This is a genomic window from Cryobacterium sp. MDB1-18-1 (genome assembly GCF_004402735.1).
Taxonomy (GTDB): domain Bacteria; phylum Actinomycetota; class Actinomycetes; order Actinomycetales; family Microbacteriaceae; genus Cryobacterium; species Cryobacterium glucosi.
The window spans coordinates 55,354-107,681 of the sequence record NZ_SOFR01000044.1; the positions used below are offsets into that span (position 1 = coordinate 55,354).

Below are 52,328 nucleotides of genomic sequence, written 5' to 3' on the forward strand. Positions count from 1 at the left end.
CGCGGAGGATCTGGTCGGCGAGGGCGATGATCTCAGCGGGTCCGGTCGGCGCGGCGGCTCCGGCGATGACGGGGTCGATCGCCACGGTGACCTCGGTGCCGCGCTGGTAGAGGAACGACGTGCCTTCAGGATCCTGGCGGATGAGCAGGCGGACGAGGTAGATCCGCCAGAGCGCGCCGGGCAGGCTGCGCGGCGTTGCGCGCGACCACAGCTCGGCGACCGCGTCGATACCGTGTTCGTCGGTGTACGCGACGAGGCGCTCGACGACCTCGGGATCGGGGTCGTTCCGCACCCGGGCGAGCAGTGCATGAGCGGTCTCGTGCGCGACGCGGCTGATTGCCGCCGGATCCTGGCCACCCTCGAAGGATTCGAACTTGCTGCCCGAGAACTGGGTGGGCTTGTGGAAGTCCTCTGCCAATCGAATCCTCCGTGTCTCGTGCGTGACTCGTGCGTGTTGGGTGCGTGTCTGGTGGGGCCTCGCGGGGCGAATCCGTCCGTGAGGGGACCCTCCCCACGGTACCCAGAAAAACCTTGCCCGAATCCACGGTAGATTATTTACCGCGGGCCTCTAGCTCAGTTGGTAGAGCAAAGGACTTTTAATCCTTGGGTCGTCGGTTCGAGCCCGACGGGGCCCACCCATCCGGTATCGGTTCAAAGCCGAAAAGCACAGCAGGACTCACTCCAAAGTGCCGCGCCATTACGTCGACCTCTAACGCCGACCAGGGGCGTCGCCCGCGAATCTTGAGGCTAAGGGCACTCTGGCCCAGGCTGAGAAGCGGAGCGAGACTCGTCTGAGTCTCCCGCGCACGCCACATGAGCTGGTGCACGGTGTCACCGATGACCTCGTCGATGCGAGGGTTCGGGGAAACGTCAATGAGTTCGTTGCTAGGCATGTACGACACACTAGGACAAACAATGACAGTCAGTCAAGTCCTTTTCCTAAGGTAATTTTCTTCGCTGGTCAGGAAGATCCCGTCAGGAATTGACAGATTGTGACACAGTGCAATACTCTCCGTAACTATGACAGCTAGCAATAATCCTGACCTGCTGCAAACCAAAGAGGCAGCTCAGGAACTTAAAGTGAGCACTCGAACCGTCGCCCGCTACATCAAGCAGGGCCATCTCACCGCACGGAAGCTTCCATCTGGACGTGTGCTTGTCGAAGTCGCAAGCATTGCCCGATTCAAGACAGGTACGCCGGCACTCGCCGAGGGCGGTACGGAGTGACGATCCACTCATCTCTCGCTGAACGGCATGCCATCGCCGTGGACAAGCCACGCAGCGGACACGTTCGTCAGCTCCTGGATGCGCAACGCGAGGCCCATAACATCGCGCGGCTGGACCCGGCCGGTCTCCCACTGCGCATAGGCGGACGGCGTACAACCGATCAGCTCAGCGAACCCGCGCTGGTCCTGCCCGATCGAACGCCGGGCCTTCCGCAGCCGATCAGCCAGCGTCCACTCCGGCACGCCGTTGCTCTCGCTATGTCCCTTTGCCATGAGTCCCAGTATGAGCGCTCCACGGGGCGCGTCGGAGGCGATATCCGGTGACCGCGCACACGGTAATGCTGCGGGCGCGGCGCGGGGAGATTGGCGACCTCGATATGACGTTCACGGGGTCATCGATCCGTATTGTCGCCACACTCAATGACACTCACATCGAGGTCGATGTGAAGCCGGCGAATCTTGTCCGATCCCTCAAGAAGCTGGTGGGGATTCTCAACATTTCGGATAGAGCGACCGGAATTCACGGAGACACTGCGGCCGCGGTCGCCGATCCTCTACTTGTTGAGGACTTCAACCGCGTCAGCAAGAGCGCCGACCGCATAGAAGACCTGCCGCAGCACCTCATTGACGTCTTCGCTGTGGGTGGCAGAGCTAACGCCCCGCAGGTTGTCGCGCGCTTGATCGATGAGATTCGCAACGTCCTTGTCCATGAAAAGACTTCTCCTTCAGTTGTGGCTCCGGTGATTGGTACACCGGGTGCCTCTATCGCAACTGTAGGGGGAACCGTCGACACATCAGCCCGTTCCCTTCCAGGCGAGGTCGACGGCGGGGCATCGGTGACAACGCCACGCGCTCCCGGTGCCCCGCACACTTCCGGAGCCATCCATGGTGCCCGGTGAGTCTCCGGTAAGCGGCCTGCACACCGTTACCCCGGCCGGAGAAACTGGCCTGGTTGCGTCCCCCCAAGCGGTCAGGCCAGCCATCATCCCGATGCACCCGCGTTTCTTCACGGGCATCCACCACGTTGACGTCTGCGCGACGATCGCCGATGGCCGCCTGGAGTTTGTCGCCCGCGACGTGCTCGCCGCCGTCGACCAGGACCTCGGCGACTACGCCGGCGACTGCTCCCACGAACCACCCATCGTCTACGCCGAGCACGCTACGGCGCGCACATGGTCACGCGCCACGATCGGCAGCATCCTCGCGACCATCGCCGACCGGCCGAACGTGGCCGCGTTCCTCTACTGGCTCGACGAGCGGATCGACATCCTCGACGGCCTCGGCCTGGACTCCATGGAACGCCAGACCCGCTTCGGCGGAGGCCACCAGGTCGCGAAGCCCGCGATCGGGGAACCAGCGGCTGTGGTGCTGCCCGAGCACTACTCCGTGGGCGCCGTCGGCCGGATCCTGTCCCGGGATCCCGGCATCGGTTCCATCGGCCGCGTGAAGCTCTTCGAGCAGATGAACAAGCTCGCCTGGGTCACCCGCGTCGGCAACACGTGGAAGCCCACCCCTGACCTCGTCCGCTTCGGTTACCTGCTCGAGCAGAAGGTCGCCGTTCCTGGACAGCACGACGCGTACCCGCAGGTACTCGTCACCCCGGCCGGCATCGAAGCGCTGCACAAGCGCCTCGGTGGCACCGCGGACCTCAACATCGAGCCCTCTGATCACCTCACCCTGATTGGCACACCATGACCGCACCAACTGTCCCCGCGACTACTTCCCTGCCGACCTGGCTCATCAACACGGTCCTGGGCACAGGCTGCGTCGCTGTCTTCATCCTGGCCGGCGCAGCAGCGCAGGGCATCGGCACATTCCTCGCCATCCTGGCCCGCTGATGCGACGCCTGTTCCACCTGCTGCGCGGCTTCCGTCGTGCGCGCTTGCAGGCCCGGCCGACCCCGCGCTACCGCCGCGTCGATCAGGGCACGGTGCGCTGATGGCCATCACCGAGTGCAAACTCCTCGTGACCGCGACGGTGTGGACGTGTAACTTCTGCGGCCATCTCAGCACTCACCTCGCCGGCACCGGTGCACCGCTCGCCGTGCAGCACTTCATCGAGACCCTGCGCTGGGTACAGCTCGACGCAGACACGGTCGCGTGTGAGCGCTGCAGCCGCCGCGCTGACATCGGACAGCGCGCCTTCGCCGAGACGACGGTGGCCGGACTTTGAACCGCCTCCGCGACATCGCCGTGATCCTCACGCTGGCTGTTAGCACGGTTCTGCTCGTCATCTATCTCCTTCGACACTGACTTCCGCTCTCTCACCCTCACCAGGAGCACACCATGGGCCGACCTAAGAATTTCACCTGCGACGGAGACCACTCCGAGCTCAGCGACAAGCAGCTGCGCACGCACTACTCGTACGGGTGCAAGGACGAGCTCACCCGAGGAGCCGCTACCGCGAGCTCAGCCGATCGGTACGCTACGCGAAAGGCGCTCGAGAAGGCAGCCGAGGCGGAAAAGGTCCCCACCGATGTTGGCGTGATCGCCATCACCGGTGCCGGGTTCGAGCCGGTTCCCGAGGGCTACGTCGATCATTTCGCGGTTGCTGTTGCTCCCACAGACGCCGCACCAGCCCCTGCCACCAAGGCAATGACTCCGGTCGTGATACCGGGGTCGAAGAACTCAATGAAGCCGAAGCCGATCGCGCCGCGTCCGACTCCTGAAGTGTACAAAGTCCCCTCGATCGGCGCCGCCCGCCGACTCCGCGCACTCACCAACCTCGGGCATACCCCGAAAGATCTTGCCGACTCCGCAGGCCTCACCGTCGACTCCGTCTGGTGGCTGCTAATCGCCCCGCCAGCACGCATCATGGAGACCACCGACCAGTGCGTGACGGCCGCCTTCCTCCGCATGCGCATCGTGATGCGGAGCCTCGACGGCGAGACGGTGGAAGGCCGCAACGCGACCCGTGCACGTGCGCTCGCCGAGATCCACGACTGGGCCGGCCCATACGACTGGGAGAACATCGACGTCTCAACCGAACGACCCCGGCTCCGAACCGCGCGCCGCGACCCGGTTGCCCTGGCGGCGTCAATCGAGCAGGCCAACCTAGACGCGCCCCTCGTTACGGCGCCCTCTGATCTGTCGAGCCAGCTACGCCACGCACTTATCGAGCTCGACGAGGCCAAGGCCGCCCGCGACTTCGCCCAGGCCGACAATCGCGCCCTGACGAAGGAGCGAAACGACGCCAACGTGAGCCTCCGCGCCGCCCTGCTGCAGGTCAACGAAGCACCCGCCGAGCCGCCCGCCGCGTATGACGTCGCCCTCGCTGCCGTGCTCGCTGATGGCGACGTCGCGATCGCCGAACACGAGCTGGCTCTCGCGAAACTGGCAGAAACTGCGGCCAACCGTGATGCCCTGGGCCTCGAGCTCACGAAGGCGCGGCAGCGTTCCGAGCAGCTCGACTTCCAACTCCGCACAGCACAGGAGGCCCGCGATAGGGCTCTCGACGTCGCGCAGCAGCAGGTCACCCTGATCGACGAGCAAGCCGCGACGATCGATGCGTTCGAGCTGCTCAACGCGATCACTGAGCCTGCCGGCCTCGCCCAGGCGAAGAGCAGCGCGATCGCGAACGGCTTCAACCTCGACGGAAACGACGAAATGACCATCAGTATCGACCCCGCACCCGGCGGCGGCATCCGCATCACGCTTCCGACCCGGATTCTCGCACGGTAAGGGCCCCGCGATGCCACAGGCCAAGGAACGCCGCGTCGAGTACGACGCAGAGCGGAAAGCAGCCGGCGAAGAGCGCAGGAAAGAAGACATTCGCTGGTGCTGGCGCTGCGATGTCCGCTGGAACGCCGGCTTCCAATACACCTCAGCCGCCCCATGCCGAGACTGTCGGGAGTTCCTGCGCAACGTCGACGGAGACACCACCATCTACCGCCTCGACGTCCTCCGCCGCCTCGCGGCTGAGAGGGCAAACGCATGAGGAAGCAGCCAATTCCCGAGGACTTCACCACCCGTCCCATGCGATCAGCGCGCCGCGGCGACCGCTGGAACGTTGCCAAGAGCGCCGGCGGTCGGTGGTACGCGCAGCCCCGCGAGATCGGCGTCTGGGCGACGAAAACCGCCAAGCAGATGTTCTTCTCCACCCACGAGCTCGCGATGTCCTACGCGACACAGCGAGCAACCCAGAGAGCCAGTCGACGATGAGCAACAAAGCGATCACCTGGGCGTACGCCCAGACCGGGCTGAAGGCGGGCCCGAAGTTCGTCCTCGTCACGCTCGCGGACCTCGCCGACCAAGAGCACTCGTGCTTCCCCGGCGTGCCCGTGCTCGCGGACCTCACCGGACTTAGCGAAAGCGGTGTGCGCAGCCAGCTGGACCTCCTCCTCAGCGTCGAGCTAATCACCCGGGAACGACGCTTCCGGAAGGACGGATCCCGGACCAGCAACCGGTACTACCTCCAGATGAACCCGCCCGTCGTCATCGAAACACCAGCGTCAGATTCTGGCGCTAGTAACGAGGATGACCAGCGCCAGAATCTGGGGGGCCTAGCGCCAGATTCTGGGGACCCAAGCGTCAGAATCTGGGGGGGCATTCTTGAACCCCCAGTTAACCCCCAGATAGAACCCCCAGTTAAAGATCTGATCGCGCACGAGCCGACGATCGATGAGTACTTCGAGGCGTTCTACTCGGCATACCCGCGCCACACCGGCAAGGCTCCCGCCCGGATCAAGTTCGCGGTAGCAGCGAAGAAGCTCCCACCGGCCACCCTCGTCGCGGCGGCGATCGCCTACCGCGACGACCCAAACCGTACCCCGGATCTCAACTTCGTCCGGCACCCAGCGACGTGGCTGCACCAGGAGGGCTGGGACGACGTCCTCCCGGACCGGGCACCGCCGCCGTCAACGGGCCCATCGACGTTGGACCACAACCGTGCAATCGCTGATCAATTCCGCCAGAAAGGACAAGCCGATGGACCAGGCACAGACCGCCGATCTCTTGACAATGGCCGGTGAGATCACTGGTCACCGCCTTCGTCCCGAGCAGGTCGTCGTGTGGCAGCGGGCCCTCGCCCAGGTACCCCTCGATGACGCAGTATCGGCGCTCATCGAGCACTTCGCAGATCCCGTCGCCGGCACCGAGTACCTGAAGCCGGCGCACATCACCCGAGTCCTCGCCGCCCGCCGCCTCGCCGCGTCACTGCTGCCGCCGGCTGACGTCATGTGCGGCATCCACGACGGATACCCGCTGGAACGCGGCCGCTGCGACCAGTGCACCCGCTACCCGGGCGATCGCACACTGGGCGTCCGCCCGCCGACCAGGAACCTCAGCGAGCTCGCGCTCACCGTGGGCCGCACGATTCCCGAGGAGGCCTGACCATGGCAAAGACATTTACGATCAGCGCCGAGTACGCGCACACCCTGGTCGGGCGCGCCGCCGTCCTCGAGGTCCCCGCCGGCCGAATCCCAGTCACGATCGGTGCCGTGCGCTACGAGCCGGAATCGGGTCTCGTCCTCATCGACTGGCTGACAATGATCGGCCCAATCCTCGGATGGATGCTCGCCCCCGCGGCTCTCGTCGAGGTCGTGCACGCATGAGCAACGTCCCGGATGACGTCACGGCGATGGTCGACGGCCGCGACGAGCAGAAATGCACCCGCTGCGGCGTGTGGATCTCGGACAACGGGTCCCGCCACCACCGGATGCGCCGCGCAGTCGGCGGACATCTGGTCGAGAACATCATTTTGCTGTGCGGCAGCGGGTCGAGCCTCTGCCACGGATGGGCGCACTCTCACCCGGCCGCCGCGATCCTCGCCGGCTACATCATCCCGACCTGGATCGAGGACATCGCCGAGGTTCCCCTGCAGGTACACACGCCCGGCGTCAACGGGCGCGGCAACAAGTCCTGGATGGTCCTCACGACGGCCGGCCAACGCGAGCACCTTCCGACCGTCGAGGCGATGCACCGCCTCGAGCGGATCCCGATGCTGACCGAGCACGCACTCGCCGAGGAGGTCGCGGCCCTCCGTCGGGTCGGCGGTTCGTACGCGTACGTCGCGGACTCGATCGAGAACCAGAACGAGGTGGCCTGATGGACACCGTCACCGACGTCATCGACTTCGAGGCTCGCTTCCCGGCGATGTCCTCTCGGAAGGAAGTCGCCATCCGACGCACCTTCCGCATCAGTGCCGCCCGCTACTTCCAACGACTGAACGCAATCCTCACCACGCAGGTCCTGCTCACCCATGCCCTCGAGCACGATCCTCTCACCACGGCACGTCTCCTTCGAGCGATCGAGGAACGCGCCACCCGCCGCAACGCACGAAAGGTCACCCTTCCATGAACACGACACCGCACCTCGAGCAGCTTCCGCCGACTCTGCTCACCACCGACAAGAACGTTCGCGCTGAGCTGCAGCTGACGAAACCGTTCCTCGACTCGATCCGCACGAACGGTGTCCTCGAGCCGATCGTCGCATACCCGGACCCGATCAACGACGGCCAGTACCGCATCCACCTCGGCCACCGCCGCGCGGCCGCGGCGATCGAGGGCAACGTGCCGCTGGTGCCCGTGTACGTGATCAGCGAGGTCGACGCGGAGAGGCGTATCACCGAGCAGCTCACGGAGAACATCCACCGTCAGGGCCTGTCCGACCGTGAGGTCGCGAACGGCTACCTCGAGCTGTCGTTGTTCGGGAAGTCCGCGATGTCGATCGCGAAGACGACGTCGTCGAAGCTTGCGCACGTGGGCGACGCCATCAAGGTCGCGAAGGCGCCGGTCGCGACGGAGGCGATGGACCGGTACCAGCTGACGATCGACGACGCGCTCGCGTTCGTGGAGTTCGAGGGTGACGTCAAAGCCCTCGAGACGTTGAACTCCGCCGCCGAGAACGACCCAACCCAGCTCGGCCACCGCGTGCAGCAGCTGCGCAACGACCGCACCGAGGCGGCCGCACGCCTCGTCGTGGAGGCCGAGATCGAAGCCGCAGGCATCGCATTCCTATCCGTGCGACCGAACTACAACGACCCGAAGAACCGGCCCGCCGAGTACGTGTACACCGCCAAGGGCCACGCCAGGTGCGTCCCCATTGAGACGCTCCTCGCGAACGCCGGCGATGACCTCCGCGCGTACGTGAAGACGAACAACACCGGCTACCGTCTTCCCAGCACCTTCGAGATCGGCTACGCCGTAGCCAACTGGGCAGACCACGGCTGGTTCGGCGAGGACTACGGCAACAGCGCCGGCGGACCTCTCACCGACGAGCAGAAAGCAGAGCGCCGCATCGCCCGCGAGAACGGACGCCTCTGGGTTGCGGCCACCCAGGTCCGGATCGCCTGGGTCAAGGAACTCCTCCAGCGCCGCAACCTCCCAGAGAAGGCGGCCGCGCTCGCCGCGCTGCACTTCTCGACGCTGCCGAACGACTACGGGTCGAGGGTAAAGGGGCTCGCGCACGAGCTGCTCGGTGTCGAGGAGACGAAGTCCACGACGAGCTGGGGCTCGACTTCGTACGCGAATGCGCTGCCGGCCCTCGTCGATTCGTCGCCTGGGCAGGCCGTGCACGTCCTCGTGGCGATCGCGGTTGCCGGCATCGAGGTCAGCCTCGACGAGAAGAAGGGTTGGGCGTCCACGGACGGCAAGGTGCCCGTGTATCTGCACCAGCTGTCGTCGTGGGGTTACGTGCTGTCCCCGCTCGAAGAGAACCTCACGGTGGCAGACGTATGAGCGCGTCGGTGAAGCGCACGCAGGACGAGCTGCTAGCGAAGCTGAAGCTCCGGTTTGGCGATGCACCTGCTGGCTGGTCGTTCATCTGCCCGTCGTGCAAGGACATCGCGAGTGTCGTCCGCGCTGCACTCGATAGCGCCGGTCGCCAGGAGGAGCACTCGACTGCGCACCTCGGCCAGGTGTGCATCGGTCGGATCATCGGCGCCCTCGATAAGACACGTGCCGGCAAGTGGGAAGGCCGCGGCTGCGACTGGGCTGCGTTCGGTCTCTTCCACGGGCCCGACTTCATCATCATGCCCGACGGTCACGAGGCCCCGTGCTTCGCGATCGCCCCCGCGACGATCGAAACGGTGCCCGCATGATCAGCGTCATCGGTAACTGCCCCATGGGGTGCGGCCGCACCCTGGCCGTCGACCCCCACGGCGCAATATTGTGCCGTGCTTTCGGATGCCCGAACAGCCGCGCTGCTACTACGATCCTCCAGGACGCTGAGACCGAGCACGTGGTCACGTTCGCCCGGGATGACTTCACTATCAAGCACCCGTTACGTGAGCGAATCGGTGACGAGCTCCTCGATTGCCCGATGCACGCGCAGCTTGCGGCGCTCACCGAGCCGCCTGTGAAGCCTGGCCGCTATCGGGTGCAGACCGACTCTTGGGGCGAGACCGTGTACACCGTTTACACAGCGCTTGAGGGGCCTGCCTCGATAGCCACCGGTGTGGAGTGCCGCCGCTGCGGGTACCTCAACGTTGCGCACACCGCTCCAGCTGCTCCACTAGCGCAGCCATCGGACGGGGACTTGTCCATCTGTTTCGTGTGTGGAGAGCTGGGCATCTTCGTGATCAGTGTGCTTGGCATGCGTCTTCGTGTCCTGACGGCGGAGGAGCTGGACGGGGCGCTGCGTGACCCTGTCGTCATCTGGGTGATGTCTGCTCGGATGGAATCGGCTGAGATGGATCCGGGATGGCCAAAAGCCCCGCGGGCGATGTCGCCCGATTCGATCGCCGCGCTGCTGAGTGACAGCCACGTGACCTACGCGAACGAGGACGACCTGCAGGCCGGCCTTCACGCGGCGCTCACCGCGGCCGGCATCGCGTCGACCAGGGAGGTGCGCCTCTCGGATGGCATCTCGCGCATCGATCTCGTCTGCGGGACCGTGGGCATCGAGGTCAAGATAAAGGGATCCGCGGCGTCCGTATACCGGCAGCTGAAACGGTACTCACTCTGCGACGAGCTCTCCGCCCTCATCCTCGTGACGACAAAGGCCAGCCACCACCCCATCGCACAGGAACTCAACGGCAAGCCCGTTCTCCTGGTCTCTCTCATCGAAGGCGGACTATGACCCGCACCTACGGCACCTACGAGTACCGGCCGGCCCAATGGACAGACCGAAATAGCCGCGGCACATGGGCGCTCACCCTCGAACCCGCCGTGCGACAGCGCGCACGGCGGATCCTCGGTCGCACACAGGCGACCCGGGCATCTGTAGTCACGATCAGCGACAGCCTCGAGACCGCGCGCGACATCACCTGGCTGATGGATCGTTGGCCGCTGCTGCCCGTCGATGCTCGCTCGGAGCGGTGGCTGAAGCAGGGCGCCGAGGAGCACCGTGACCAGGAGGCTGTGGTCGGGCAGATTATCGCCGGTGAGTACACGCGCCTGGACCTGCCGACGGCGCCGGCGAAGGAGCCGCGGGACTACCAGCTGACAGCCGTCGATATGCTGCGCGCTCGTGGCCGGCTGCTGCTGACCGATGAGGTCGGCCTTGGGAAGACGTTCACGGGTCTCCTGAACCTCGTGCACCAGGATGCGCTACCCGCTCTCGTGGTCCCGCCGACGCATCTCCCGCGCCGCTGGGTCACCGAGCTGAAGGAGGCATTCCCCTGGCTGACGTTTGAGGTCGCGAAGAAGACCACGCCGTCGGTGCGGGCGTCGACGGGAATCCTGGCTGACGTCACGATCGTGCCGTATTCGAAGATTTCGGGGTGGGCGGCACAGTTGCAGAACCAGGTGCGCACGGTCATCTTCGATGAGGTGCAGGAGCTCCGCAACGGCGAAGGGACGGAGAAGGGCAAGGCCGCGGCGATGGTCGCCGACAACGCCACCTACGTGATCGGCCTGACCGCGACGCCGGTCTACAACTACGGGATCGAGATCTACAACATCCTCGACGTGATGGCACCCGGGGAGCTGGGCACCCGTGAGGAGTTCAGCCGCGAGTGGGGCGGCGCTGCAATGTCGAACGGCCGAATGATGGTGAAAGATCCCGCAGCGCTCGGCTCGCACCTGCGTGAATCAGGCCTGATGCTGGGTCGCACGCGCAAGGAGGTCGGGCGGGAGCTGCCGAAGACGATCAAGAACCCGATGCTCGTCGACATCGACACTGCGGCCCTCGACAAGGTGGCCGGCGACACTCAGGCGCTGGCACGGCTACTGCTGTCGACGTCGGCGACGACGCAGGAGAAGTTTCACGCGGCCGGGCAGATCGATTGGAAGATGCGCCAGGCGACCGGGGTCGGTAAGGCGCCGTATGTGGCTGAGTTCGTGCGATTACTGCTCGAGGCGGAGGAGAAGATCGTGATGTGGGGTTGGCACCGCGACGTCTATGACATTTGGATGGACAAGCTGGCCGAGTTCCACCCGGCTTTGTACACGGGAACGGAGTCTCCGAAGCAGAAAGCGGACGCGGAGGATGCGTTCTGCACGCCGATCGATCCGGGCCGGGAGGACAACTGCCGGATCCTGATCATGTCGCTGCGTTCCGGTGCCGGCGTCGACGGGTTGCAGAAGTTCGCCCGGGTGGGTGTGTTCGGTGAGCTGGACTGGTCGCCGCAGGTGCACGAGCAGGCCATCGGCCGGCTGCGGCGTGACGGGATGGGCGATGACCCGCCCGTGGCGTATTTCCTGAACTCGGCGGAGGGCTCGGACCCGGCGATCATGGAGGTTCTCCAGGTGAAGCGGCAGCAGTCGGAGCCGATGCTGTCCCTCGACGGGAAGCTCTTCGATAACGCTGTGCAGGACGCGTCTCGTGCGAAGCGCCTCGCGCAGCAGGTTCTCGGCCTGACGACTCCGATCGAGGCTGTCGAGTGAGCGCGTATCCGGAGTGGGTTGCCGCGCCGACGCGGAAGCTGTGCGCGCGAAGCCGGGACCACGGTCTCCGTCCAGTGATGGTGGGCACGGAATTGTGCGGCCCATGTCATGCACAGTTCCGCCGAGTGCTGTCAGACCTGATCAACGTGTGGCCGGAGCTGCTCGAGTCGGTCATGCGCCGTCCGGCACGCGTGTATACGGATATGCCTGGCGGGGGTGGCGGTGACAAGGATGCATCCTCGTTTTGGAATCCGGCGGCGACGATGGTCATCGCGGACGTCACGGATTGGTACGGGCTCGTTGGTCGCACGATCGCGAAGGAGCGGCCGACCCCGGCTGATCTGGTGGCACCGGTTGCGCCGTTCATTGGCCCGTTGACACTGGCGAAGTCCACAGCACGGGAGCAAATGCAGTCGCGGACTGTGTTCACGTGGGCGATCGATGGCAGTGAGGATGTGCGCCTGGGTTTAGCTGCGGTCGTGCGCTGGCATCACCGGTGGTTGTCGCACTACCCGGGTATGGGCGTCTCGCTGTTGGAGGATGCTCTCCGCTTCGAGTGGGCGATCAGCAGGGCGATGCAGACGATGCCGGTGCAGCGGTACATGATGCCGGGCGCGCTGTGTCAGGTCGTCATGGAGGAGACGGAGCTGGGGGTGCGGCTCTGTGAGGGGCAGATGGTCGGCATCAAGCGCCGGCCCGATGACGACGACCCGTCGGAGCTTCTGTGCTCGAACCATCCGGAGCATGCCATTCCGCGAAGGGACTGGATTCTTTATGACCCAACCGAATGAGTCCGCGACGGGTCGCCTCAACTATTGGGTGGCGATCGATGTAGCCGCGGCCGCCCTGGGCGTCTCAGTTCGCCGGGCGTACGAACTGGCGCGGAGCGAGGGCTGGCGTTTCTCGCCGTCGCGGCCGCGGGGCTACCTCATGCAGGACATTAGAACAACTCGAATTCGAATGAAAGCGATGAACAATGACTGACTCACAGCCCATCCGCTACCACGACGAGCAGATCGCGCGCGCCGTGCTCGCGCACTTCCTGAACCACGGCATCGAGAAGGGATATTGGAGCGCGAAGTCCGAGCACGATCAGCTCGTGATGGCCACCGCGTTCCTTGGTGGTGAGAGGCGTCCTGCGCTGGACCTGACGCCGGCGGAGCTCGCGACCGTCGCGCGGTTCGCCCTCGACCGGCCGGCCGTAGTCCCGCGCCCGTTCCCGGGCGGTGTGCGCCGTGTGGCGGACGCAATGCTGAACCGTCGAACGGATGACCAGATCGAGGCCGCGTACCTCGTAGACCACCCGGAGCACGTGCCCTCGGACCTCAGGAGAGGCGAACGCATTGCAGGGATCGCAGGATTCCCGGGCGGCGGCACGAGCATGACCGTGCAGAGCAACTTTCCCGAGATGGGCGTCATCGTCGACGTGCGGGAAGCCGGCGCATCCCTCACCATCGCCTGGGACACTCACCCGGGCCTCCTGCAGCACGTCTCGTCCGGGTCGGTGAAGCGCGCATGAGCGACGACACCGACCGCACCGCGTACATCTACGACCGGCCGTCCACACCCATCAGCCAAGCCCTCAGAGCGGCCCGCGCCCGCCGCGCCGCTGGCAACCGACACCCGGGCGCCGTCGAAGCCAACACAGAACTCCGACGACTCGCAGCGCTCGCCGAGGACCAGCTCGCGATCGCTCGTGCTGAGGTCGAGCTCGCGATCGCCCGACGTGATGCGTCCGTTGCGGTGAACGCTGACCTGCTGGCCTCCGAGGGCACCGGTGCCCTCGCTGACCGATTCAGGTCGGTTTCCGAGAGGGTCTACGACAAGGCTGTCGGCGATGCTTTCGCTGGCATGGTCCTTCGGCAGAACGTTGACGACGTCAAGCGTCGCAACCCTTACCGAAAGGGAGGCTGGTGAAGGTCACTCAGGTGGGCAGGCTGAGCCGTCCGGCTTCTCGCACCAGGTGGGCGGCGAGTACGGACAGCGCGACAGTGAAGTTCGCGGTAGACATCTCATCATCCACCCAGCGCTTGGCGTCTTTGGCGATATCAGCGGTTAGCAGGAGCAGTTTGCTCTCGTCTTCGTCGTCGAACTCCCACCACTGCGTATACGAACTCACACGGTATGCAGCGAGGAGTCGTTTCGAGAGTGATTCGAGCACCGATCGTACCATTCTCGCTACTGCGAGGTCCTCTGGTTCACCTGTGGCGGTGAATAGCGCGGCGACTCCGTCAATGCTTTCAGGGAACGTCGCCCGCATCACGTCGAATTGGAAATTGCTTATGGCCCATTCCATGTTCCGGATGAGGGCTGTCGTTGCGGGCTTCCTCCCGGCGGCAATCTCTATCTGCCGGGCATCCTTCAGCGCTCTCTTCCGAGTGGCAGCGTCTTTCCACGTTGAAAGTCCAAAACCGGCAACGACGCCAACGACGCCGGACAGGGTGGGGATCAGGACCTCTGTCACCGGGTTCGGACCGAGCGATCTGACTGCATCAATTAGGTCGTTGATGTCTCCGAGTTGCAGCATGTTTCGAATCTTAGTGAGGGGTATCGGTGGCGATTGGCGGAGCGACCTGTCGACCCGCCATCTGTACGGTCCCACCCGAGTTGATGGCAAAGTCGAATATCGAGACCAGAACTTCCTGATCGTGCTTGATCGCATCCGTCTTGACTCGCTGATACCAGGTATTTGCGTCCCCGGGGCCAACGGGGGCAACGAATGTCTTTCGCCAGAATGCCCACGGCTTCGGCAAACTGTGGGCAGACATCTGCTCATCCAAAGCATCGCTAAGGCGCCCACCCCCGATGAGCGGGTACCAGCGAACGTACACGAATCGCTTGTCAGTGAGTCGCTGCCAGGCCAAGGCTACCCACGCGTTCTCGATGCCATCGCTGACGAGCGCCAGTTTCATCGCTTTTCCAGACTTGACGCTCCAGCGGATTCTGTAATCCTTACTCGGCACGTATTCGCATCCGACAAAGGCGATGAAGCTCAAATGGACATCTTCCACACCCGATGGCGTGAACTCGAACAGCTCGACCGTTTTCGAGTCGAGCAAGCCAGTCGATGTTCCAAAAGAATCAACGAACCAGTGCGTCGATTGATACTGACGCCTCCTGTTCAGGATCTCGAGGATCGTGATCGCGATTGCCGCGAGGGAGAGGACACCTGTGAGGGCCGCGATGACATTCCACCAGCCCGAGTCGACCAGACTTTCTGTTCTGAAGTGGGCAATCAACGTCGGGATTCGCATGATCGAATCCTATCGAGTGGGTCGAATCCCCCGGTTAGGAAGCTATCGCGACCGGCGCACGCGCGTGGACTCGATGAAGGATGCCTCGAACCCGGTGATCGTCACGTGTGGCGTATGAACCGGCGCCGCCTGGTTGAGGAGTGTTCTCGGTGTGGGACGACGCGTCTGTTCGTTGCGGGGGTGCGCCGATGAGCAGTGACATCAGGATCGTGTCGCCGTGCTGCCCTCACTGCGGACACGTGGGTAACGTCGAGGTCGGCAACATGACCGGCAACGTGAATCGGATGCTCAGCCAGACGTGCGTCGGTCTGATCTTGCGTGATTTCGACGGCATGCCGTGCGCGCCCGCTGCGAAGCTGCTGGCCCGCATTCACGTCGAAATGACTTCGAACCGGGAGAAGTTCCTCGAGTTCGAGAATCCGGAGTGGGGCTCGCTGGCCGACTTCCTGCCCTGGCTCGAGCACTGGATCGAACTGTGTGAGGCCAACCTCCTCGGCGTCGTCAAGGTGTCGTGGTGATGCGGGTGCTGCTTTGCTGGCTCCGTGGTCACGTCTGGGTTGCGTACACGTACCGGTCGGTCTTCGGACTGTCGGGCTATCACCGGTGTGCGAGGTGTGCTCGGCGTGACCTGGTCGCCACCTATCCTCAGCGGCGGTGAGGGCTGTGCGCGAGAGTCGCGTCCTTTAGTTCGATCCCGCGAGGCTGATGGGAATCAGCAGACATCGTTTCGATGATGCCGGAATCAAGCTTGGGCGGAGTGTTGCCATTGAACTTGTAGTGCAAGTCACAATTCGGGTATATCCACACCGAGCTGCGGCCATTTCCGATCTCTGCTGAATCGGTCCACGAGAGGAGGAATCCCTCACCGCGACGCAACTTGGCCGTGGTCACAGCCTTCAAGTGAGCTAGCACCACATCATCGATATCAATTGGGGTCCTCCGCGCCCCGTAAAACAAAGTTCCCATGATTCTCCCGACCGAGCGTGACCACTGACACGCGCCTTACCAATGAATCCAGAGCCTAGTGCACCTGTTCGGGTCGAATGAGCCTGTCTGGATCCACGTCATGTCGGCTCCGGTCGGCACCCGTACTCGAGGAGGGGAAAGTCGGGAGTCTTGGTGCCCGACTGTGCAGGTTCCGGCCCGCATCTCAACCTCTGCCCAGAAACTCGCCCAGCACCTCCCGGCCAACTGGCCTTGGGAAGCCCGTGGAAAGAAGTGTTTACGGCGGCCTGCGGGCCGCCGTAAACCGCGACCATCTACCTCGCCCAGCGACAGCACACAAACACCTGCCACAAGCCACCAACGACCCCCAGCGCTCGCCGCAACACCAAAACCCCAAACAAGACCACCGCGCTCGCCGCATCGCGACACGCCGACACGCCTTCGTGAAGTTCCAGAAATGTGCCCGCACAATCTAGTCATAGAGTTGCGCATCGCGTGACCCAGACTGAAGGCCTCGTCCACACGGATGGGGCCTTTCGTCATTCCCCTGCTCCTGGTCAGTCGTGGTGAGCGCGCTGGCCAGTTGACGACGGCAGATCCGGCGGGTTCGCCGTCAACCGGTGCTGTCCTGGTCGACATCCTGCGTCGACCAGGACAGTGCGCCGGCCCGGACCTAGAGCCAAACCGTTGGAGCCTGAGGTCGCGGCAACGTGAGCAGATCGGTCTCAGCTACGACTTCGCCGGCCGCGATCCGTTTCTGCTGTTCGATGTAGGCATTCGTTTGTTCGATGACCATCTCGGCGTATCGGCGCTCCGGTCCGCCCGACATGGCATCCCACCGCCTCGCTAGATCCCCTTTGTTCGCGGCTTTGCGGTTCGCCTCGGCTTCTGCCCTTGCCTCTTTGGCCGCCGCGTACTTCGCCTTCCGATCGGCCTCTCGCCGTGCGAAGTCGGCTTTGCGTTCCTCCGCTGATCTCATGCAGACACCCTATCGACGTGGAGGCACGGTGAGCCAGCACCACAAGTCCACCAGGCGCATGAACATGCTCCGGACCGACTTCTTCGACGAGGGCAAGCAGCACGACGCTACGCCCGACGATGACGAGGGCAACTGTTGGCTGTGCAAGCAGGAGATCGACTACGACGTGCCGGCGGGCACAACCGACGACAGCCACAACCTCGACCACTACTTCGCTGTAGCGGACTACCCCGAGCTGCAGGAAGATCCCGAGAACTTTCGCCACGCCCACCAGCTGTGCAATAACAAGCGCAGCAACAACGCACCGAGCGTTGGCCTGGGCGAGGCAGTACCCGACTGGTGGTAGCCCCACAGACAGGAACATCATGACCGACACCGAGCCACGAGCCCACACCCGATTGCGTCGCTCGAGCAACCTTCACCAAGTGACTCCGGCTGAGCCGCGTGGCTTCGCAGTCGTCATCCAGCATGCCGATGGCACGAGCTCTCTCATCAAGAGCGACGACATCAGGCTTCGCGGTGCGACCATCCCGTGCTCGTGCCGCAGGAAATCCAGCCTCGCCCCGAGTACGGAGCACTCCCCCACCTGAGTCCTCCTCCCTCCCCGGATCGGACGCGTTTTTTTACCCCACACCGGACGGAGTTGAAATGGGACTTCCCGCTGGCCACCATCGCCGCGCAATCACACGCATGCTGCGGGCAACCGGGCTGGTTCACGTCCCCGAAGAAGCCCCTCTCGTGGAGCTCCTCAAGGAGCTCGCCGCCGAGCTCGACAACGGCGGCGGCGCGCGGACGCGGCTGGCCTACCTGTCGGCGCTGAAGGACCTCCGCCGGGTCCTGAGTATGTCGGTCGGCAGGCCGCGCGGATCCGCAGACGTACCGGCGGTTAGCGCCGTCGACCCGGACGGCACCGACGACGTGCCAGCGCTCAACGACCTGGCCAAGTTCAAGCTCGAGCGGGGCATCAGTTAGTCAGGGGTCCTCGATGGCGAAACAGCTGGGCAGCACCGAACCCAGGCTTTGGACTCGCCCTCTCCGCGAGCTGACGCCGAAGACGTCCCTCGGGTTCGAGGTCATCGACTTCGCTCTGCTGATCCTCGGCATCACGCTTTACCCCTGGCAACAGTGGTTGCTGATTCACGCGCTCGAGCTGCTCCCCGACGGCCAGTACCGTTTCCGTCGTGTGATCGTCCTCGTCGCGAGGCAGCAGGGCAAGACGACCCTCGCATCCGTGCTCGCCGCCTGGTGGCTGTACATCGACTCGGCCCGGCACCCCGACCGGGTGCCGCCGCTGAAATTCAAAGTCGTCGGCGTGGCGCAGAATCTCGACATCGCCCGCGAGCCGTGGGCAGTCGTGAAGCTATGGTGCGACCCGAAGCCCGAGACCCGCGAGGAAGCCGACCTCGCGATCGGTGCGCTGCAGGACGCCACAGCGAAGATCTCCGACACTAACGGCAAAGAGGCCATCGTCGCGAGGTCGCGCGCGCACTACGAGATCCGCGCCGCGAAGAATGCCCGCGGCAAGCCCGCCGCTCGCGTGCTCATGGACGAGATGCGCGAGCAGAAAGACTGGACCGCCTGGAACGCCGTCTCCCAGACGACGAAGTCATTCTGGGGCGGCATGCTCATCGGCCTCTCCAACGCCGGCGACATGACCGCCGTTGTGCTCCGCAAGCAGCGCGACGCCGCGATCGCCGACATGCTCGAATGGGCCACCTACGTCGAGGCCGGCATCTCGTCGATCGAGGACTACGCGAACGGACACGACTCGTCCCTCGCGCTGTTCGAGTGGTCGGCGCCGGAAGGCTGCAACAAGGACGACGTCGACGGCATCCTCCAGGCCAACCCGTCCATCGGCTACGGCTCAATGACCGTGCAGTCAGCCCTGGCCGACATCCGCGGCATGACGGATGCCGGCTACCGCACCGAGGTCCTGTGCCAGTGGGTCACGGCGAAGGTCGAAGCATTCATCGACGTGAAGGACTGGAAGACCCTGCACGTGCCGATCTCGAAGGTGCGGATCCCGAAGGGCGCACGCACAGTCTGGGCCGTCGACACCTCGATCGACCGCAAGATGTCCTGGATAGCGGCCGCAGTGATCACGGAATCGGGAAAGCCATTCGTCACCGTGCGGCTGAAGCGCGCGGGCATGGTGTGGGTCCCCGAATACATGGAGAAGCTCGCGAAGGACTCGGGCCACAAGGAAGTCGTCGTGAACGCGCGCGGAACGCCCTCGATGGAATTCGTGGCGCCGCTGAAGAAGGCCGGCCTCATCGTGCACGAACTCGACGGTCCGCTGTTCGCGATCGCCACGGGTCGCATGAAGGACAAGGTCCGCGACAGCGGGCTCGTCGTCATCGAGCAGCCCGACGTCGACCTCGCCGTCGAAGGCGGCGTCGTCGTGTCCTATGGCGAGAACCTCGCCTGGTCGCGAGGCAAGTCGATGCCGATCGACATCGGAGGCCTCGTTGCCGAATCGGAAGCGCTCTACGGCCTCGAGATCCTCGAACCGCCGGAGCCCGAAAAGACACCGCCGCCGCCACCCAAAGCCGCCATCGTCACGCGTGTCGATGTGTCGCCAGCAGACGTGAATCTGGCGCGCGCGCAATTCTGAAAGAAGGTGCCACGTGGCAGCAGAGAGCGGATATCAGTCCAGTTCCCTCGCGTCCTGGTCGAGCATGGCAGCCGACACGTTCGAGACGAACCCGGAGCTGCTCTGGCCGAAGTCGATCGACGTCTTCGACAAGATGCGCCGCGAGGACGCCCAGGTCGGCAGCGTGCTCCGCGCGGTGACCCTGCCGATCCGAGGCGCGGTCTGGATGATCGACCCGGCCGGGGCCCGCCCCGAAGTCGTGGATGTCATCGCGGCTGACCTCGGCCTGCAGGTGAAGGGCATGGAGCCGGTCGCAGCGGCGAGGACGCGCGGACGGTTCTCCTGGGGCGAGCACCTGCGCATGGTGCTCCTCGAGCTCGTGTACGGGCACTCGTTCTTTGAGCAGGTCTACATCCCCGACGGTAACCTCGCCCGCCTGAAAAAGCTCGCCTGGCGGCCACCCCGGACGATCCAGAACATCAACGTCGCCCGCGACGGCGGCCTGATCTCGATCGAGCAGTACGACCTGGCCAAGCCGATCCCCGTCGACCGTCTCGTCGCCTATGTCAACGATCGAGAGGGCAGCAACTGGCTTGGCTCCAGCCTCCTGAGGACGGCGTACAAGAACTGGCTCCTGAAAGACCGGATGCTGCGGGCCCAGGCTCTGACCGTCGAACGCAACGGTCTCGGCGTGCCCGTTTACACCGGCGCCGAGGTTCCCGAGAAGGCCACCCCCGAAGAACGAGAAGCCTGGCTGAATTCGGAGAAGGAAGCCGGCCTGGCACTCGCCACGAGTTTCCGGGCGGGCGACGCCGCCGGCGCATCCATCCCGAACACGTCGGATCTCAAACTGATGGGCGTCACGGGGAAGCTCCCCGACACCGACCAGCCCATCCGGTACCACGACGAGCAGATCGCGCGCGCCGTGCTCGCCCACTTCCTCAACCTCGGCACCGAGACCGGATCGTGGGCACTCGGCTCCACCTTCGCGAACTTCTTCACCGACTCGCTGAACGCGGTCGCGGCGCACATCGCGGACGTCACCCAGCAGCACGTCATCGAGGACCTTGTCGACCTGAACTGGGGGGAAGCCGAACCGGCGCCGCGGCTCATCTTCGAACCGATCGGATCCCAGCATCCGCTTACGGCCGAGGCAATCAAGTTGCTCATCGAGTCCGGTGCCATCACGGCCGACCCCTCGCTCGAGGTCTTCACCCGGGAGGCGTTCGGCCTGCCGAAAAAGGACCCCGCAGGACCCGCAAACGACAAGCCTTTGGAGGCCGCATGACGAACTCGAAGCACGAGAACCGGTATTGGGGCGAGAGGGCCGTCCCGGAGTCCAAGGCCGAGTTCTTCAACGCGGTCACGACACCGTCCCCGACAGGTGACGGCACGGTGGCAACGATCCGCTTCTATGGGCCCATCGACTCCTGGGGCGGCTACTGGGGGATCTCGACGAAGGACGTCGGAATGGTCCTCGATGCGCTGCCCGACACTGTCACGCAGATCGTGTTGCGGATCAACAGTCCTGGCGGCGAGGTCTTTGAAGGCGTGTCGATCCTGAACATGCTGCGCGCACACAAGGCGAGCGTGACCGCCGTCGTCGATGGCCTCGCAGCATCCGCAGCGTCGTTCGTCGCTACGGGATGTGACGAGACGGTGATGTCCCCAGGGACCCAGATGATGATCCACGCGCCGCTGACCTTCACGTACGGGAACGCGGCCGAGCTTCGTAAGACGGCCGACGTGCTCGATGGCATCGAGGCTTCCATCGTCGAGATTTACACGGCCAAGGCCGGCAAGAAGGATTGGGCGACGCTCCTCGCCGACGACACATGGCTGACCGCCGCCGAGGCCGTGACCCTCGGACTCGCCGACCGCGTCGCAGTCATCCCCGACGCCGGCGAGACGGAAACGGTCGGCGAGAACGACGAACTGATCATCCTCGTGCCGGCCGAGCCGGACGCCGAGGACATGGTTGCGCGAGCTCGCATGACGCGCCGCCCGAATCGGCTCGCTGCCGAATCCCACACACTCCCGGCAACCGAGCCGGGTGAACCCAACCGAAAGGAAGACGTCGACATGACGTACGACAACCTGGTGGCTGGACTGCGCGAACGGCTCGGTCTGACCGATGCCACTGCCACCGACGAGCTGCTCCTCGCAGCCGTCGACACGGCGCTCGCCGCACAGTCCACCAACACCGCCATCACGCCCCCCGCGGGCACGGCACTGATCGACTCCGAAGTCCTGCTCGACCTCCAGGCCGCGGCCGCGGACGGTCGCCAGGCTCGTGCCGAGCAGGACCGTACCCGCCGCGAGAGCATCGTGGCCACCGCCGTGAAAGAGGGCCGCATCGCACCCTCGTCCCGCGACACGTGGCTCGCCCAGCTCACCACCAATGAGGACGGAACCGCTTCCCTCCTCGCCTCGCTCGCCCCGAACACGATTGCCGTTGCCGAGATCGGTCACTCCGACGAGCTCAGCACCGACGACAGCCTCTACGCTTCGGCGTGGCCGACCCCGAAGGAGTCCTGAACATGACTGACTACCTGCCCAAGTTCAAGCCCGGCGAGGCCGTGACGTTCACCGCGTCGGCCGCCGTCACTGGCGGCCGCCTGGTCGTCGTCACCGGTAGCCGCACCGTCGGCCCCGCCGGCGTCGACTCCCCGGCGATCGTCGGCGTGGCCGGCTTCGATGCCGCGATCGGCGAGCCGGTCACCGTCTACATCGGCGGTATCCAGCGACTCACCGCTGCCGGTGCGATCGTGGTCGGCGCCCGGGTCGCATCCGCTGCTGCCGGCACCGTCGACGACACCGGCGCCAACCTCATCGGGCTTGCGCTGCAGCCCGCTACCAACGTGAACGACGTCATTGACGTCTTGATGAGCTGAGGAGCCTCATGTCTTCGTATACCTACCCTGTGGCGCGTCCCGAGGGGACGCTTACCGCAGCACAGATCCACCTTCTGCTCCAGAACCCGCGCGTTATCGCCAAGCGGGTCGCCGACCTCGCGAAGCAGCGGTTCATCGCCGACTACCTGCTCAGCGGACGCTTCACGGCGATCGGAGGTGGGATCTTCTACGAGACCGGCGAACAGATCTTCGCCGCGGACTCGCCCGAAGCGATCGCACCCGGCGGCGAGTACCCTCTGACCGTCCTGACACGCGGCGACCTCGCCGCAGCGAAGACGGGCAAGTGGGGCCTCGACACCGAGATCACCGACGAAGCGATCTCCCGCCTCGGCCAGCGCCCCGTCGACACCGCCCTCGTCAAGCTCGCCAACTCGGTCATTCGCACCGTCGACACCATCGCCATGGGTGTCATCGCCTCCAAGGTCACCGGCACGTTCGCGTCCGCTGCCGCATGGACCACGGTCTCGGCAGTGGTCGGTACCCTGCTCGCCGCCAAGTCGAACCGCGAGGACCTTGCGCTCGGCCTCGACCTCAGCACGGTCGCTCTCTCGGGCTCGCAGTACGCGAAGGTGATGGCGCTGTTCGTCGCCGCAGGCGTGCTGCCGCGCGAGAACGGCAACCCGATCGTCGCAGGTTCGCTGCCGCAGCAGCTCATGGGCTTCACGTGGGTGACGTCGCCGTACATCGTCGGCAGCGACCCGATGCTCATCGACCGCGACCAGTTGGGCGGCATGGCCGACGAGGACCTCGGTTCCCCCGGCTACGCCAAGTCCGGTGGATCCGGCGTCGAGACCTACGTCCAGCGCATCGGTGAGAACGACAAGTACCGCGGCCGCGCTCGTCGCGTCACGGTCCCTGTCGTCCTCGAGCCCCTCGCTGGCCTCAAGGTCACGGGCACGGGCCTCTGATGACGACGCACGTTGTTGTCGGCGCCGTCGCGGTGCTGCCCCTCGTCGGCGGGTCCGAACGGTACGTCTACCGCGGCGGCCACGTCGGTAGCGAGTTCACCCCGGAGGGCATCGCGCACGCGGTGTCCGCCGGCCTCGTCGAGGACGTCGAGGACGTCGAGGACGTCGAGGACGTCGCCGAGCGCCTCGAGCTCGAGCGCCAGGTCCGTGAGGCCGAGGCTGCAGCTGACTTCGACGCCCGGGTCTACGCCGCGGCCGAGAAGCTCGTCGCCGAGCGCGAGGCCGAGTTCGATGCGCGCGTACTCGCCGCGGCCGAGAAGCTCGTCGCCGTCGGAACATCCGCCGAGACGCCGACAGCAGCCACGGCGAAGGCCAGCCCGCCGAAGACGGCCGGCAAGTAGCCCGAAGGGGGTGATGGAGTGCTCGATCCAAGCGACCTCATCGGTATCGACGAGGTTCTCGCGTGGCGGATCATCGCCGTCGCGCGCTCCATCGCCTCCGGCCTGGACGCGCTCGAGGACGGACCTGCTCGCACCAGTGCGATCGCGATCCTGGTCGGCGTGGCGCGTGAGGCGCAAGCCCGCGGGTCACGCCAGGTCGCGGGGCAACGGATGGGCCCGGCCTCGGTCAACTACCAGCCGGATGTCTCCTGGTTCTCGACCGAGGACCGGGATGCTCTCAGGGCCGCCTGCGGCCCGGCACCAGCCGCAGGCGGTCCGATTGGCCGGTTCCCCAAATCGACCGTGGTGACACGACTCTGGCCCGAGGAACAGGAGGGACCCTGATGGGATTCCAGTTCGGTGAAACAGTGCTCCGCGATCGACGGCGGAAGAACGTCAACCCGTACTCCAAAGAGATCGCACCCGGTGACTGGGCAGATGTCGACACGATCCCGATTGAAGGGGCGTTCGTCGCGGCTTCCTCGAGCATCGCGGTCTCAAGTGCCACACGAACCGAGATCCTGACCGCGAAAAGCCTCTACTGCGATCCCGCCGACGACGTCCTGGTCGGTGACCGCATCCGTGTCGGGGACGACTCGTACCAGGTGAACGCGAAGCCGGCAGCGGACGTCAATCCATTCACCGGGTGGCAGCCCATCCAGGAAATCCCGCTCGGGGAGGCATCCGGGTGAAATTCAACGAGTCCTATTTCGACGAGCTCGGCAACTCCGCCCCTGTTGTTGCCCTCGTCGTCCAGGCCGCCACCGACGTTGCGGACGCTGCGATCGCGTCGGCCCCGGTCGACACGGGTGCGTACCGCGACGGAATCCACGTCGAAGTGCGCCGCGCAGCACACCGGGTTGTGGCCGTCATCGTGGCCAGCGCTGCCGACTCCATGATTGTCGAGGCGACGACGGGCAACCTGGCGCGGGCGCTGCGTTCGGCAGGCCGCAGTGGCTGACCCCCTCGTCATCCACGACGACCTCGAGCTCTTCCTGACTGGCTGGTTCAGGGCGGCCCTGGCCGCACGCCCCGAACCAGTCTGCCGGAACGTCTCGGTGACGAACGTGGAACCCGAACCGGGCGAGGTCTTCCCCGAGAAGCTCCTCGTCATCCGCGACAATGGCGGCCCGGACACATCCCTGATCTCGGCCGAGCGCGACATCGGCCTGTCCATCCTGGCCGGCACCAAGGACAACCCCAAAGACGCGAATGACCTGGCACGTATCGTCCACGCCCTCCGCAGCCAGATCCCCGCGATCGCGGCCGGCAACCCAGTCGCCGCGATCATCGCCTCCAACGGCCCTTATCCAGTACCCGAAAACCGGCCGACAGCCAGGCGGTACCTCACGATGACGCTCGTGGTCGTCGGCGCCCTCCTGTAGTTCCCCCTCGTTTCATCCAATTCACCCCCGACATCGGGGGCTTTCGCTTTTAAGGAGCACCCATGAGTGTCGATGTTTTCGGCAATGACGTCACCGCGGTCGGTATTCCGGTCACGGGCTTTTTCGGCTACGCCCCCTCGGGCACAGTCTTTCCCACCTCGGCTGAGGGTGCATCCCCCACCTTCACACTCCCCGGCGCCTTCAAAAAGGGCGGTCTCTTCACCGACGACGGCGGCTTCGAGTGGACCCTCGAACCCGACGGCGACCCCATCGTGTTCTGGCAGGACGGCTACTCCATCCCGTCCGGTCTCGCCAAGGCCGAGCTGGTCGCCAAGCTCGCCCAGTACGACGCGGTCGTGCGCGAGCTCTCCTTCGGAAAAACGGCCGACGCAAACGGCTACATGACCATCGACGCCGGCGGCCACAACCTCCAGTTCGTGGCCTTCACCGAGGAGATCTTCAAGAACGGCGTCATCCGCCGGCGAATCGCGGAGGTCAGCGTCAGCGGTGCCAAACAGGACAAGTCCGAACGCGGCAAGGTCAACGGTACCCAGGTGACGTTCAAGGCGAAACGCTCCGTCTACCTCAACAACGAGCACATCGGCGAGTGGTTGATCGGCCCGCCCTCGGCTCCAGTCATCACAGCCATCGCACCGACGTCAGCTGCAGCAGCAGCGACGATCACCATCACCGGTACCGGTTTCGTCGGCGTGACCCTCATCACGGTCGGCGGCGTGACTGCGCCCGGCTTCACCGTGGTCAGCCCCACCTCGATCACCGTGGCCGTGCCGGCCGGCGCAACCGGCTCCGCTCCCGTCCGGGTGACCACGCCATACGGGCTCTCCAACGCGCAGGCCTTTTCCCGCGCGTAACCGACTGCTGGCCGGGGTTCTGATGGGCTCCCCGGCCAGCTCCACCCCGGCCCATCATCCATCCCACACGAAAGGCCCATCATGGCTACCAGCACAACACCCGGACCCAAGCCCGCGTTTCTCCTCGTCGAAAAGCAGCTCAAGTGCCAGACCGACGACGGCGAAATCTCGATCGACACTCGGATCCCGCTCGAGAAGCTCGAACTGTTCATGACGCTCGAGCAGATCCCGGAGAAGGAAATCCCCCGCTACATCCTCGACACCATCCTGTCCCCCGTCGAAAAGGACAAGATCGAGGGCCTGACCGACGGCGTGGAAGCTTTCACAATCCTCTTGGAATTCGCCAAGGCCGTCGGAACGCGGTTGGGAATGAGCCTGGGGGAATCAGTGCCCTCTACTGCTTCGTCGGAAAGCACGAACGGGCCCTCCGCTACGACTTCCGACACCGCTTCAGAGTAAGCCTCAACGAGATCGGCCGCAGCGTCTCCTTCCCCGAGGCGGCCGATCTCATCGAAGAGCTCAAACGCGAATTCGGGTCCCACCTTCACGCCGAACTCAACGGATGGTCGTTCGCGGCCAGCTACGGCGACGTCATCGCCGCGATCCACGCATCCGCATACGTGAACGCGAATCGAGACATCGAGAAGAACCCGGATCCGCTCGTTCTCCCCGCGCCCTGGCCCGACGACGATCCCGCAGAGATCGTCACCCCTGAAGAACGCGCCGCACTCCGCGCGGACCTCATCAGCCGGTCGGCCTTCGCGCACTGACCTGAACGGAGCACTCATGTCCGAAGTCGGCCAAGGTGAAGTCCCGATCTTCCCCACCTTTCGAGGCTTCCGCTCCGCGGTCGTCACCGAGGTCGACACCACCGGCACCGAAAGCGGCGGGAAATTCTCCGCCGCTTTCGGCTCGGCCATCAAGGGCATCGGGGTCGGTGTCGCGGTCGCCGTCGGCGCAGTCATTGCCGGCGTTGCGACCGTCGCCGGAAAGGGCCTCGAGCGGTCCCTGAACCTTCAGGATGCGAAGGCGCAGCTCACCGGCCTGGGCCACGACGCGGAAAGCGTCGGCGTCATCATGACGTCGGCCCTGGAGTCCGTGAAGGGCACGGCGTTCGGGCTGGATGCGGCGGCTACCGTCGCCGCGTCAGCGGTCGCAGCCGGCATCGCACCAGGTGAGGCACTGACCCGCACGCTCAAGCTGACTGCGGACGCCGCGACGATCGCGAAGACCCCGCTCTCCGAAATGGGGGCGATGGTCAACAAGGTCGCCGCCGGCGGCAAGCTGACTACCGAGGTCCTGAACCAGTTCCAGGACCGCGGCGTACCGCTGCTGCAGATGGTCGCCACCCAGTACGGCGTCACCGCGGCGGCCGCGTCGAAGATGGTCACCGACGGCAAGGTCGATTTCGCATCCTTCCAGAACGCACTCGAAAAGGGTGTCGGTGGGGCCGCGCTCTCCTCCGGCGCAACCGCCCGAGGCGCGTGGGCGAACGTCGGCGCCGCGTGGGGTCGTCTCGGCGCCATGTTCACCGGTTCCGCTGTGGACGGTGCACCCGGCCTCTTTACCTCCATCGCGGCGGCCGTCGACCGTGCCGCGGCGGCCGTCAAGCCACTGTCCGTGTCATTCGGCGGTGTGCTCACGCCCACGATCGCGGCCTTCTCCGGCTGGATCGACAAGATCGACTTCGGGAAGATCGTCGGCGGCATCCAGGGCATCTACGACCTGGTCATCAATGGCAATTTCTCGTCCGGCCTCCGCGATGCTTTCAACGTCGAAGAAGACTCCGGCATCATCTCCTTCGTCCTCACCGTCCGAGACGGCATTACCGGCCTCTTCGACCTCGTCGTCCACGGAGATTTCACTGCCGCCTTCGGACGCGCCTTCAACGTTCAGGAAGACTCCGACGTTGTCGGCACTCTCCTCGATATTCGCTCCGCGATCGTCGACTTCTTCTCCGCGGTCGGCCAGGCCTTCCAGACCGGCGACTTCAGCGGCGTCTTCGCGTTATTCGGGGCGATCGGTACCACGCTGCAGCCGCTCGCACCGATCTTCGTCGGAGTAGCCACGGGCATCGCCCGCATTTCCGGAACCGTTGGCGATCTCATTGCTGCCGGCATCCCAGTCCTAGTACCGATCCTGAATACCTTCACTGACGCGCTCGGGTTCCTAGGCGATCATAGTGAAATTATCGCCCCGATCATCGCCACTCTCGCGGTCGGATTCGGGGTTTACAAGCTCGCCCAATCCGCGGCCAACGTCGCCTCCCTAGCCGCTATCCCTATCGAGGCAGCGCGCACGGTCGCCATGTTTGCCTCGGCAGCAGCGACCAACCGCAACACGGACGCGATTCTTCTGGCTGCGGGTGCCGACAAAGCCAGCCTCGCGTCAAAGCTCCCAGCGACTGGCGCGGTCCTCGTAAATACAGCCGCGTCTATCGGTAACGGTATTGCTCAGGCAGCGATGAAGGTCGCCGCGCTTGCTGGCGCCGCTGCGACGGGTGTCGCGACAGCGGCCCAGTGGGCCTTCAACGTGGCTCTGGATGCCAATCCCATCGGGATCATCATCCTCGCGATCGTCGCCCTCGTAGCCGGCCTCGTGTGGTTCTTCACGCAGACCGAGCTCGGTAAGGCCGTCTGGACGGAATTCACTCGTTTCCTTGGAGAAGCCTGGGCAAATATCTCCGCATTGTTCACGACCGGAATCGCCTTCATCAGTGGTCTCTGGTCAGCTCAATGGAACCTCATGAGCACCATCGTTACTGCGGTCTGGCAAGCAATAAGCCTGGTCGTGACGACCTATATCAACCTGATCATGCTCGTCATCACCGTGATTTTGACGACGATCAGTGGCATCTGGAGTGCCCTCTGGGATGGCTTCTTCACGGTGGTCTCGATCGTCTGGACTGCCATCCAGCTCGCTATCTCAACGGCGTTCCAGATCGTTCAAACGATCATCAGTACCGTCATGGCCGTCATTGTGGCCATCTTCACCGGCCAGTGGGACAAGATCGGCGGCATCATCGCCGGTGCCTGGAGCAAGATCCAGGGCCTCATCGGTGACCTGGTCAACGGGATCGCATCGGCGATCGGCCAGGTCGGATCCACGATCGGCGGCATCCGCGACACCATCATGAGCATCCTCAACGGCGCTGGGTCCTGGCTCGTCGATTCCGGCAAGGCCATCATCCAAGGCTTCATCGACGGCATCAGCGGCATGATCGGTGCCGTTGGCGATGCCGTCGGCGGCGTGATGGATTTCGTCGCCGGATTCTTCCCCCATTCGCCGGCCAGGCGAGGCCCTTTCTCCGGATCAGGGTGGACTGCGGTGAAGAACGCGGGTATCGCCGTCGGCGACCAGTTCGGATCCGGACTCGACTCCTCCACGCCCAGCTTCAATGCCCGGCTCGGGGCCCTGGTGTCGGCGTCGCAGCTGACCGCGGTGGTGAGTACATCGCAGAGCACGATCGCGGCCAACGGTTCCTCTGGCGCACCGCAGACGCTCAACCTATACGACGTCGACGGCGTCCTCATGGGCGCATTTGCCGTGGCGGCGGATGCCCGTATTTCTGCCGCCGATGACACGGCACAAATGGTCACTTCTGGCCGGAGGAGGGTCTAATGACGATCACAGTCTCGCCGAGCAGGTCGGAGAACCCCTCACCGTACGTCGATGTGCTCGTAGTGCCCCCCGCGGGCGTCGACCATTTCACGGTCACGCGCACGGCGGCCCACCGCAAGTTCAAGGTCCGCGGACTGGTCAACGTGATCGCCGCCGGCGGAGGCAGCATCCGCGACCACGAGGCCGGGTTCAACGTGCCAAGCACCTACCAGGCGGAGTACTTCACGGGCGGGCTCCCAACAGGGTTCTCCGCGCCGGCTGCGACGACCCTGTACGGACTTAGCCCAGGCTGGGCATGGTTCTCAGACCCCCTCGACCCGACCAGCGCCGTGAAGGTCGAGTTTCTGAAGGGCGCAGCGGGCGAACTCGTCAGATCCACGCCAGGCGAGTCGCTCGACGTGCCCCGTCGCTCCGTAGGCCTGACGATCCCCGGCACCCGAGGTGGCCTGAAACAGGTCGTTCTCGACTGTTACACGTCGACCAGGGCAGACGGGGAGAAGTTCGACGCGCTCTTCGGTGACTACGACTCTGACTCCCTTTCCATCATCTGCATCCGGGCGCTCCCCGAGACGTGGCTGCCGCCGACGCTGTTCGCGTTCGTGGGATCTCCGGCCAAACGGCCGCTCGGGGTCGATGGGCAGCGCGTGTACTGGGCGATGCAAGGTGACGAGACGACACCGCCGGCGCCCGCATTCGTGACCCCGTTGCTCACGTACCAGGACTTCACTGACTTCTATGCGACTTATGCGCAGTTCACAACCGCATATCCGGACTACCTGACGGCTTCTCGGGACTACACGATTGCGGGGCGCGGATGATTCACGCATCGGACGAGCTCGCATCTGCTGTCGAAGACGGCTCATTCACCTCGGGCTACGTCGCTGACCTGATCGTCGACGGGCAGGTGATGCTGAAAGACTTCGAGCTAGCCGGTGAGCTGGTCGCTGACGGTGGATCCCTCGTGCTCACGCAGGGCAAGCTGACCCTCACCTACAGCGACGATCTCGGCCAGTCTGTCGTGCCGACCCAGCTGACGTCCTGGCTGACCCCGTTCGTGTCGTTCCTCGATGTCTCCTATCGGGTCTCCAACAAGCTCTTCTCAGAGAAGGTGCTTCGCGGCCGCCTTAAGATCGTCGGGGTCACCGATCCCCAGGAGCGCAAGATCCGGTTCCAGGATCGGTTGATCACGGTCGGCTCGAGTGTGAAGTTGAAAGTTGCCGACCTCTTCCATGTGACCGACATGGAACGGTTTGAGGCGCCGTCCGCACCTGGTGACCTGTCGTCGGCGTGGGCGGAGCTCGGGAGGTTGACGCTGCTGCCGCTGAGCCGGTCGGTGGCCGACGTCGCGATCCCCCGATCCGTCACATACGTCGACAATCGGCTGGATGCTGTGGTGCTCCTCGCTGATCTGCTCGGGGGGATCCCATACGTCACGCCCGCGGGCGAAGTATCGATCGCGCCGACTGCATGGGGCTCAGTTGTTGCCACGCTGGGCATGGGGCCCAACGGACGCGTGAGTAAGGCCGGCGCCGACGACCTCACGGACACGGGCATCGCGAACAAGGTGATCGTGCGGTCCTGGGACGACCAGCAGGCCACTATCCTCGCCACAGCCCAGGTCGTATCGGGCCCACTGCGCTGGGGAGGGAAGTTCGGCCGGGTACCGTACTTCCTCTCGTCGGAGTTCGTCACGACGGCGTCGCAAGCGCAGGCGTGGGCGGACCGGATGCTGCCCGTCGTGTCGTCGATGAATGCGGTGCTGTACACCGTGCAGTGCCTGCCGGACCCGCGGCTGGAGGTGTGGGACGTGATCAAGTTCGAGAAGGACGGCGTCTTCAACACCGGCCAGATCCTAAAGATGACACTCCCCGCCCGCGGGATGATGACCCTCGTCGTGAGCGTGCCCCTTGTCTAACGACGAAGACGTCGCCCGGAAGCTCGAGGCCATCCCAACGGTGGCCATGCTCACCGCCCAGTACGTGTCCACGAACACGGATGGAACTGTGGTCGTGGACTTCGGCCAGGGCCCGCTGACGATCTACGCGGCTGGCTTCACAACGCCGCTGCCGGGCGCTTACGTACGCACGCTGCGGGTAAACGGACTCACGATGATGCTCGGCTCGGTGAAACCGCAATCCGCGTACGGCCGGGTCGTTGCGACTGGAGTCCCGAAGCTCACCGTGCAGCTGCCCGACGCCTCCGAGGTACAGCTCGGCTACCTCAGCACGTATGCGACGCCCGCCGTAGACGACGACGTGTTGATCATGTGGGACGGCGGCGGCATTGTCATTGGTCCGCTCGCTGAGATCCCGGAATCGGCCTACGTACCGCCCTCTGCTGTGCCGGTTCCGGTCCAGTACACGACAGAATTCCTCGCGACTGACTCCGGAACGTTCTATGTTCCGGGTGGTCAATGGAACTCCAACGATGTGTGGTCGTCACTCAGCAACGCGGGTGCCTGGTGGTTCAACGACATCGCCGGCACCATTCCAGATGGCGCATCCATCGTGTTGGTCGAAACGTATGTCACAGAGATCTATAACCAGCATCCCGCAGTGCTCGCCAAAGTCGGGCTGCATTCCCACGGCGGCAAAGCCGGCAACCCCGGAATCCGTGACGCTGCAGATATCTCCGCGGGCACGGGTTGGAAGACGCTCCCCAACGCTTTCGGAGACGCGCTGAAAACCGGCGCGGCCATCGGCATCGGCGTCCCCACCGTCCCTGGAGGGACCAGCTACCACCGTTACCAGGGCCGTAGCGCCGATGTGAGCTCCGGCAAACTCCGTATCACCTACGTCGCTTGACAAGTCTCCGACCGAGACTCCATTCACAGGAGGAACTATGGCACGCACGGGAAATACCACCCGGAACCCGGCAATGGGGACCTACTCTGGGAGCGCAACTTTCGCCGCTGACCTCACGGACTTGTCCCAATCCGTCGCCGGAATTGTTGGTGAAGAGGTCGGCGTTTTCAGTGACCTTCCTCTCGATGGGGCAATGATCGGGCGATCCATTTATGTCCGTGCCGCCAAGAGGAGTTTCAACTGGACCGGTACAACATGGGCTCCAGAGGTGTTGCTCTACAGCGGAACGGCAATCGTGACGACGGCGCCGATGATGCAAGTCTTTGAGGTTGTTGTGAACCTTGCAGCTGACGGAAAGATCGGCATCGACTTCCCTGTGGTCTTCCCAGGCGCGTGCCTATTCGCGAGCGGTATCAACGTGGACATTGCCTCGCGCCCAGTCCTTAACTTTTCAACGGTTTCCACAGCCCCAAACTCAGCCTTCTTTCAAGGCACCATCGGTGCTGCATTCGCTGGTGGCGGGATGGCACGCATCCGGGTGTTCGCGTTGGGGTACTGATGATGGCCGACACTTACGCAATTCGATAGGAGAATCATGGCCTGGCAAAATTTCTACTCCCACTGGGGCAATGCATTCGGGCTGAAAGCTACCGGATACGGGCAGAACGGTCACCGCGGCTCCGACGTCACCGGCGTCACCGCTGGCGACGTCATCCCCGCATACCGCTCGGGTGTGGTCCGTAAGGTGCAGTTCTCGTCCTTCCTCGGCACGGTGATCGTTATCGAGGCGGACGCTGATGGCAAGTTCGACGGCTACTGCCACGCCCGGGACGGTGCGCTTGTCACTGTCGGCCAGCGAGTCGCCGCCGGATCAGGACTCGGGCGCGTCGCCGGGTACGGAGATCGGCACGGTACCAGCTGGGATGGCGTGCACTGCCACCTGACCCGTGCCGACACCCTCGAAGGCGTTTTCTCAGGAACCGTCTACGATCCCCGGCCCACAGTGCTTGCCGCCATCGCGGCATCACTGAACTCCGCATCATCCTCCGTCGCTTTCATGGCGACCGCCGTACTCACCGCCCCCGCAGCAACCCAGAGCACCAAGGAAGAAGAACCCATGTTTAAGTTCGTCAACGCAGCAGATGGAACCCCTGAAGAGCGCGGCGTGTACGCGGTCGGCAAGGGCGGCAAAAAGCACCTTAGCGGCCAGGAGAAGGGCCTGCTCGAACGGTGGCGCAACGAGGACTCGCGGGACTCCCTGCTCCTCGCCGAGATGGACATCATTACCGCCGTGCTCAGCATCGTCGCGTAGCCACACCCAACCCGGGGAGGGGTCGTATGTGCCGTTATGACTGGGATTCAACCTGTCTGTGTGGCGGCTCGTGCGACTTCTGCCGATGCGAGAGCGAGACAACTACCGATGACTGAGATGACCTGGGTGATCGGTGCAATCGGCGTCGCGGTAACGGGAGCCCTGGGGTTCCTGGGCTGGATCGGTACTCGCAAGACGAGCGACAGGGAACGCATCGTGGCACTCGAGGAACGAAACGATGACCTTCAGGGCCAGCTCGACACCGAACGGCGCCGGGGCGTCCGAAAGGACGAGTTCATTGCCAAACAGAGTCGACATATCGCATTGAACCTCGGCCCGCCGGCACCGGATGCCCCCGACAACATCTTCACCTAGGAGTGTTATGAAGCTACAGAAAATGGCTGTGCTCGGATCTGTGCTTGTCATCGCTATTGGGCTCGGGGGGCTCTCGCTGGCCGTGATCACCCAGGCGGATCTCCTCCGGGATCAGGGATCGACGATCCGCAACCAGGGCGATACGATCCAAGACCTCGCGTCCAATTACGATGCGCTCTACACCCAGGTCAGCGACTCGGGCGCCGTCCCCGTCGCCCCGCCGGCCGATGTCGTGGTCGACGCTGCCCCGCTCTCCTACACTCAAGGCCAACGGGGCTTCACCGGCGATACCGGCGCGTCCGGGCGTCAGCCGACGAGCGAGGAAGTGGCGGCATCTGTCGCCAGTTACTGCCTGATCCACCTCGACTGCAGCGGCGCGAAGGGCGACCAGGGCGCCATCGGACCAGTCGCACCACCTCTCATCCCCGTCGACGGGCGAGACGGTCAGGCCGGCGCAACAGGCGCGACTGGCGCTGTGGGCGCGACTGGTGCTGATTCGACGGTCCCTGGCCCCATAGGTCCCCCTGGCGTCGGTATCGCCTCTGTCACCTGCCACACCGACGGCTACTGGTTCTTCACCCTCACTGACGACTCGACTCAGACCGTCGCCGGCCCCTGCCGCGTCGACGAAATCACCACCACCCCGACACCCACACAAGGAGCTACCCCGTGATCTCGTTCGCATTCAACCTCTCCCTTCTCCTCTGGCTGCTCATCGCCGTGATCCTGCCGATCCTCGTCGGCCTCGTCACCACAAAGGAAACCAGCCCCGGCCGGAAGGCCATCTACCTCGCCGCGCTCGCGCTCGTCGCTGGCCTCCTCGCGCAGCTGCTTGCCGCCATCCAGGCCGGCGTCACCTATGACCTCTTCACGGGTCTGATCCAAGGCCTCGGAGCCTTCCTCATCGCGGTCGCCCTGCACTTCGGCCTGTGGAAGCCCACCGGGGTCGCGGGTGCTGCCCAGACCTTCGGCGCCACCAGCACTGACGCAGCCCACGCCGCGTAACTACCCGAGCTAGGAGCCGTCATGCCCGATTTTCTGCCCACCCCACCGCTCCTCGACGGCTCCGAAGAGCTGACCAATGGGAGTGTCTTCGCTCGAGCATCGACCACATTCGGAACGGCTGCAGGAATCGTGACCACGGCGACGTCCAAGGGCGTCGTGAAGGACGGAATCCTCTACAACGAGGACGAGTCCGGCCCGTTCGCGATCGCGCCGGCTACTACTACTGCTGCTCCGATGGAGATCGTCCTGATCCTCGACTCATGGCGAGGCGAGCGGATGCAAACAGCCATCTGGACGCGGACTGTCATCGTCCCCAACACCGCGACAGTGTCGTGGAACGACCTGGTCGACGTCGTGCCACCGGCCAGCCCCGGCAGCTACGTAATCCCAGTCTGGGTCACGGAGCTCCTCGAGGCTCGCGCGGCCGCTGCCGCATCGGCAGCCGCGGCCGCTACGAGCGCCGCCGCGGCCGAAACAGCGCGCGCAGCAGCAGTCGTGGCCAAAACAGCCGCGCAGGCCGTCCCAACGACCACGGATGGCCTGATGAAGGGTGTCCTAGGGAATGCAGCGAGCGTTACTCGGGTGCAGGAGGACGCCCGGCTATCTGCCACGTATGCACCCAAGGCCGGTCCCGGATCGCCAATCGCAGTATCGGTCGCGATGACCATCGCTCTCGGAAGGAACTAGCCCATGCCCACCGACCTCATCCTCGTTTCGAGTCTCACGCCAACGAACCTCACGGCCGTCACTCTTCCGTGCGTACTTGCGGCATCACCGTCAGTGCAGGGTTTCCCGGTCACGGCAACCTCAGGTGGAACACTCGCGGCCGGCACCTACGGCTATCGGGTATCTGCGCTCATCGGCACGGCAGAGACTCTTGCAGCACCCACCATCGTCGGGACGACAACCGGCACAACAGGCATGGTCACCCTGTACTGGCTCGCAGTCCCGGGCGCGACAAGTTACAAGGTCTACGGACGCACCAGCGGCAGCGAACTCCTCATGGCAACAGTCGCCGCCCCGGCCACCTCATGGGCCGACACCGGCTCCGTTACCCCTGCCGGCGCGCTGCCCACCCTCTCGGCGTTCGCTGAGGTAACCGCTACGCCGGGGCTCTGGACGCCACCCACTGGCAAGACTGCGCAGCTGAGCGGGATCGTCGTATCGAACCCCACGGCGTACGCCGGGAATGTCTTCCTGTCTGTGGTGCACGCGGGCGGCACGGGCGGTGCTACAAACCGCGTCCTCGGCGGCAACCTGTCCCGCCCGGATGCCTTCGCCGGTGTCCCCGACATTGATATCGTGCGCTCCCACGTCCTCGCACCGGGCGACTTCATCACCGGATACGCCACGGTCCCCGGCCTCATCCTGACATTGGATGGGGTGCTGTCCTCGTGAGCGGCATCCCCAACGCAGCAGTACTCCGCCAGATCCACCGCTCGCGAACGGTCCCGAATGGGCTTGCCCTGTTTGGGGACTCGATCACGTTCAACGGCGGCCGCCACGCCGTCAACCCAACGACGTACAAGGACATCGGATTCTGGACGTGGGCGCAGTTCCTTCTCGGGCACGCCTTCACATTCCTCGGCAACTTCGGGGTGAGTGGCGAAAAGACGACGCCCATGCTGAACCGCCTCAACGATGTGGTGAACGTCCGGCCCGGCTGGGTGCATATCCTGATGGGCACAAATGACGTAAACAATGGCATCGACATTTCGGTCACGATCGCCAATCTCGACTACGTGCTGAATTACTTCGAGACTGCCGGCATCCGGGTGATCCTGGGCACAATCCCGCCGCAGAACACCCTCACTGCGACGGGGGCCATGCAGCACCGCCGTCTGAACGCATGGATCCGGATGCAGGGCCACACCCGTCGCAGTGTCGTGATCGTAGACTACTTTGCTGCGCTCGTCAACCCGATCAACGGCAACTACGCCGGCTCCGGGTTCCTCGTGCAGACCAACGACGGCACCCACCCGGCCGCGATCGGTGCCTACGTCATGGGGAAGACACTCGCAGCCGCCTTGCGCGCTGTCGGGATCAACGCCCCGGCCGAGCTCTTCTCCGACGAGGCTGACACGACCAACACGCTCCTCTATGGGCAGTTCTCAGGCGCTGGAGTGGGGGCGGCCCCCACCGGATGGACGGGTTCCACCCCGACCGGTAGTGGCACGGTGGCCTACTCCAAGCCAGCCCGCACTGATATCGCCACCCAATCTCCGGCCGCACGCACGTGGCAGCAACTTCTCCTGGCCCCGTCAGCGCCAGGCGTTGCCACATCGATGACGCTCACCAACTCGAACACTCGGGGCGGGTCGTGGTCGGTGGGCGATACCATCGCAGCCTCCATCGTGGCGAAGGCGACCGCGCTCGATCAGGCCCCGGCAACCCTGACACAGGCGGGTATGTCGTTCTCCGTCCAGTGCCTGAGTAGCGGGTTCGCCGTGCTCGCCCGAGCTGACGACCTCTACTGGGTACCCGGAGTCGCCGGGTACGGGAACCACACCCTCGACGACCGACAGGGCGTCTTCATGACCCCGCCAGTCGTTATCCCAGCCAACACGGTCTATGTGCAGGTGCAGATCACGATCGGTGGTGGCGGAACATACTGCTTCGACCAGGCAGGCATCCAGAACCTGAGCCGCTACGGGCTCACGGCCTAGTTGACTCCGCATACCCGCTCAAAGCTGGAACGGTCGTCTTTGAGCGGGCATACTGGCCAGACGGAATCGCAAGTACCACCGCGAGGGGCACCCATGCCGCCCAAGAGGTGTAGCCGAACGTAAAGAAGGTCGTCGGGACTTCCAGCCACCCAAGGCAGATAAAGACGATTGGCCACATAGCGAGCGTGAGGGAAGTGGTGGTTGGTTTCATATTTCCGAAACGCCAAGACTTCACCAAGATAGCGATGTAGACGAGGGCAAGGGCGGCGGCACCAACAATTCCGGCCACTGTCACGGTGTTCACCCACATGTTATGGCCATGGAACGCGAGGCCGGCGATCGCGGATCTGGTCTCCGAAATGCTGATGTAGATGTCTGATCCCCACCCCAGAAAAGGTCTGGATTTCCAGAGCGCCAGGCTCTCTTCCCAGATAATCCCTCGGGCTGAGAAGGACTTGGCATTCGAGGTCGCAACGAGGATAACGCCGACGGGGATAACGGCTAAGTAGACGAGTAGTTGCGGTAGACCAAGGAGCAGCCTGCTTCCGTCGCCGAGACGTCGGATAGCTACCCAGAGTCCCGCAGCGGCAAGACCGACCGCGACAGCCAGGATGGATGTTCTGGATGCCGTCCAGACAAGAGCGAAGGCGATGACGACCAAGCTGAGTCGCCGCCAGCCGGTGCGTTTGATCAAAAATGCAAACGGAAACCCAAGGGCGAGAACCGTTCCAAGGGTATTCGGATGGTAAAACGGCCCGTTGAGCAGAGTGCTCCCAATGATCGCTTTCGAGTCCGGCACCAGCGCCTGACTCGTGAAGGCCTGCGACGTCGTTAGGGTCATCAAGATACTCAGTACTGACACCCAGGCGGTCAGTATGCCCACGACCCTGAGGATACGAATCTTGTCGGTGTGGTCGAGTACGGCTAGACCAATGGCGAGATAGATGAGGCTCGTAATCGTGAAGGATCGTGTTGCTGCGAAGGACGCGATTGCCAGCGCCAGCCATGGGGCAAGATAAACGACCAGCCATGCGCCGGACCTTGTTCGCCTAATGACGCTTCCCAGGACCGCGATCGCCGACAGCCCATAGACTACATACAGGAGAAGGTCCTTCGACAGCGTCGATAGAGGAGTGGTCACGCTAGCCGAGCCCAGCGTGTCCCCAGGGCGTATCCCAAGCTGCAATTGGAGAAATCCGGGTATGACCGCCCATGCGAATGCAGCAATAGTCAGCGCGATTACTGGATCAAACCTGCCGAAACGGGCGCGTGACTTGGCCCTCAAGCTAGGGGCATCGAGAGTGACCGACATGCGCCCATGCTATAGGAACGCGTCCAATACTCACTTAACTGTTGCATCAGCCGTCGTGGCTACGACTCAGTGCGCTTGGCCCGACCCTGAGCATTCTGGTGCCACGTTATGTAGAAGCCTAGACCGAGCGCTACTAGGGCTCCGAACATCATCATTAGACCGCCGAGGTCAGCCCACATCTGTGAACTCATTCCTGCAATGAGTGAACCGCCATCCTGGGGCACGGGAGTAGCCGCGCTCTGGGCCAACGCCTGTCCCCCGAGAAACGAAATGACCATCCCGCTCAGGAGAGTGACGCCGCTAAGCAACATGAAGAACAGCTCGATGGGTCTGCGCTTCAGGCTTCGGATACCAGATCCAAGGGACTCAAAGGACTTCATGGCTTGAGGTTACTGGACTTGCGTCTACTAGCGCAGAGAACGGGATGCCCCATAGCGACCCATTTAGTTCGGGTCGACCCCGCACGACACTGGCCCCGGCCGTCCTCACTTCGAGGGCGGCCGGGGCCATTCGTCATTGGCTGATTGCACTACGATCACACTCATGGCCACGGGAACTGCACTTATCCTTCCAAGCAAGGGACAGATCAATCGATGCGGTGAGTATTTGGCCGACGCGCAGCGGCAGGGATACCCAGCCGCGTGGTTCGACAGCGATCAGTTTCTTGAGGCGCACTCGGTCATCAGCAACTTTAGAGCTGCGCATCAGCGACCGTTGAGTAGCGTGACCGTCGGACTGCGCCAAATTGTGCGGAGCGAGACGCAGGAAACCCCGCTCGTGTCCCAGCGGCTCAAGCGAGTCCCGCGAATCATTCGCAAGCTGGCGCGCATGGAAAAGACTAATCTTGCGCGCCTTGAAGATATTGGTGGCTGTCGTGCGGTCCTCGATGATGCCGAGACACTCGCGCGAGTCTGGGCGCACGTCGAGAAAACGTGGGGTCAAACAATCGTGCGCAGGCGCGACTACGTCCAGACTCCGAATGCGATGGGTTATCGGGCAATACATCTGACTGTGCAGCGTGGCGGCAGGCGGATTGAAGTGCAACTGCGCACCAAAGGCCAACAGTCGTGGGCGAACGCTATTGAGTCAGCTGACTCCAGTCACAACCTGACGTTGAAGGATGGCAGTGGCCCAGAGAGTATGCTTAAGTATTTCAGTACGGCTGGTGAGGTCATCTATCATCAGGAGTACGGGATTGCTCTCCCGGACGTTCTACGCTCGCAGCTAAACGAGACTACAAACCAAGTCATAACAGAGGGTTACTACAGCAGAAGGAGAGCTTAGAAATGGCAGCCGTAACGGTGCATTTTCTTCTCGTCTACAGCCACAAAGATCAGAAATTGGTTCAACAGGACGAGTTCAAGGACTCGACCAAGGCGACCAAGGCCTATGCGGAAGCCGAGAAGCAGCACATGAACAGTGAGGACTATGAGATCGTTCTCATTGGTTCTGACAGTATCCAGACGATCATGAAGACGCACGGACACTACTTCAGATCGGAAAGTAACCCGTTGTTTGCGGAGCTCCTGCTTACCGCCTAAGCAATGACCACCTCGACCCGGGCGGCTCTCATCAAGAGCTGGCCGGGTCGTTTTTCGTTAACGACCATTCACTGGCCCGACGGGCCCGTGCGCGACGACGTCGTACAGCACGGCGTCGTTGGCGGATCGTAGGTCGTCGAAGTGGCCGACTAGCTCACGCTCGGCGCTCTCGATTGCCCATGTCACGGCACGGAACTTCTCGACCCTCGCACTGCTCGCGTGGTCGGTGACGAGAACGCGGCGGATGACCGCCTTCGGCAGGACAGGGGCGTTGCGCATGCAAAGCCATTCGTCGCGGCTGTAGCGGATGGGTTTCGGCATCGACATCGCGGCTCTCATAGGAAGGCAGAGTGCACCGGCCCGCGCTAAGCCGATTCTACGAGGTCATCCGCGCGAGAGCACAGCGGTGCGGCAAGACGGGCACTCCCAGAACGGGTGCGACATCGTGCCGGCCACCATGCACCGGGCTAGGCAGGCCGGACAGTTCGGTGGGTCCAGCTCCGTGAGGTCGTCCATGCCGCGAGACTACGCCCCCACTGCCACCTATCTAGTTGGCAGTCGGGGCTTTTCAATCGTTTATGCCGCCTTCTGCCCAGTCCCGGGTTCCTGGAAGCGAACGACGAGGCGGGTGACGCGGCCGGAGCGCTCTCGCAGGGTGATACCTGGCAGCAGGGCAACGCTCTGGTGCATCTGGGCCGTAGTGACCTCAGTGTAAAGCTGCGTAGTGGCCAGCGAAGCGTGACCGAGCATCTCCTGGACGACGCGGATATTCACACCCTGGTTGAGCAGTTCGGTGGCGTAGAAGTGTCGGAAGCTGTGTCCGGTGAGTCGGCCAGCGGGGAGGCCAGCCTGGCGGATGGCGTAGGAGACTCGGTCGCTGGCGCTCTTCATGAGGATGTGCCCGCCGCCGGTGGGGAACTGACGGTTTTTCGTGGGCGAGGGGAACCACCATCCGCGGCGCGGGTATCGGGTCGCTAGCTCCTGGAGTACGGGGTGTAGGGCGATGACGTGCTCAACGCCGCCCTTGCGGATGGTGAACAGCTCGCCGACTTCCCAGTCGATGTCTTCGCCGCGGATCTTGACGATTTCCCCGATGCGGAGGCCGGAGAGTGCCGCGATGATCATGATGTCGCGGGTGCGGCGGTAGGAGCCCCCGTCGAGGATGTGGTCGACCTGTGCCTGGCGGAAGGGGCGGGGCTTGCGGCGGGGACGTTTGATGCGGTGGAGCGCGGCCGCTGGGTCGTCATCGCGGCGGCCGGTCGTGTGGAGCCAGGCGAAGAACGTCTGGAAGTAGGAGCGCTCGGTCATCTTCGTGCCGGCGGCGAGGGGTCGGCCGGTGCGGTAGTTGTCGCGGCCGAGGTATGCCTCGAGGTGGTCGAGGGTTACGGTGTGGGGTTCCTGGTCGCTGCGGCGGGCGAATTGTCGGAGGCATTCTTCGCGGTTCGCGATCGTTTTCGACGTGAGGTTCGCTGCGCGTTGGTGCGTGGCGAAGGCCTCCAGAGATTGGTCCCAGGTTGTCTGACGCATTGTGTTCCCCCCATCGAGCGCGGCATTGGTACCGCTAGAGAAGATTTAGCGGTTGAGTGAATGTCGGGTCAAATCATCAGTGGAATTTTGTCGGTCGTCGCGGACGGCTTCGGGGAGCCGCGTGAATATTCTGAGGATTTCTTACGGTAGCTGGTTGTCGATGGGTGGCCCGGCGATCAGGATAAATGTGCCGTTGGAATAAGAGCTGGTCACGGGTCTGACGTCTCCGTTGGTGCGGACTAGGACCTCTTCTTGCATGGCGCGGCCGTCTTCGGCATGGCCAGCGATCGCACCGAGCAGTTCCCAGACCTTCATGACTAGGCCTTGCTGGCCTGCAGGGCGCGGGATTCCTCGAGCAGGTTGGAGCATCCACCGGCGTACCATGACGTCGGTGTGAGCGTCGGCCGGCCTTCGGCGTCGAGGAAGATGGCGCCGTGGTTCTCGGAGTGGAGTCGGGCCGCAGCGGCCGCGATTTCCCAGGCATGCCATGCGTCCGTTGAGTAGGCGACAGAGCCGCTGCACTCTTCGCACCAGGCCTCGACACCGTGGGTGTCGGCCACAACCTCGCAGCTCATCAGTTCACCGCAGTCAGGATCGGGACGGCCGTGACGGTGCGGGTGAAGTCGCCGACGGTTACGATACCGCGGGCCGGCGCCGTCAGCAGCCGCAGCGGCTCCGGCTCGTCCTCGACCAGGCTCAGGATCCGCGGCGAACCGTCGCCCCTATAATCCTTGGGTCGTCGGTTCGAGCCCGACGGGGCCCACTCTTGTGTTAGCAGCAGTATGCGCGCAGCGGTTGCGGTGATAACACTCTCGTGTTAGCGTCAGTCACATGAGCACACGATCAGTGATAATCGACGCGACGGCCGAGTTGCTGGCGCAGTCCCCTGGCGGGGACATCTCGACGCGCGCCGTGTGCGAAGCGGCGGGAGTGCAGCAACCGGTCATCTACCGGCTGTTCGGCGACAAGGAGGGCCTGCTCGCGGCCACGGTCGATCAGGTCTGGGACCAGTACCTGGGCATGAAGCGCGCAGCCGAGGAATCCGCCGATCCGTTGAGCGACCTGCGGGCCGGCTGGGACAGCCACAATGCGTTCGCCCTCGCCCAGCCGAACGCCTACCGGCTCCTGTTCGGGTCAGGATCCGTCGCCAAGGCGGAATCAGCGAACGAAGCCATGCGACTCCTCCAGAGCGTGCTCGAACGCCTGGCCGCGCAGGGACGGCTGCGCGTTGCTCCTGAGATCGCGGCACGGGTGGTGATGGCGGCGAATACCGGAGTCGCTCTCGCCCTGATCCTCCGCCCTGCGCTCTATCCCGACCCGGCCATTTCGTCGATAATGCGTGACATCGTCCTCGGCGGGCTGGTATCCGACACCGCGCCCGCTCCGGACGCCGGCGAATCCGCCCGCATTGCGGCGATCACCCTCCGCACGAGCCGTCCCACCCTGCCCCCTGCTCTCTTCACGGGCCGCGAGGCCGGGCTGCTCGACGAATGGCTGGAGCGCATCCAGTCCTCGTCGCCCTCCGACTGACAGCCAGCCCCACCGCAGGTCTTCAGGCGTCCCGCCGGGGCGTCATCCGTCGCGCCCGAAACAGGGCGCGCACCACCGCAGTGCAACAGAAAGCGAATCCCCCATGAGTACCATCGGCACCAATCCCACCATCCAGGGCTCCCGGGTCGCCCTCGTCACCGGCGGGTCCGGCGGCATCGGACGCGCCGTCGTCGAGCGACTTGCAGACGACGGCTTCGCCCTCGGCGTGCACTACGCCGGCAACCAGGCGAAAGCCGATGAGACCGCCGCCGCGGTCAAGGCCGCGGGCGGCCGCGCCATCGCGATCGGCGGCGACGTCGCCGACGAGGGAGCCATGTCGGCCGCGTTCGACGCGGTGGAGGCGGAGTTCGGCGGGATCGACGTCGTCGTGAACACGGCAGGCATCATGCTCCTCTCGCCGATCGCGACCCTCGACCTCGCCGACCTCGACCGGATCTACCGCACCAACATCCGTGGCACCGTCGTGATCTCCCAGCAGGCGGCCCGCCGGGTCCGCCCGGGCGGAGCGATCATCAACTTCTCCACCTCCGTCACCCGCACCCAGTTCCCCGGCTACGGCGCCTACGTGGCGAGCAAGGCCGCGGTCGAGAGCATCACGCTCATCCTCGCCCGTGAACTGCGCGGCAAGGACGTGACCGTCAACGCGGTCGCCCCCGGCCCGACCGCGACCGCCCTGTTCCTGAACGGCAAGGACGAGGCCACGATCACGAACCTCGCCGCGGCCGTCCCCCTGGAAAGGCTCGGCCAGCCCACCGACATCGCCGAGACCGTCGCGTTCCTCGCCGGCCCCGCCCGCTGGGTCAACGGCCAGGTCATCTTCACCAACGGCGGGCTCGCCTAGCCCCCGCTGACTCCCATGCGGCCGCTCCGTTTGCGCCGCTTCTCGGCATAGAGCTCCTGGTCCGCGCGCTCGCGGATGCTGTGGGCGTCATCTCCGGGGCGGGCTTCTGCCAGTCCCGACGACCAGTCCAGACCGCCCGGTGCGGAGATCCGCGCGAGCATCTCCCTGGCCTGCTCCACCGTCGTGGACGTCATCAGCAGCAGGAACTCATCACCGCCCAGGCGCACGACCGAGTCATAGGGTCGCGTGTTGCGTCTCAGGCAGCCCGCGAAGGCCACCAGCACGCGATCCCCTTCCGCATGCCCGTGCTCGTCGTTGAGGCGTTTGAAGTCATCGAGATCGAGAATCGCGACGGTCATCGGTTGCCCGGTACGCGTTCCCCTGGCGAGCTCGAGGTCGAGACGGGCATCCAGCCCCGACCGGTTCAGGACGCCGGTGAGCGGGTCGGTGGTGATCTCCCGGTCGAGCTTGGCCCGCAGATACCCAGCGGCCTCCCGGCAGAAGAGCGACGCGAGAGCCAGGTTGACCCAGGTGATCTGGACGGCGTCGAAGGGATTCACGGCGAGCGCGATGCCGGAGGCCCCGAACGCGAATCCGACCGCCAGTCGCGACACGAACGGACGGTAGAACCAGCCGAGATAACAGGCGAACATCGGGTAGAGCACCAGGTTGTTCACCGACAGGATCGGGGCAGTCGAGACCGCCATCTGCAGCGCGGTCACCGCGAAGAACACGAGGGTTCCCGCGAGCCCGACCCAGCGCGGGAAGCGGGCTCCGAACGCGACGGGCAGCGCGGAGACGACGGCGGCCACGAGGGTCCAGAGCCAGGTCCACAGCGAGCCGAGCCCGCCCCCTGCCGAGGTCGCAGCATCCACCAGGCCGCTGATGACGATGACGAAGCCGGCGGCCGACGTGACGTAGGCGAACGGCGGGATCAGCGAGGCCGCCGTTGGACCGCTCTCTCGCCGCACGTGTCTTCTCCCGATCCTCAGGCCATCGGCCCGAGCCGCTCGAATGGGCACACCCATTCGTACTACGCTCAGGCTATCGCCCCACCAACGGATGCCCGGCACGAGGAGTCGCAATGCCCAGGAAGGTCAAGTGGCTCGAGGAGCCCATCCCGGAGAACTACCCGAAGGCGGCCGACTACCTGCGGTTGCTCGTGAACGAGCACGCGGTCGAGGCGACCTCGCTCGCCCTCGAGGCAGCGCCCATCACCTTCCACAAGGCCAAGGACATCCTGCGCGCCGCCGGTCTCCCCCTGCTCACGCCGGAGAACCCGCACGTCGCCAATTACCTCAGGCTGATCCGCGAGGGTCGCCGGCTGGGCCCGATCCTGCTCGTGCGCGGCAATCTGCCTGCCGCGGTTCCGCTGCACATCGCGGATGGCTACCACCGCGTCTGCGCGACGTACCTCACGAACGAGAACACCGACATCCCGGTTCAGCTGGCGGACCTGACGCTCTAACCGCGCCCATGGTGCACTGCCGGTTGCCTGTCCGGACACCCCGATGACGTTCCAGACCCTTGCGATCATCTCCCTGGTCGGCCTGCTCGGCCCGCTGCTGGCGACCCCGCAGCGCTGGCGGGTTCCGGTCATGCTCGGCGAGCTCCTCGCTGGAATCCTCGTCGGCCGCACCGGGCTCGGACTCGTCGACTCGAGCGATCCGACCCTGACCCTGCTCGCTGACGTCGGGTTCGCACTGATCATGTTCGTGGCAGGCACCCACGTTCCGGTGCGTGATGCCGGTATCCGTTCGGCGCTCGGCAAGGGCACGGCCAGGGCCGGTCTGGCCGCCGGCATCGCGATCGTGCTCGGCGTGGCGACGGCGGTGCTCTTCGGTACCGGCCATGCGCCACTGTATGCGGTGCTGCTCGCGTCGTCGTCTGCGGCGCTCGTGCTGCCGGTGATCGACTCGCTGAAACTGACCGGCCCGTCGGTGCTGCAGGTGACCGCGCAGGTCGCGATCGCCGACGTCGCTGCGATCGTCGCCCTGCCGATCGTGATCGACCCGGCCAATGCAGGCTCGGCCGCGCTCGGCGCCACAGCGGTCGCGGCATCCGCGGCGCTGCTGTATCTCGTGCTGTCGCGACTCGAGAAGAATGGCGCCCGGCTCCGACTGCACCGGGTGTCCGAGGACCGCAAGTTCGCCCTCGAACTGCGGGTGCAGCTGACGATCCTGTTCGCGTTCGCCGCCCTCGCGGTGGTGAGCCACGTCTCGATCATGCTCGCCGGGTTCTCCTTCGGGCTGGCCGTCGCGATGGTCGGAGAGCCGAGGCGCCTCGCCCGGCAACTGTTCGCGATCGCCGACGGCTTCCTCGGGCCGCTCTTCTACGTGTGGCTCGGCGCCTCGCTCAACGTGCTCGACCTCCTGACCCGGCCCGGAATGGTCCTGCTCGGTCTCGTCCTCGGTCTCGGCGCCGTCGTCGCGCATGCCTCGGCCCGGCTGCTCGGCCTGCCACTGCCGTACGGTCTGCTTGCGGCCGCCCAGCTCGGCGTGCCGGTTGCGGCGGCGACGATCGGGACCCAGCTGAAGCTGCTTGCGCCTGGCGAGGCGGCCGCTCTGATCCTCGGCGCCCTGATCACGATCGGTGTCGCGACCGTGGCTGCGGGCGTCGCCTCCAGGAGGCAGGCCGGGCGACCGCCCGGGGAATTCTCGGGGAGCACACAGCGTTGACACGGTCAGCACTCGGGCTCAGCCGCCAGACTTGTCGCTCCGCAGTCGCGCCACGCGCGCTGCGGGCACACAGCGGAGCGGGAGCTGCGGGGTGACGCGACAATTCAAGGAGGTCGCACGTGGAAAGAATTAACGAAGAAGTCGAGACCGAAACCGGCACCATCGAAAAGTACCGCCGGCACGCGAACGGACGCGGACTGGTCTCCGGCGGGGCGCGGGTCGATCCGTCCGCCTTCATCTCCGGAACGGCATACGTCGAGAGCGGAGCCAAGGTGGGTGCGGAGGCCTGGATCGGACCGGGCAGCTGGATCGACCACAACGCCCTTGTCGGAGCGCGGGCCTTCATCGGCCAGAACGTGCACGTCGGCGTCGACGCCGTGATCGGCGCGGCCGCCCGTCTCGGAAGCCACTCCCGGATCGGAGACGGCGCCCGGGTACAGAGCGGAGCCGTCGTCGACCGTGACATCCGGATCCCGCAGGGCGGCATCGTGACCGCCGCGGCACGCGCGCAGGCACGACCGACCGGGACGCGGCATCCGCTCGATACGGAAGCGCCGACCCGCTTGCGCCGCGCCGCCTGAGCAGCCACCGTGACCGGGCGAGGCCCCGACCGGGTGATACCGGTCGGGGCCTCGCCGCGTCGGGCCACGGAGGCTCCGCTCTGCTCTGGTCTACTTTGCGTAGACGCCCGGCTTAGAGGAGGGTGACGGCGGCCTGGGCGACGGCGAAGATCGCGAGCCCCGCAAGGGAGCCGACGACGGTGCCGTTGATCCGGATGTACTGGAGGTCGCGTCCGACCTGCAGCTCGATCTTCTCGCTCGTCTCCGCGGCATCCCAGCGTTCGACCGTCTCGGTGATGACACCGGCGATCTCGTCCCGGTAGGTCCGCACGAGGTACGTGACCGAGTCGGCGATCCAGCGATCGATGCGCCCTCCGAGCGCGCCGTCGCCGGCGAGCCGCTCGCCCACCTCGATCACGGTCGCACGGATGCCGTCCCTCAGGTCGCTCGACGGGTCGCCGAGCGACGCCACGAGGGACACCTTCACGGCCTCCCAGGTCTCGCTCGCGAACTCGCGCAGGCGGGCGCTGTCCAGGAGCTCGAGCTTCAGGGTCTCGACCCGGTTGATCATCGCCGGGTCGTGCTCGAGGTCGTCGGCCAGCTCGACGAGGTAACGGTCGATGGCCTCGCGAAGCGGATGCGCGGCATCCGCCCGCACGGCGGCGACGAACCCGAGTACCTCGCGGTGCGCCCTGTCGTCGACGAGGCGGTCGACGAAGCCGGGGAGCCAGCCGGGCAGCCGAGCGGACACGGCCTTTCCGAAGGCCTCCGGGTGGGCTTCGAGCCAGGCCTCCGCGCGATCCAGGAGCAGGTCGACGACCGCGTGCTGCTGCCCGGAGGCGAGCAGGCGCGCGCCGACCCTGCCGATCGGCGGCGCCCACTCCGGACGCACGAGGTGCTCGCGCGCCACGGTCTCGATGAGGTCCTTGATCGCGTCGTCACTCAGGAGAGTGAGCAGCCCGGTGCCGGCGACGGAGATCTCCTCGGTGAGCCTGCTGGCGTTGTCTGGCTGCTTCAACCAGGTGCCGAGTCTCCTGGACACCCCGATCGAGTCGAGCTTGCCGCGGACGACCTGCTCGGAGAGGAAGTTGGTGCCCACGAATTCGCCGAGGCTCGCGCCGATCTCGTCTTTGCGGCTCGCGATGATGTTGGTGTGCGGGATGCGCAGGCCGAGCGGATACCGGAACAGCGCGGTCACGGCGAACCAGTCGGCGAGGGCGCCGACCATGCCGCCCTCGGCGGCGGCCCTGACGTAGTGCAGTGCGGGAATACGATCCTGCAGCGCAAACGAGACCGCGAAGACGAGCGCCATCAGGAGGAGCAGCGCGAGGGCGAGCCGCTTCATCCTGACCAGCGCCACCAGCCGGGCCGCGTCTGCGGGGCTGAGCACGGCGGTACGGCGCCGCCTGGTGCCGCGGGGCTTCGGCCGACCGGGTGTCGACCGGCCCGGCGTCGGTTCGCGCGTCAGCGCCATGGATGCGAGCCTAGGCCTGGAATCCGGTCGGGCGGATGGCCCAGCGCACGGTCCAGGACTCGTCCGGCGCGAGCCAGCGGAGGCCGGCCCCCGAGTTGAAGGCGTCGGCGGGCGCGGTCATCGGCTCGATCGCGACGGCACGGCCGGGCATGGCGCTCGCGCCATCGCTCGCCGTGACGGGGAACTCGGTCGGGGTGAAGACCTGCACGTACCGCATGTTCTCGTCGCCCCAGACGGTGACCCTGCGGCCGTCCGGAGCGGTGAGCGAATGCTCGCGTCCGGCGCCGCCGAAGGCGTCGTCGAGCGCAAGATCGGCGACGCGCACACCGGCACGGAGGTCGTAGCCGGTGCCGCCGACCGGGGTGTCGACACCGGTCGGGTTGAGCCGGGCATCCACTTCGAGGTGCGTGTCCGCGTCGACGCGCAACACGAGGTCCTCTGTGGGGACGTCGCCGATCTTGAGGTACGGGTGCACGCCGATGGCCACGGGGGCGTTCTCTGTGCCGACGTTGTGGACGGTGTGGGTGACCTCGAGGCCCGTGTCGGTGAGGGCATAGGTCACGCTCGTGTCGAGCTGGAACGGGAAGCCGGACTGGGGGAACACGGTCGCGGCGAGGGTCACCGCCGCAGCGTCCCGCTCGACGAGGCGATACGGGGTGAAGCGGAGGAGTCCGTGAATGGCGTTGTTCAGGAGGGGCTCGGTGATGCTGAGCTGCTGCCTGTCCTCGCCGTGCCGCCAGATCCCGTCGCGGATGCGGTTGGGCCACGGCACGAGCACGATGCCCGCGGACATCGGCGGCTCGACCTCCGCAGCGAAGGTCTCCACGAGGTCTATGCCGTTCAGGGCATAAGCTCGGATCCCGGCGGCGACCTCGGTGATCGTCGCCGTGGCCCGCCCGTCCGGGGTCTCGTGTGTCAGTTCGTACTGGGTTCCGGTGGCTGCGCGCATGGGACCAGCCTATTCGCCCTGGAGCACGGTGAGTCCGGCCTCGCGGAGCCGGGCCAGCGCATCGGGGTGCGCTGCGGCATCCGTCAGCAGGGAATCGAAGGCATCGAGGGGGCCGACCCTGCCGAGGTGCACCCGGCCGAGCTTGGAGCCGTCCGCGACCACGATCGCCCGGGTCGCCGCCTGGAGCATGAGGGTCTTGACGCCGGCTTCCGGCAGGTTGATGTTCGTGACCCCGCCTCCCGCGTCGACGCCGTTGCAGCCGATGAAGGCGAGGTCGGCGTGGACCTGGCTGAGCACGGTCGCGGCGAGCGGCTCGACGAGGGAGTGCTGCAACGGCCGGAGCGAACCGCCCGTGACGATCACCGTGAAGCGCGGGATGGCGGGCTCGAGCTCGAGGGCGATGCTGAGCCCGTTGGTGATCACGACGACGTCGCTCAGCTCGGAACGGGCGAGCAGGGCACGGGCGATGGCGAGGTTGGTCGTGCCGACGTCGAGGATCACGCTCTGCCCGCTCACGACGAGGGATGCGGCGAGCGCCCCGATCTGCTGCTTCGGTATCACGGATGCCCCGAGCGACTCTTCGAAAGAGGGCTCTGTGTCCGCGGCGAGCGTCGACCCCTGGGCCAGCGCGGGCACCGCTCCCCCGTGCACCCGGTGCACGAGCCCCTCCGTCTCGAGGGCGTCGAGGTCGGCGCGCGCGGTGACCCCGGACACACCGAAGGCCTCGCGCAGCTCACTCACCCGCACGAAGCCGCGCTCGTCGACGAGCCGGCGGATCTGCTCCCTGCGCTGGTACTGCGGGAGCAGCTCGCGGTCTGCCGGCGTCTCGAATGTCATAACCCTATCTTCGCTTACTTTCTTTTAGTTATCAATTAGAAACTGCTGGTTTCGGTTGCGCAGATCCGCTAACGTGGTGAGGGTTATGGACACCGTCATGGATAGCGCAGGCTTCGTCGCCGCACCCGGAATCACCCGTCACCACCACACCCTGGCCGACGGCCGGGACCTCATCTACTTCGACGACCCGGACACGCGGCTCTCGCCCGAACGCGCCGCCGATACCCGCCAGCTCGACCCGCGCCCGCCGACGGCGAGCATGCGCCAGGACCCGCTCAGCGGCGAATGGGTCTCGATCGCGTCTGCACGCCAGAACCGGGTGTTCCTGCCGCCGGCGAACCTCGACCCGCTCGCGCCGTCGACGCCGGAGAACCCGAGCGAGGTACCGAGCAACTACGACGTCGCCGTGTTCGAGAACAAGTCGCCGTCCTTCGGGCCCTTGCTCACCGACGCGAACGCGCCGGCAGGGCTCGCCGAGCTCTCCGAGATCGGCCTCGGGCGCACCCGCACCTCGGTCGGGCGCTGCGAGGTCGTCTGCTTCAGTCCCGAGAACGAGGGCTCCTTCGCGAGCCTCTCCGTCACCCGGGCCCGCACCGTGATCGAGGCATGGGCCGAACGCACCCACGTGCTCTCGCAGCTCCCGGGCATCCAGCAGGTGTTCCCCTTCGAGAACCGCGGCGAGGCGATCGGCGTGACGCTGCGGCATCCGCACGGCCAGATCTACTCGTACCCGTACGTCACCCCACGTACCCAGCGCGTGATCGCGTCGCTCGAAACCTACGGTCCCACTCTCTTCGCCGACGTGCTCGCGAGCGAACAGGCCGCCGACCGGGTCATCATCCGCGGCGAGCACTGGACCGCGTTCGTGCCCTTCGCGGCCCGCTGGCCCATCGAGGTGCACATGCTGCCGCACCGCCAGATCCCCGACTTCGCGGCGACGAGCCTCGCCGAACGCGACGAACTCGCGGTGCTCTACCGGCGGCTCCTGCGCGG

Annotated in this window: 71 protein-coding genes and 1 tRNA gene (2 of these 72 only partly in view); 57 read left to right on the plus strand and 15 right to left on the minus strand. The window is 65.1% G+C overall.

Translation table 11 applies throughout. From position 1 onward, the window contains the following. Nucleotides 1–418, minus strand: the 5' portion of a protein-coding gene (locus E3O50_RS09740; protein ID WP_134450007.1) for a DNA-directed RNA polymerase subunit beta. Its footprint begins 227 nt before the window's first position; 418 of the gene's 645 nt are visible here — the first part of the coding sequence; it begins with the start codon at nt 416–418; its stop codon lies beyond the left edge, outside the window. Between the two features lie 144 nt (nt 419–562). Here E3O50_RS09740 and E3O50_RS09745 point away from each other — a divergent pair. Continuing rightward, nucleotides 563–635 (plus strand) — tRNA-Lys (locus E3O50_RS09745). A gap of 385 nt (nt 636–1,020) precedes the next feature. Beyond that, nucleotides 1,021–1,227, plus strand: a complete 207-nt coding sequence (locus E3O50_RS09755; RefSeq protein WP_134558868.1) for a helix-turn-helix domain-containing protein — start codon at nt 1,021–1,023, stop codon at nt 1,225–1,227. Between the two features lie 8 nt (nt 1,228–1,235). On the opposite strand, the gene E3O50_RS09760 is transcribed toward E3O50_RS09755, so the two are convergent. Continuing rightward, nucleotides 1,236–1,499: a helix-turn-helix transcriptional regulator gene (locus E3O50_RS09760; RefSeq protein ID WP_134558870.1), complete on the minus strand. Its 264-nt coding sequence runs from the start codon at nt 1,497–1,499 to the stop codon at nt 1,236–1,238. Between the two features lie 47 nt (nt 1,500–1,546). On the opposite strand from E3O50_RS09760, the gene E3O50_RS09765 reads away from it, so the two are divergent. The 19 genes from E3O50_RS09765 (at nt 1,547) to E3O50_RS09845 (ending at nt 13,908) form a co-directional block, all read left to right on the plus strand. Next, on the plus strand, nt 1,547–2,125 hold the full coding sequence (locus tag E3O50_RS09765) for a hypothetical protein (RefSeq protein ID WP_134558872.1): 579 nt from the start codon (nt 1,547–1,549) through the stop codon (nt 2,123–2,125). 91 nt (nt 2,126–2,216) lie between these two features. After that, a complete protein-coding gene (locus tag E3O50_RS09770; RefSeq protein ID WP_166790637.1) occupies nt 2,217–2,921 on the plus strand; it encodes a phage antirepressor KilAC domain-containing protein in 705 nt (234 codons plus the stop codon). Further along, on the plus strand, nt 2,918–3,064 hold the full coding sequence (locus E3O50_RS19130) for a hypothetical protein (protein ID WP_166790638.1): 147 nt from the start codon (nt 2,918–2,920) through the stop codon (nt 3,062–3,064). Before E3O50_RS09770 ends, E3O50_RS19130 begins: the two co-directional genes overlap by 4 nt. Before the next feature lie 100 nt (nt 3,065–3,164). After that, complete coding sequence (locus E3O50_RS09775; protein WP_134558876.1) at nt 3,165–3,398, plus strand: hypothetical protein; 234 nt, start codon at nt 3,165–3,167, stop codon at nt 3,396–3,398. Nucleotides 3,399–3,511: 113 nt separating this feature from the next. Beyond that, nucleotides 3,512–4,906: a hypothetical protein gene (locus E3O50_RS09780; protein ID WP_134558878.1), complete on the plus strand. Its 1,395-nt coding sequence runs from the start codon at nt 3,512–3,514 to the stop codon at nt 4,904–4,906. Nucleotides 4,907–4,916: 10 nt separating this feature from the next. Next, a complete protein-coding gene (locus E3O50_RS09785; protein WP_134558880.1) occupies nt 4,917–5,162 on the plus strand; it encodes a hypothetical protein in 246 nt (81 codons plus the stop codon). Beyond that, the gene (locus E3O50_RS09790) at nt 5,159–5,386 is read left to right on the plus strand and encodes a DUF2793 domain-containing protein (RefSeq protein ID WP_134558882.1); all 228 of its coding nucleotides are present in this window, start codon (nt 5,159–5,161) and stop codon (nt 5,384–5,386) included. Before E3O50_RS09785 ends, E3O50_RS09790 begins: the two co-directional genes overlap by 4 nt. Beyond that, nucleotides 5,383–6,195 carry a helix-turn-helix domain-containing protein gene (locus tag E3O50_RS09795; protein ID WP_134558884.1) on the plus strand — a complete coding sequence of 271 codons (813 nt, stop codon included), beginning with the start codon at nt 5,383–5,385 and terminating at the stop codon, nt 6,193–6,195. The genes E3O50_RS09790 and E3O50_RS09795 overlap by 4 nt, the downstream gene beginning before the upstream one ends. Further along, nucleotides 6,152–6,556 carry a hypothetical protein gene (locus tag E3O50_RS09800; protein ID WP_134558886.1) on the plus strand — a complete coding sequence of 135 codons (405 nt, stop codon included), beginning with the start codon at nt 6,152–6,154 and terminating at the stop codon, nt 6,554–6,556. Before E3O50_RS09795 ends, E3O50_RS09800 begins: the two co-directional genes overlap by 44 nt. Nucleotides 6,557–6,558: 2 nt before the next feature. Beyond that, nucleotides 6,559–6,777, plus strand: coding sequence for a hypothetical protein (locus E3O50_RS09805; protein WP_134558888.1), 219 nt, complete (start codon nt 6,559–6,561; stop codon nt 6,775–6,777). Beyond that, complete coding sequence (locus E3O50_RS19135) at nt 6,774–7,271, plus strand: hypothetical protein (protein ID WP_166790639.1); 498 nt, start codon at nt 6,774–6,776, stop codon at nt 7,269–7,271. The genes E3O50_RS09805 and E3O50_RS19135 overlap by 4 nt, the downstream gene beginning before the upstream one ends. Continuing rightward, nucleotides 7,271–7,522 (plus strand): DUF3263 domain-containing protein, encoded by a 252-nt coding sequence (locus E3O50_RS19140; protein ID WP_166790640.1) that lies wholly within the window; start codon nt 7,271–7,273, stop codon nt 7,520–7,522. The genes E3O50_RS19135 and E3O50_RS19140 overlap by 1 nt, the downstream gene beginning before the upstream one ends. Further along, nucleotides 7,519–8,901, plus strand: coding sequence for a ParB N-terminal domain-containing protein (locus E3O50_RS09815; RefSeq protein ID WP_134558892.1), 1,383 nt, complete (start codon nt 7,519–7,521; stop codon nt 8,899–8,901). The genes E3O50_RS19140 and E3O50_RS09815 overlap by 4 nt, the downstream gene beginning before the upstream one ends. Further along, on the plus strand, nt 8,898–9,263 hold the full coding sequence (locus E3O50_RS09820; protein WP_134564561.1) for a VVA0879 family protein: 366 nt from the start codon (nt 8,898–8,900) through the stop codon (nt 9,261–9,263). The genes E3O50_RS09815 and E3O50_RS09820 overlap by 4 nt, the downstream gene beginning before the upstream one ends. Further along, on the plus strand, nt 9,260–10,243 hold the full coding sequence (locus E3O50_RS19340; protein WP_174774606.1) for a DUF6085 family protein: 984 nt from the start codon (nt 9,260–9,262) through the stop codon (nt 10,241–10,243). The genes E3O50_RS09820 and E3O50_RS19340 overlap by 4 nt, the downstream gene beginning before the upstream one ends. Continuing rightward, complete coding sequence (locus E3O50_RS09830) at nt 10,240–11,991, plus strand: DEAD/DEAH box helicase (protein WP_134558896.1); 1,752 nt, start codon at nt 10,240–10,242, stop codon at nt 11,989–11,991. Before E3O50_RS19340 ends, E3O50_RS09830 begins: the two co-directional genes overlap by 4 nt. Nucleotides 11,992–12,116: 125 nt before the next feature. Continuing rightward, on the plus strand, nt 12,117–12,782 hold the full coding sequence (locus tag E3O50_RS09835) for a hypothetical protein (protein ID WP_134558898.1): 666 nt from the start codon (nt 12,117–12,119) through the stop codon (nt 12,780–12,782). 185 nt (nt 12,783–12,967) lie between these two features. Then, on the plus strand, nt 12,968–13,510 hold the full coding sequence (locus E3O50_RS09840) for a hypothetical protein (RefSeq protein ID WP_134558900.1): 543 nt from the start codon (nt 12,968–12,970) through the stop codon (nt 13,508–13,510). Further along, a complete protein-coding gene (locus tag E3O50_RS09845; RefSeq protein ID WP_134558902.1) occupies nt 13,507–13,908 on the plus strand; it encodes a hypothetical protein in 402 nt (133 codons plus the stop codon). Before E3O50_RS09840 ends, E3O50_RS09845 begins: the two co-directional genes overlap by 4 nt. 7 nt (nt 13,909–13,915) lie before the next feature. On the opposite strand, the gene E3O50_RS09850 is transcribed toward E3O50_RS09845, so the two are convergent. After that, entirely contained in the window at nt 13,916–14,518 is a 603-nt protein-coding gene (locus tag E3O50_RS09850) for a hypothetical protein (protein ID WP_134558904.1), read from the minus strand. A gap of 10 nt (nt 14,519–14,528) precedes the next feature. Further along, nucleotides 14,529–15,245, minus strand: coding sequence for a hypothetical protein (locus E3O50_RS09855; protein ID WP_134558906.1), 717 nt, complete (start codon nt 15,243–15,245; stop codon nt 14,529–14,531). Nucleotides 15,246–15,433: 188 nt separating this feature from the next. On the opposite strand from E3O50_RS09855, the gene E3O50_RS09860 reads away from it, so the two are divergent. Continuing rightward, nucleotides 15,434–15,763: a hypothetical protein gene (locus E3O50_RS09860; RefSeq protein WP_134558908.1), complete on the plus strand. Its 330-nt coding sequence runs from the start codon at nt 15,434–15,436 to the stop codon at nt 15,761–15,763. A gap of 1,100 nt (nt 15,764–16,863) precedes the next feature. Here E3O50_RS09860 and E3O50_RS09865 read toward each other — a convergent pair. Beyond that, nucleotides 16,864–17,169 carry a hypothetical protein gene (locus E3O50_RS09865; RefSeq protein WP_134558910.1) on the minus strand — a complete coding sequence of 102 codons (306 nt, stop codon included), beginning with the start codon at nt 17,167–17,169 and terminating at the stop codon, nt 16,864–16,866. Between the two features lie 28 nt (nt 17,170–17,197). Between E3O50_RS09865 and E3O50_RS09870 the strand changes: the two genes are divergently transcribed. The 27 genes from E3O50_RS09870 to E3O50_RS09990 all read left to right on the plus strand — a co-directional run bounded on the left by E3O50_RS09870 (nt 17,198) and on the right by E3O50_RS09990 (nt 38,065). After that, a complete protein-coding gene (locus tag E3O50_RS09870) occupies nt 17,198–17,515 on the plus strand; it encodes a hypothetical protein (RefSeq protein WP_241975329.1) in 318 nt (105 codons plus the stop codon). Between the two features lie 302 nt (nt 17,516–17,817). Continuing rightward, nucleotides 17,818–18,141 (plus strand): hypothetical protein, encoded by a 324-nt coding sequence (locus E3O50_RS09875; protein WP_134558912.1) that lies wholly within the window; start codon nt 17,818–17,820, stop codon nt 18,139–18,141. A gap of 13 nt (nt 18,142–18,154) precedes the next feature. Next, complete coding sequence (locus E3O50_RS09880; protein ID WP_174774607.1) at nt 18,155–19,783, plus strand: terminase; 1,629 nt, start codon at nt 18,155–18,157, stop codon at nt 19,781–19,783. Between the two features lie 13 nt (nt 19,784–19,796). Beyond that, the gene (locus tag E3O50_RS09885; protein ID WP_241975330.1) at nt 19,797–21,050 is read left to right on the plus strand and encodes a DUF935 family protein; all 1,254 of its coding nucleotides are present in this window, start codon (nt 19,797–19,799) and stop codon (nt 21,048–21,050) included. Beyond that, nucleotides 21,047–22,300: a head maturation protease, ClpP-related gene (locus E3O50_RS09890; RefSeq protein ID WP_134558914.1), complete on the plus strand. Its 1,254-nt coding sequence runs from the start codon at nt 21,047–21,049 to the stop codon at nt 22,298–22,300. The genes E3O50_RS09885 and E3O50_RS09890 overlap by 4 nt, the downstream gene beginning before the upstream one ends. Nucleotides 22,301–22,302: 2 nt before the next feature. Beyond that, nucleotides 22,303–22,656, plus strand: coding sequence for a DUF2190 family protein (locus E3O50_RS09895; protein ID WP_134558916.1), 354 nt, complete (start codon nt 22,303–22,305; stop codon nt 22,654–22,656). An 8-nt stretch (nt 22,657–22,664) separates the two neighbouring features. Continuing rightward, nucleotides 22,665–23,585: a hypothetical protein gene (locus tag E3O50_RS09900; RefSeq protein WP_134558918.1), complete on the plus strand. Its 921-nt coding sequence runs from the start codon at nt 22,665–22,667 to the stop codon at nt 23,583–23,585. Further along, on the plus strand, nt 23,585–23,986 hold the full coding sequence (locus E3O50_RS09905) for a hypothetical protein (protein WP_134558920.1): 402 nt from the start codon (nt 23,585–23,587) through the stop codon (nt 23,984–23,986). Before E3O50_RS09900 ends, E3O50_RS09905 begins: the two co-directional genes overlap by 1 nt. A gap of 18 nt (nt 23,987–24,004) precedes the next feature. Beyond that, on the plus strand, nt 24,005–24,370 hold the full coding sequence (locus E3O50_RS09910; RefSeq protein WP_134558922.1) for a hypothetical protein: 366 nt from the start codon (nt 24,005–24,007) through the stop codon (nt 24,368–24,370). Beyond that, entirely contained in the window at nt 24,370–24,717 is a 348-nt protein-coding gene (locus tag E3O50_RS09915) for a hypothetical protein (protein ID WP_134558924.1), read from the plus strand. Before E3O50_RS09910 ends, E3O50_RS09915 begins: the two co-directional genes overlap by 1 nt. Next, a complete protein-coding gene (locus tag E3O50_RS09920; RefSeq protein ID WP_134558925.1) occupies nt 24,714–24,986 on the plus strand; it encodes an HK97 gp10 family phage protein in 273 nt (90 codons plus the stop codon). The genes E3O50_RS09915 and E3O50_RS09920 overlap by 4 nt, the downstream gene beginning before the upstream one ends. After that, nucleotides 24,979–25,410 carry a hypothetical protein gene (locus E3O50_RS09925; protein WP_134558927.1) on the plus strand — a complete coding sequence of 144 codons (432 nt, stop codon included), beginning with the start codon at nt 24,979–24,981 and terminating at the stop codon, nt 25,408–25,410. The genes E3O50_RS09920 and E3O50_RS09925 overlap by 8 nt, the downstream gene beginning before the upstream one ends. A gap of 62 nt (nt 25,411–25,472) precedes the next feature. After that, complete coding sequence (locus E3O50_RS09930) at nt 25,473–26,282, plus strand: IPT/TIG domain-containing protein (protein ID WP_134558929.1); 810 nt, start codon at nt 25,473–25,475, stop codon at nt 26,280–26,282. An 81-nt stretch (nt 26,283–26,363) separates the two neighbouring features. Further along, a complete protein-coding gene (locus E3O50_RS09935) occupies nt 26,364–26,741 on the plus strand; it encodes a hypothetical protein (protein WP_134558931.1) in 378 nt (125 codons plus the stop codon). Nucleotides 26,742–26,902: 161 nt separating this feature from the next. Further along, on the plus strand, nt 26,903–27,052 hold the full coding sequence (locus E3O50_RS19145) for a hypothetical protein (protein ID WP_166790642.1): 150 nt from the start codon (nt 26,903–26,905) through the stop codon (nt 27,050–27,052). Nucleotides 27,053–27,068: 16 nt separating this feature from the next. Further along, on the plus strand, nt 27,069–29,903 hold the full coding sequence (locus tag E3O50_RS09940; protein ID WP_134558932.1) for a tape measure protein: 2,835 nt from the start codon (nt 27,069–27,071) through the stop codon (nt 29,901–29,903). Beyond that, entirely contained in the window at nt 29,903–30,721 is an 819-nt protein-coding gene (locus tag E3O50_RS09945) for a hypothetical protein (RefSeq protein ID WP_134558934.1), read from the plus strand. Before E3O50_RS09940 ends, E3O50_RS09945 begins: the two co-directional genes overlap by 1 nt. Further along, the gene (locus E3O50_RS09950; RefSeq protein WP_134558936.1) at nt 30,718–31,818 is read left to right on the plus strand and encodes a hypothetical protein; all 1,101 of its coding nucleotides are present in this window, start codon (nt 30,718–30,720) and stop codon (nt 31,816–31,818) included. Before E3O50_RS09945 ends, E3O50_RS09950 begins: the two co-directional genes overlap by 4 nt. Then, the gene (locus tag E3O50_RS09955) at nt 31,811–32,707 is read left to right on the plus strand and encodes a hypothetical protein (protein WP_134564562.1); all 897 of its coding nucleotides are present in this window, start codon (nt 31,811–31,813) and stop codon (nt 32,705–32,707) included. Before E3O50_RS09950 ends, E3O50_RS09955 begins: the two co-directional genes overlap by 8 nt. A gap of 37 nt (nt 32,708–32,744) precedes the next feature. Beyond that, entirely contained in the window at nt 32,745–33,266 is a 522-nt protein-coding gene (locus E3O50_RS09960; RefSeq protein ID WP_134558940.1) for a hypothetical protein, read from the plus strand. Nucleotides 33,267–33,302: 36 nt separating this feature from the next. Further along, nucleotides 33,303–34,019, plus strand: coding sequence for a peptidoglycan DD-metalloendopeptidase family protein (locus tag E3O50_RS09965; RefSeq protein ID WP_134558942.1), 717 nt, complete (start codon nt 33,303–33,305; stop codon nt 34,017–34,019). A gap of 108 nt (nt 34,020–34,127) precedes the next feature. Then, nucleotides 34,128–34,394: a hypothetical protein gene (locus E3O50_RS09970; protein WP_134558944.1), complete on the plus strand. Its 267-nt coding sequence runs from the start codon at nt 34,128–34,130 to the stop codon at nt 34,392–34,394. Nucleotides 34,395–34,401: 7 nt separating this feature from the next. Next, nucleotides 34,402–35,067, plus strand: a complete 666-nt coding sequence (locus tag E3O50_RS19150) for a hypothetical protein (protein ID WP_166790643.1) — start codon at nt 34,402–34,404, stop codon at nt 35,065–35,067. Further along, on the plus strand, nt 35,064–35,399 hold the full coding sequence (locus E3O50_RS09975; RefSeq protein ID WP_241975331.1) for a hypothetical protein: 336 nt from the start codon (nt 35,064–35,066) through the stop codon (nt 35,397–35,399). Before E3O50_RS19150 ends, E3O50_RS09975 begins: the two co-directional genes overlap by 4 nt. Before the next feature lie 21 nt (nt 35,400–35,420). Next, entirely contained in the window at nt 35,421–36,086 is a 666-nt protein-coding gene (locus E3O50_RS09980; protein ID WP_134558946.1) for a hypothetical protein, read from the plus strand. Nucleotides 36,087–36,089: 3 nt separating this feature from the next. Further along, nucleotides 36,090–36,797, plus strand: coding sequence for a hypothetical protein (locus E3O50_RS09985; protein ID WP_134558948.1), 708 nt, complete (start codon nt 36,090–36,092; stop codon nt 36,795–36,797). Continuing rightward, complete coding sequence (locus tag E3O50_RS09990) at nt 36,794–38,065, plus strand: SGNH/GDSL hydrolase family protein (RefSeq protein ID WP_166790644.1); 1,272 nt, start codon at nt 36,794–36,796, stop codon at nt 38,063–38,065. Before E3O50_RS09985 ends, E3O50_RS09990 begins: the two co-directional genes overlap by 4 nt. Here the strand turns inward: E3O50_RS09990 and E3O50_RS09995 are convergent. Next, nucleotides 38,055–39,377, minus strand: coding sequence for an O-antigen ligase family protein (locus tag E3O50_RS09995; RefSeq protein ID WP_134558952.1), 1,323 nt, complete (start codon nt 39,375–39,377; stop codon nt 38,055–38,057). The genes E3O50_RS09990 and E3O50_RS09995 overlap by 11 nt on opposite strands. 59 nt (nt 39,378–39,436) lie before the next feature. Then, nucleotides 39,437–39,757, minus strand: coding sequence for a hypothetical protein (locus E3O50_RS10000; protein ID WP_134558954.1), 321 nt, complete (start codon nt 39,755–39,757; stop codon nt 39,437–39,439). A 163-nt stretch (nt 39,758–39,920) separates the two neighbouring features. On the opposite strand from E3O50_RS10000, the gene E3O50_RS10005 reads away from it, so the two are divergent. Together E3O50_RS10005 and E3O50_RS10010 are read left to right on the plus strand one after the other, a co-directional pair. Further along, entirely contained in the window at nt 39,921–40,661 is a 741-nt protein-coding gene (locus tag E3O50_RS10005) for a RelA/SpoT domain-containing protein (RefSeq protein ID WP_134558956.1), read from the plus strand. 2 nt (nt 40,662–40,663) lie between these two features. After that, nucleotides 40,664–40,918 (plus strand): hypothetical protein, encoded by a 255-nt coding sequence (locus E3O50_RS10010; RefSeq protein ID WP_134558958.1) that lies wholly within the window; start codon nt 40,664–40,666, stop codon nt 40,916–40,918. Nucleotides 40,919–40,975: 57 nt separating this feature from the next. On the opposite strand, the gene E3O50_RS10015 is transcribed toward E3O50_RS10010, so the two are convergent. The 4 genes from E3O50_RS10015 to E3O50_RS10025 all read right to left on the minus strand — a co-directional run bounded on the left by E3O50_RS10015 (nt 40,976) and on the right by E3O50_RS10025 (nt 43,020). Beyond that, nucleotides 40,976–41,245 (minus strand): hypothetical protein, encoded by a 270-nt coding sequence (locus E3O50_RS10015; RefSeq protein ID WP_134558960.1) that lies wholly within the window; start codon nt 41,243–41,245, stop codon nt 40,976–40,978. A 249-nt stretch (nt 41,246–41,494) separates the two neighbouring features. After that, on the minus strand, nt 41,495–42,445 hold the full coding sequence (locus E3O50_RS10020; RefSeq protein WP_134558962.1) for a site-specific integrase: 951 nt from the start codon (nt 42,443–42,445) through the stop codon (nt 41,495–41,497). Between the two features lie 141 nt (nt 42,446–42,586). Beyond that, a complete protein-coding gene (locus tag E3O50_RS19155; RefSeq protein WP_166790645.1) occupies nt 42,587–42,760 on the minus strand; it encodes a hypothetical protein in 174 nt (57 codons plus the stop codon). A gap of 2 nt (nt 42,761–42,762) precedes the next feature. Then, nucleotides 42,763–43,020 carry a hypothetical protein gene (locus E3O50_RS10025; protein WP_134558964.1) on the minus strand — a complete coding sequence of 86 codons (258 nt, stop codon included), beginning with the start codon at nt 43,018–43,020 and terminating at the stop codon, nt 42,763–42,765. Between the two features lie 256 nt (nt 43,021–43,276). On the opposite strand from E3O50_RS10025, the gene E3O50_RS10030 reads away from it, so the two are divergent. Both E3O50_RS10030 and E3O50_RS10035 read left to right on the plus strand, forming a co-directional pair. Beyond that, nucleotides 43,277–43,975, plus strand: a complete 699-nt coding sequence (locus E3O50_RS10030) for a TetR/AcrR family transcriptional regulator (protein ID WP_134558966.1) — start codon at nt 43,277–43,279, stop codon at nt 43,973–43,975. Nucleotides 43,976–44,078: 103 nt separating this feature from the next. Then, a complete protein-coding gene (locus E3O50_RS10035) occupies nt 44,079–44,837 on the plus strand; it encodes an SDR family oxidoreductase (RefSeq protein WP_134558968.1) in 759 nt (252 codons plus the stop codon). Here E3O50_RS10035 and E3O50_RS10040 read toward each other — a convergent pair. After that, entirely contained in the window at nt 44,834–45,808 is a 975-nt protein-coding gene (locus E3O50_RS10040) for a GGDEF domain-containing protein (RefSeq protein WP_166787423.1), read from the minus strand. The genes E3O50_RS10035 and E3O50_RS10040 overlap by 4 nt on opposite strands. A gap of 113 nt (nt 45,809–45,921) precedes the next feature. On the opposite strand from E3O50_RS10040, the gene E3O50_RS10045 reads away from it, so the two are divergent. The 3 genes from E3O50_RS10045 to E3O50_RS10055 all read left to right on the plus strand — a co-directional run bounded on the left by E3O50_RS10045 (nt 45,922) and on the right by E3O50_RS10055 (nt 48,096). Then, nucleotides 45,922–46,305 (plus strand): hypothetical protein, encoded by a 384-nt coding sequence (locus tag E3O50_RS10045; protein WP_134450003.1) that lies wholly within the window; start codon nt 45,922–45,924, stop codon nt 46,303–46,305. Between the two features lie 43 nt (nt 46,306–46,348). Beyond that, nucleotides 46,349–47,515, plus strand: coding sequence for a cation:proton antiporter (locus tag E3O50_RS10050; protein ID WP_134450002.1), 1,167 nt, complete (start codon nt 46,349–46,351; stop codon nt 47,513–47,515). 119 nt (nt 47,516–47,634) lie between these two features. Continuing rightward, nucleotides 47,635–48,096, plus strand: coding sequence for a hypothetical protein (locus tag E3O50_RS10055; protein WP_134450001.1), 462 nt, complete (start codon nt 47,635–47,637; stop codon nt 48,094–48,096). A 112-nt stretch (nt 48,097–48,208) separates the two neighbouring features. On the opposite strand, the gene E3O50_RS10060 is transcribed toward E3O50_RS10055, so the two are convergent. From E3O50_RS10060 to E3O50_RS10070, 3 genes are read right to left on the minus strand one after another with little or no spacing between them, the layout of a single operon-like run. Further along, a complete protein-coding gene (locus tag E3O50_RS10060; protein WP_134558970.1) occupies nt 48,209–49,549 on the minus strand; it encodes a DUF445 domain-containing protein in 1,341 nt (446 codons plus the stop codon). 10 nt (nt 49,550–49,559) lie between these two features. Continuing rightward, nucleotides 49,560–50,498 carry an aldose 1-epimerase family protein gene (locus tag E3O50_RS10065; protein WP_134558972.1) on the minus strand — a complete coding sequence of 313 codons (939 nt, stop codon included), beginning with the start codon at nt 50,496–50,498 and terminating at the stop codon, nt 49,560–49,562. 9 nt (nt 50,499–50,507) lie between these two features. Beyond that, on the minus strand, nt 50,508–51,335 hold the full coding sequence (locus E3O50_RS10070; RefSeq protein WP_134558974.1) for a DeoR/GlpR family DNA-binding transcription regulator: 828 nt from the start codon (nt 51,333–51,335) through the stop codon (nt 50,508–50,510). Nucleotides 51,336–51,432: 97 nt separating this feature from the next. Between E3O50_RS10070 and galT the strand changes: the two genes are divergently transcribed. Further along, a protein-coding gene (gene galT, locus E3O50_RS10075) for a galactose-1-phosphate uridylyltransferase (protein WP_134449997.1) crosses the window boundary here: on the plus strand, nt 51,433–52,328 show its 5' portion. The gene runs 265 nt beyond the window's last position; 896 of the gene's 1,161 nt are visible here — the first part of the coding sequence; it begins with the start codon at nt 51,433–51,435; its stop codon lies beyond the right edge, outside the window.

Bases quoted from the DNA above. Each gene is read 5' to 3' on its own strand.
- E3O50_RS09755 (WP_134558868.1), top strand. From the start codon at position 1,021: ATGACAGCTAGCAATAATCCTGACCTGCTGCAAACCAAAGAGGCAGCT.
- E3O50_RS10045 (WP_134450003.1), top strand. From the start codon at position 45,922: ATGCCCAGGAAGGTCAAGTGGCTCGAGGAGCCCATCCCGGAGAACTAC.
- E3O50_RS09760 (WP_134558870.1), bottom strand. From the start codon at position 1,499: ATGGCAAAGGGACATAGCGAGAGCAACGGCGTGCCGGAGTGGACGCTG.
- E3O50_RS09880 (WP_174774607.1), top strand. From the start codon at position 18,155: ATGGCGAAACAGCTGGGCAGCACCGAACCCAGGCTTTGGACTCGCCCT.
- E3O50_RS09915 (WP_134558924.1), top strand. From the start codon at position 24,370: ATGGGATTCCAGTTCGGTGAAACAGTGCTCCGCGATCGACGGCGGAAG.
- E3O50_RS19150 (WP_166790643.1), top strand. From the start codon at position 34,402: ATGAAGCTACAGAAAATGGCTGTGCTCGGATCTGTGCTTGTCATCGCT.
- E3O50_RS09900 (WP_134558918.1), top strand. From the start codon at position 22,665: ATGTCTTCGTATACCTACCCTGTGGCGCGTCCCGAGGGGACGCTTACC.
- E3O50_RS09960 (WP_134558940.1), top strand. From the start codon at position 32,745: ATGGCACGCACGGGAAATACCACCCGGAACCCGGCAATGGGGACCTAC.
- E3O50_RS19130 (WP_166790638.1), top strand. From the start codon at position 2,918: ATGACCGCACCAACTGTCCCCGCGACTACTTCCCTGCCGACCTGGCTC.
- E3O50_RS09895 (WP_134558916.1), top strand. From the start codon at position 22,303: ATGACTGACTACCTGCCCAAGTTCAAGCCCGGCGAGGCCGTGACGTTC.
- E3O50_RS09905 (WP_134558920.1), top strand. From the start codon at position 23,585: ATGACGACGCACGTTGTTGTCGGCGCCGTCGCGGTGCTGCCCCTCGTC.
- E3O50_RS09945 (WP_134558934.1), top strand. From the start codon at position 29,903: ATGACGATCACAGTCTCGCCGAGCAGGTCGGAGAACCCCTCACCGTAC.
- E3O50_RS10020 (WP_134558962.1), bottom strand. From the start codon at position 42,445: ATGCGTCAGACAACCTGGGACCAATCTCTGGAGGCCTTCGCCACGCAC.
- E3O50_RS10030 (WP_134558966.1), top strand. From the start codon at position 43,277: ATGAGCACACGATCAGTGATAATCGACGCGACGGCCGAGTTGCTGGCG.
- E3O50_RS09980 (WP_134558946.1), top strand. From the start codon at position 35,421: ATGCCCGATTTTCTGCCCACCCCACCGCTCCTCGACGGCTCCGAAGAG.
- E3O50_RS09940 (WP_134558932.1), top strand. From the start codon at position 27,069: ATGTCCGAAGTCGGCCAAGGTGAAGTCCCGATCTTCCCCACCTTTCGA.
- E3O50_RS09965 (WP_134558942.1), top strand. From the start codon at position 33,303: ATGGCCTGGCAAAATTTCTACTCCCACTGGGGCAATGCATTCGGGCTG.
- E3O50_RS09770 (WP_166790637.1), top strand. From the start codon at position 2,217: ATGCACCCGCGTTTCTTCACGGGCATCCACCACGTTGACGTCTGCGCG.
- E3O50_RS10005 (WP_134558956.1), top strand. From the start codon at position 39,921: ATGGCCACGGGAACTGCACTTATCCTTCCAAGCAAGGGACAGATCAAT.
- E3O50_RS09800 (WP_134558886.1), top strand. From the start codon at position 6,152: ATGGACCAGGCACAGACCGCCGATCTCTTGACAATGGCCGGTGAGATC.
- E3O50_RS09780 (WP_134558878.1), top strand. From the start codon at position 3,512: ATGGGCCGACCTAAGAATTTCACCTGCGACGGAGACCACTCCGAGCTC.
- E3O50_RS19135 (WP_166790639.1), top strand. From the start codon at position 6,774: ATGAGCAACGTCCCGGATGACGTCACGGCGATGGTCGACGGCCGCGAC.
- E3O50_RS19140 (WP_166790640.1), top strand. From the start codon at position 7,271: ATGGACACCGTCACCGACGTCATCGACTTCGAGGCTCGCTTCCCGGCG.
- E3O50_RS09935 (WP_134558931.1), top strand. From the start codon at position 26,364: ATGGCTACCAGCACAACACCCGGACCCAAGCCCGCGTTTCTCCTCGTC.
- E3O50_RS09840 (WP_134558900.1), top strand. From the start codon at position 12,968: ATGACTGACTCACAGCCCATCCGCTACCACGACGAGCAGATCGCGCGC.
- E3O50_RS09775 (WP_134558876.1), top strand. From the start codon at position 3,165: ATGGCCATCACCGAGTGCAAACTCCTCGTGACCGCGACGGTGTGGACG.
- E3O50_RS09785 (WP_134558880.1), top strand. From the start codon at position 4,917: ATGCCACAGGCCAAGGAACGCCGCGTCGAGTACGACGCAGAGCGGAAA.
- E3O50_RS09970 (WP_134558944.1), top strand. From the start codon at position 34,128: ATGACTGAGATGACCTGGGTGATCGGTGCAATCGGCGTCGCGGTAACG.
- E3O50_RS19155 (WP_166790645.1), bottom strand. From the start codon at position 42,760: ATGAAGGTCTGGGAACTGCTCGGTGCGATCGCTGGCCATGCCGAAGAC.
- E3O50_RS10070 (WP_134558974.1), bottom strand. From the start codon at position 51,335: ATGACATTCGAGACGCCGGCAGACCGCGAGCTGCTCCCGCAGTACCAG.
- E3O50_RS09820 (WP_134564561.1), top strand. From the start codon at position 8,898: ATGAGCGCGTCGGTGAAGCGCACGCAGGACGAGCTGCTAGCGAAGCTG.
- E3O50_RS10050 (WP_134450002.1), top strand. From the start codon at position 46,349: ATGACGTTCCAGACCCTTGCGATCATCTCCCTGGTCGGCCTGCTCGGC.
- E3O50_RS09845 (WP_134558902.1), top strand. From the start codon at position 13,507: ATGAGCGACGACACCGACCGCACCGCGTACATCTACGACCGGCCGTCC.
- E3O50_RS10035 (WP_134558968.1), top strand. From the start codon at position 44,079: ATGAGTACCATCGGCACCAATCCCACCATCCAGGGCTCCCGGGTCGCC.
- E3O50_RS09865 (WP_134558910.1), bottom strand. From the start codon at position 17,169: ATGAGATCAGCGGAGGAACGCAAAGCCGACTTCGCACGGCGAGAGGCC.
- E3O50_RS10015 (WP_134558960.1), bottom strand. From the start codon at position 41,245: ATGTCGATGCCGAAACCCATCCGCTACAGCCGCGACGAATGGCTTTGC.
- E3O50_RS10060 (WP_134558970.1), bottom strand. From the start codon at position 49,549: ATGGCGCTGACGCGCGAACCGACGCCGGGCCGGTCGACACCCGGTCGG.
- E3O50_RS19340 (WP_174774606.1), top strand. From the start codon at position 9,260: ATGATCAGCGTCATCGGTAACTGCCCCATGGGGTGCGGCCGCACCCTG.
- E3O50_RS09930 (WP_134558929.1), top strand. From the start codon at position 25,473: ATGAGTGTCGATGTTTTCGGCAATGACGTCACCGCGGTCGGTATTCCG.
- E3O50_RS09790 (WP_134558882.1), top strand. From the start codon at position 5,159: ATGAGGAAGCAGCCAATTCCCGAGGACTTCACCACCCGTCCCATGCGA.
- E3O50_RS09890 (WP_134558914.1), top strand. From the start codon at position 21,047: ATGACGAACTCGAAGCACGAGAACCGGTATTGGGGCGAGAGGGCCGTC.
- E3O50_RS09805 (WP_134558888.1), top strand. From the start codon at position 6,559: ATGGCAAAGACATTTACGATCAGCGCCGAGTACGCGCACACCCTGGTC.
- E3O50_RS09850 (WP_134558904.1), bottom strand. From the start codon at position 14,518: ATGCTGCAACTCGGAGACATCAACGACCTAATTGATGCAGTCAGATCG.
- E3O50_RS09875 (WP_134558912.1), top strand. From the start codon at position 17,818: ATGGGACTTCCCGCTGGCCACCATCGCCGCGCAATCACACGCATGCTG.
- E3O50_RS09855 (WP_134558906.1), bottom strand. From the start codon at position 15,245: ATGCGAATCCCGACGTTGATTGCCCACTTCAGAACAGAAAGTCTGGTC.
- E3O50_RS10010 (WP_134558958.1), top strand. From the start codon at position 40,664: ATGGCAGCCGTAACGGTGCATTTTCTTCTCGTCTACAGCCACAAAGAT.
- E3O50_RS10000 (WP_134558954.1), bottom strand. From the start codon at position 39,757: ATGAAGTCCTTTGAGTCCCTTGGATCTGGTATCCGAAGCCTGAAGCGC.
- E3O50_RS09985 (WP_134558948.1), top strand. From the start codon at position 36,090: ATGCCCACCGACCTCATCCTCGTTTCGAGTCTCACGCCAACGAACCTC.
- E3O50_RS09815 (WP_134558892.1), top strand. From the start codon at position 7,519: ATGAACACGACACCGCACCTCGAGCAGCTTCCGCCGACTCTGCTCACC.
- E3O50_RS09995 (WP_134558952.1), bottom strand. From the start codon at position 39,377: ATGTCGGTCACTCTCGATGCCCCTAGCTTGAGGGCCAAGTCACGCGCC.
- E3O50_RS10065 (WP_134558972.1), bottom strand. From the start codon at position 50,498: ATGCGCGCAGCCACCGGAACCCAGTACGAACTGACACACGAGACCCCG.
- E3O50_RS09860 (WP_134558908.1), top strand. From the start codon at position 15,434: ATGAGCAGTGACATCAGGATCGTGTCGCCGTGCTGCCCTCACTGCGGA.
- E3O50_RS09830 (WP_134558896.1), top strand. From the start codon at position 10,240: ATGACCCGCACCTACGGCACCTACGAGTACCGGCCGGCCCAATGGACA.
- E3O50_RS09950 (WP_134558936.1), top strand. From the start codon at position 30,718: ATGATTCACGCATCGGACGAGCTCGCATCTGCTGTCGAAGACGGCTCA.
- E3O50_RS09795 (WP_134558884.1), top strand. From the start codon at position 5,383: ATGAGCAACAAAGCGATCACCTGGGCGTACGCCCAGACCGGGCTGAAG.
- E3O50_RS10025 (WP_134558964.1), bottom strand. From the start codon at position 43,020: ATGAGCTGCGAGGTTGTGGCCGACACCCACGGTGTCGAGGCCTGGTGC.